46 protein-coding genes and 1 pseudogene (1 of these 47 running past the window's edge) are annotated in these 57,671 nt (G+C 43.1%); 20 read left to right on the top strand and 27 right to left on the bottom strand.

What is annotated here, in order from left to right:
* Window positions 1-375, bottom strand: partial view of an SDR family NAD(P)-dependent oxidoreductase gene (locus N482_RS13425; RefSeq protein ID WP_063377516.1) — the 5' end (the start) only. 432 nt of this gene lie to the left of the window's left edge; 375 of the gene's 807 nt are visible here — the first part of the coding sequence; its start codon is at window positions 373-375; its stop codon lies beyond the left edge, outside the window.
* A gap of 148 nt (window positions 376-523) precedes the next feature.
* On the bottom strand, window positions 524-1,231 hold the full coding sequence (locus N482_RS13420) for a DUF2306 domain-containing protein (RefSeq protein ID WP_063377515.1): 708 nt from the start codon (window positions 1,229-1,231) through the stop codon (window positions 524-526).
* A gap of 188 nt (window positions 1,232-1,419) precedes the next feature.
* Between N482_RS13420 and N482_RS13415 the strand changes: the two genes are divergently transcribed.
* The 7 genes from N482_RS13415 to N482_RS13385 all read left to right on the top strand — a co-directional run bounded on the left by N482_RS13415 (window position 1,420) and on the right by N482_RS13385 (window position 8,957).
* On the top strand, window positions 1,420-2,649 hold the full coding sequence (locus N482_RS13415) for a helix-turn-helix domain-containing protein (RefSeq protein WP_063377514.1): 1,230 nt from the start codon (window positions 1,420-1,422) through the stop codon (window positions 2,647-2,649).
* A 562-nt stretch (window positions 2,650-3,211) separates the two neighbouring features.
* Complete coding sequence (locus N482_RS13410; RefSeq protein WP_063377513.1) at window positions 3,212-3,997, top strand: iron-containing redox enzyme family protein; 786 nt, start codon at window positions 3,212-3,214, stop codon at window positions 3,995-3,997.
* The gene (locus N482_RS13405) at window positions 3,990-5,261 is read left to right on the top strand and encodes a pyridoxal phosphate-dependent aminotransferase (protein WP_063377512.1); all 1,272 of its coding nucleotides are present in this window, start codon (window positions 3,990-3,992) and stop codon (window positions 5,259-5,261) included. The genes N482_RS13410 and N482_RS13405 overlap by 8 nt, the downstream gene beginning before the upstream one ends.
* Window positions 5,262-5,307: 46 nt before the next feature.
* Window positions 5,308-7,047 carry an FAD/NAD(P)-binding protein gene (locus N482_RS13400; RefSeq protein ID WP_063377511.1) on the top strand — a complete coding sequence of 580 codons (1,740 nt, stop codon included), beginning with the start codon at window positions 5,308-5,310 and terminating at the stop codon, window positions 7,045-7,047.
* A 21-nt stretch (window positions 7,048-7,068) separates the two neighbouring features.
* Window positions 7,069-7,599 (top strand): hypothetical protein, encoded by a 531-nt coding sequence (locus tag N482_RS13395; protein WP_063377510.1) that lies wholly within the window; start codon window positions 7,069-7,071, stop codon window positions 7,597-7,599.
* On the top strand, window positions 7,599-8,354 hold the full coding sequence (locus N482_RS13390; protein ID WP_063377509.1) for a sulfite exporter TauE/SafE family protein: 756 nt from the start codon (window positions 7,599-7,601) through the stop codon (window positions 8,352-8,354). Before N482_RS13395 ends, N482_RS13390 begins: the two co-directional genes overlap by 1 nt.
* An 18-nt stretch (window positions 8,355-8,372) precedes the next feature.
* Entirely contained in the window at window positions 8,373-8,957 is a 585-nt protein-coding gene (locus tag N482_RS13385; RefSeq protein ID WP_063377508.1) for an O-methyltransferase, read from the top strand.
* Between the two features lie 8 nt (window positions 8,958-8,965).
* Here the strand turns inward: N482_RS13385 and N482_RS13380 are convergent, their stop codons facing one another.
* From N482_RS13380 to N482_RS13370, 3 genes are all read right to left on the bottom strand, one after another.
* Complete coding sequence (locus tag N482_RS13380) at window positions 8,966-9,184, bottom strand: TIGR02450 family Trp-rich protein (RefSeq protein WP_063377507.1); 219 nt, start codon at window positions 9,182-9,184, stop codon at window positions 8,966-8,968.
* Window positions 9,185-9,280: 96 nt separating this feature from the next.
* Complete coding sequence (locus N482_RS13375; protein WP_063377506.1) at window positions 9,281-11,272, bottom strand: methyl-accepting chemotaxis protein; 1,992 nt, start codon at window positions 11,270-11,272, stop codon at window positions 9,281-9,283.
* Window positions 11,273-11,578: 306 nt separating this feature from the next.
* Window positions 11,579-12,763 carry a cellulase family glycosylhydrolase gene (locus tag N482_RS13370; RefSeq protein ID WP_063377505.1) on the bottom strand — a complete coding sequence of 395 codons (1,185 nt, stop codon included), beginning with the start codon at window positions 12,761-12,763 and terminating at the stop codon, window positions 11,579-11,581.
* A 348-nt stretch (window positions 12,764-13,111) separates the two neighbouring features.
* On the opposite strand from N482_RS13370, the gene N482_RS13365 reads away from it, so the two are divergent.
* The gene (locus N482_RS13365; protein WP_063377504.1) at window positions 13,112-13,639 is read left to right on the top strand and encodes a TlpA disulfide reductase family protein; all 528 of its coding nucleotides are present in this window, start codon (window positions 13,112-13,114) and stop codon (window positions 13,637-13,639) included.
* Window positions 13,640-13,708: 69 nt separating this feature from the next.
* On the opposite strand, the gene N482_RS24875 is transcribed toward N482_RS13365, so the two are convergent.
* Both N482_RS24875 and N482_RS13360 read right to left on the bottom strand, forming a co-directional pair.
* The gene (locus N482_RS24875; RefSeq protein ID WP_155730588.1) at window positions 13,709-13,855 is read right to left on the bottom strand and encodes a hypothetical protein; all 147 of its coding nucleotides are present in this window, start codon (window positions 13,853-13,855) and stop codon (window positions 13,709-13,711) included.
* A 9-nt stretch (window positions 13,856-13,864) separates the two neighbouring features.
* Window positions 13,865-14,269: a hypothetical protein gene (locus N482_RS13360; protein WP_063377503.1), complete on the bottom strand. Its 405-nt coding sequence runs from the start codon at window positions 14,267-14,269 to the stop codon at window positions 13,865-13,867.
* Here N482_RS13360 and N482_RS26130 point away from each other — a divergent pair.
* Complete coding sequence (locus tag N482_RS26130) at window positions 14,259-14,489, top strand: YbaN family protein (protein WP_063377502.1); 231 nt, start codon at window positions 14,259-14,261, stop codon at window positions 14,487-14,489. The two genes, N482_RS13360 and N482_RS26130, sit on opposite strands and share 11 nt — an antisense overlap.
* A 306-nt stretch (window positions 14,490-14,795) precedes the next feature.
* Here N482_RS26130 and N482_RS13350 read toward each other — a convergent pair whose 3' ends face one another.
* Entirely contained in the window at window positions 14,796-15,074 is a 279-nt protein-coding gene (locus tag N482_RS13350; RefSeq protein ID WP_063377501.1) for a helix-turn-helix domain-containing protein, read from the bottom strand.
* 274 nt (window positions 15,075-15,348) lie between these two features.
* Here N482_RS13350 and N482_RS13345 point away from each other — a divergent pair, with 274 nt between their 5' ends.
* The 3 genes from N482_RS13345 to N482_RS13330 all read left to right on the top strand — a co-directional run bounded on the left by N482_RS13345 (window position 15,349) and on the right by N482_RS13330 (window position 18,778).
* Window positions 15,349-15,597, top strand: a complete 249-nt coding sequence (locus N482_RS13345) for a helix-turn-helix domain-containing protein (protein ID WP_063377500.1) — start codon at window positions 15,349-15,351, stop codon at window positions 15,595-15,597.
* Between the two features lie 228 nt (window positions 15,598-15,825).
* Window positions 15,826-16,410 (top strand): hypothetical protein, encoded by a 585-nt coding sequence (locus tag N482_RS13335; protein ID WP_063377498.1) that lies wholly within the window; start codon window positions 15,826-15,828, stop codon window positions 16,408-16,410.
* 1,759 nt (window positions 16,411-18,169) lie between these two features.
* Window positions 18,170-18,778 (top strand): hypothetical protein, encoded by a 609-nt coding sequence (locus N482_RS13330; RefSeq protein ID WP_063377497.1) that lies wholly within the window; start codon window positions 18,170-18,172, stop codon window positions 18,776-18,778.
* A 314-nt stretch (window positions 18,779-19,092) separates the two neighbouring features.
* Here the strand turns inward: N482_RS13330 and N482_RS13325 are convergent, their stop codons facing one another.
* The 8 genes and pseudogenes from N482_RS13325 to N482_RS13285 all read right to left on the bottom strand — a co-directional run bounded on the left by N482_RS13325 (window position 19,093) and on the right by N482_RS13285 (window position 31,719).
* Window positions 19,093-21,801 carry a DEAD/DEAH box helicase gene (locus N482_RS13325; protein WP_063377496.1) on the bottom strand — a complete coding sequence of 903 codons (2,709 nt, stop codon included), beginning with the start codon at window positions 21,799-21,801 and terminating at the stop codon, window positions 19,093-19,095.
* A 15-nt stretch (window positions 21,802-21,816) separates the two neighbouring features.
* Window positions 21,817-23,349, bottom strand: coding sequence for a site-specific DNA-methyltransferase (locus tag N482_RS13320; protein WP_063377495.1), 1,533 nt, complete (start codon window positions 23,347-23,349; stop codon window positions 21,817-21,819).
* A 148-nt stretch (window positions 23,350-23,497) separates the two neighbouring features.
* The gene (locus N482_RS13315) at window positions 23,498-24,067 is read right to left on the bottom strand and encodes a recombinase family protein (protein WP_063377494.1); all 570 of its coding nucleotides are present in this window, start codon (window positions 24,065-24,067) and stop codon (window positions 23,498-23,500) included.
* Window positions 24,068-24,198: 131 nt separating this feature from the next.
* Window positions 24,199-24,843 carry a gamma-mobile-trio protein GmtX gene (gene gmtX / locus N482_RS13310; protein WP_063377493.1) on the bottom strand — a complete coding sequence of 215 codons (645 nt, stop codon included), beginning with the start codon at window positions 24,841-24,843 and terminating at the stop codon, window positions 24,199-24,201.
* A gap of 2 nt (window positions 24,844-24,845) precedes the next feature.
* Window positions 24,846-27,353 (bottom strand): annotated as a pseudogene (locus N482_RS13305) (VPA1269 family protein).
* A gap of 58 nt (window positions 27,354-27,411) precedes the next feature.
* A complete protein-coding gene (gmtY, locus tag N482_RS13295) occupies window positions 27,412-28,914 on the bottom strand; it encodes a gamma-mobile-trio recombinase GmtY (RefSeq protein WP_063377490.1) in 1,503 nt (500 codons plus the stop codon).
* A 177-nt stretch (window positions 28,915-29,091) separates the two neighbouring features.
* Window positions 29,092-30,912: a glutamine--fructose-6-phosphate transaminase (isomerizing) gene (gene glmS, locus N482_RS13290; RefSeq protein WP_063377489.1), complete on the bottom strand. Its 1,821-nt coding sequence runs from the start codon at window positions 30,910-30,912 to the stop codon at window positions 29,092-29,094.
* 30 nt (window positions 30,913-30,942) lie between these two features.
* The gene (locus N482_RS13285; RefSeq protein ID WP_063377488.1) at window positions 30,943-31,719 is read right to left on the bottom strand and encodes a DeoR/GlpR family DNA-binding transcription regulator; all 777 of its coding nucleotides are present in this window, start codon (window positions 31,717-31,719) and stop codon (window positions 30,943-30,945) included.
* 159 nt (window positions 31,720-31,878) lie between these two features.
* Here N482_RS13285 and N482_RS13280 point away from each other — a divergent pair, with 159 nt between their 5' ends.
* Window positions 31,879-32,775, top strand: a complete 897-nt coding sequence (locus N482_RS13280) for an aspartyl protease family protein (RefSeq protein ID WP_063377487.1) — start codon at window positions 31,879-31,881, stop codon at window positions 32,773-32,775.
* Between the two features lie 43 nt (window positions 32,776-32,818).
* On the opposite strand, the gene N482_RS13275 is transcribed toward N482_RS13280, so the two are convergent.
* The 3 genes from N482_RS13275 to N482_RS13265 are packed head-to-tail and all read right to left on the bottom strand — an operon-like array spanning window position 32,819 to window position 37,262.
* On the bottom strand, window positions 32,819-35,230 hold the full coding sequence (locus N482_RS13275) for an ABC transporter permease (RefSeq protein WP_063377486.1): 2,412 nt from the start codon (window positions 35,228-35,230) through the stop codon (window positions 32,819-32,821).
* A 34-nt stretch (window positions 35,231-35,264) separates the two neighbouring features.
* Window positions 35,265-35,966: an ABC transporter ATP-binding protein gene (locus N482_RS13270; protein ID WP_063377485.1), complete on the bottom strand. Its 702-nt coding sequence runs from the start codon at window positions 35,964-35,966 to the stop codon at window positions 35,265-35,267.
* A 36-nt stretch (window positions 35,967-36,002) separates the two neighbouring features.
* On the bottom strand, window positions 36,003-37,262 hold the full coding sequence (locus tag N482_RS13265) for an efflux RND transporter periplasmic adaptor subunit (protein WP_063377484.1): 1,260 nt from the start codon (window positions 37,260-37,262) through the stop codon (window positions 36,003-36,005).
* Between the two features lie 214 nt (window positions 37,263-37,476).
* Between N482_RS13265 and N482_RS13260 the strand changes: the two genes are divergently transcribed.
* From N482_RS13260 to N482_RS13245, 4 genes are all read left to right on the top strand, one after another.
* Entirely contained in the window at window positions 37,477-38,859 is a 1,383-nt protein-coding gene (locus tag N482_RS13260) for a sigma-54-dependent transcriptional regulator (RefSeq protein ID WP_063377483.1), read from the top strand.
* A 2-nt stretch (window positions 38,860-38,861) separates the two neighbouring features.
* Window positions 38,862-40,166, top strand: a complete 1,305-nt coding sequence (locus tag N482_RS13255; RefSeq protein ID WP_063377482.1) for a sensor histidine kinase — start codon at window positions 38,862-38,864, stop codon at window positions 40,164-40,166.
* Between the two features lie 89 nt (window positions 40,167-40,255).
* Complete coding sequence (locus N482_RS13250) at window positions 40,256-41,002, top strand: LytR/AlgR family response regulator transcription factor (protein ID WP_063377481.1); 747 nt, start codon at window positions 40,256-40,258, stop codon at window positions 41,000-41,002.
* 157 nt (window positions 41,003-41,159) lie between these two features.
* Window positions 41,160-43,181, top strand: a complete 2,022-nt coding sequence (locus tag N482_RS13245) for a Plug domain-containing protein (protein ID WP_063377480.1) — start codon at window positions 41,160-41,162, stop codon at window positions 43,179-43,181.
* A gap of 27 nt (window positions 43,182-43,208) precedes the next feature.
* Here N482_RS13245 and N482_RS13240 read toward each other — a convergent pair whose 3' ends face one another.
* On the bottom strand, window positions 43,209-43,505 hold the full coding sequence (locus N482_RS13240) for a DUF6482 family protein (protein ID WP_063372049.1): 297 nt from the start codon (window positions 43,503-43,505) through the stop codon (window positions 43,209-43,211).
* Between the two features lie 177 nt (window positions 43,506-43,682).
* Between N482_RS13240 and N482_RS13235 the strand changes: the two genes are divergently transcribed.
* Genes N482_RS13235 through N482_RS13225 form a run of 3 tightly spaced genes read left to right on the top strand, consistent with a single transcriptional unit; the run spans window position 43,683 to window position 46,301 of the window.
* The gene (locus tag N482_RS13235; RefSeq protein ID WP_063377479.1) at window positions 43,683-44,975 is read left to right on the top strand and encodes a LysM peptidoglycan-binding domain-containing protein; all 1,293 of its coding nucleotides are present in this window, start codon (window positions 43,683-43,685) and stop codon (window positions 44,973-44,975) included.
* 13 nt (window positions 44,976-44,988) lie between these two features.
* Window positions 44,989-45,663, top strand: coding sequence for a hypothetical protein (locus N482_RS13230; RefSeq protein WP_063377478.1), 675 nt, complete (start codon window positions 44,989-44,991; stop codon window positions 45,661-45,663).
* Entirely contained in the window at window positions 45,651-46,301 is a 651-nt protein-coding gene (locus tag N482_RS13225; protein WP_063377477.1) for a glycoside hydrolase family protein, read from the top strand. The genes N482_RS13230 and N482_RS13225 overlap by 13 nt, the downstream gene beginning before the upstream one ends.
* Here the strand turns inward: N482_RS13225 and thpR are convergent.
* The 7 genes from thpR to glmU form a co-directional block, all read right to left on the bottom strand.
* Window positions 46,291-46,812: an RNA 2',3'-cyclic phosphodiesterase gene (thpR, locus tag N482_RS13220; protein ID WP_063377476.1), complete on the bottom strand. Its 522-nt coding sequence runs from the start codon at window positions 46,810-46,812 to the stop codon at window positions 46,291-46,293. The genes N482_RS13225 and thpR overlap by 11 nt on opposite strands.
* Window positions 46,812-47,330, bottom strand: a complete 519-nt coding sequence (locus tag N482_RS13215) for a hypothetical protein (RefSeq protein ID WP_063377475.1) — start codon at window positions 47,328-47,330, stop codon at window positions 46,812-46,814. The genes thpR and N482_RS13215 overlap by 1 nt, the downstream gene beginning before the upstream one ends.
* Before the next feature lie 116 nt (window positions 47,331-47,446).
* The gene (locus tag N482_RS13210) at window positions 47,447-50,593 is read right to left on the bottom strand and encodes a lantibiotic dehydratase (RefSeq protein WP_063377474.1); all 3,147 of its coding nucleotides are present in this window, start codon (window positions 50,591-50,593) and stop codon (window positions 47,447-47,449) included.
* Window positions 50,594-50,603: 10 nt separating this feature from the next.
* On the bottom strand, window positions 50,604-51,827 hold the full coding sequence (locus N482_RS13205) for a lanthionine synthetase C family protein (RefSeq protein ID WP_063377473.1): 1,224 nt from the start codon (window positions 51,825-51,827) through the stop codon (window positions 50,604-50,606).
* A gap of 201 nt (window positions 51,828-52,028) precedes the next feature.
* Window positions 52,029-54,158, bottom strand: coding sequence for a peptidase domain-containing ABC transporter (locus tag N482_RS13200; RefSeq protein WP_063377472.1), 2,130 nt, complete (start codon window positions 54,156-54,158; stop codon window positions 52,029-52,031).
* Between the two features lie 29 nt (window positions 54,159-54,187).
* The gene (locus tag N482_RS13195; protein ID WP_063377471.1) at window positions 54,188-55,432 is read right to left on the bottom strand and encodes an HlyD family secretion protein; all 1,245 of its coding nucleotides are present in this window, start codon (window positions 55,430-55,432) and stop codon (window positions 54,188-54,190) included.
* A 134-nt stretch (window positions 55,433-55,566) separates the two neighbouring features.
* Window positions 55,567-56,928, bottom strand: a complete 1,362-nt coding sequence (glmU, locus tag N482_RS13190) for a bifunctional UDP-N-acetylglucosamine diphosphorylase/glucosamine-1-phosphate N-acetyltransferase GlmU (protein ID WP_063377470.1) — start codon at window positions 56,926-56,928, stop codon at window positions 55,567-55,569.
* Between the last annotated feature and the right edge of the window lie 743 nt (window positions 56,929-57,671).

Genomic DNA, 57,671 nt, shown 5'->3' with positions numbered 1-57,671 from the left:
AAGTAATGCAAGCAATTGCGCTGTTAAAATAAAAGGCGCAATCGTGTTGACCATAAAGCGTATATCTAAATTATCTGCGGACACAGTTTGTGCGGTGTTAAAAACACCCGCGTTATTGATCAGGACATCCAAGCTATCGTGATCTAGACGCACCGCTGCAACAAATGACCTCAACTCCTGCGCAATTGATAGATCAGCGCGATAGCGAAACACCACATTTTGGCCAAACTGCTCTGACAATTCACTATAAACCGAGTCCAGTTTACTCTGACTACGACCATGCAATAGCACTCGGTGCCCCATCGATAGTAATGTCCTTGCTGTCGCAAGCCCAATACCATCAGTGGAACCTGTAATTAAAACGGTCTTTTTCATGCTTACCCCTTTGTGTTCGTCATCGTTACCATGAGCCGTACTTAGTAAGATTACCAGCAACGCTTTTCTTGATAAGGGCTTTTGCAATCAAATCAGTTTCAATATATTTTTGATAATAAATATTTAAAGCACATTATTTTCAATAAAACTACTCAGATAAAGCCAGTGTACTGGGTTGAGATATGCTCTTTTGCCTAATAATCACTTCCACAATGACCAAGTTAATCACCATGGCGATGAGTCGATCATAGTTATGATGAAATGCCAGTAGGGTTTCATAAACACCTTCCCACGCGCTAAACACAAGCTGTAACAAAGCTCCTGTAAATAAAGGGGTAATTGCTGCTAAAGCAAGGGCTGCAGCCCGTATCATCCATTTTTTATGCTGTGTAATACGTCCTTTTTTTACATGTGCGATGGCTGCACAAAAAGCGCCACAAATCGCCACGCTCATGATCAACAGCGACACAAAACGCCCACCCAGTTCATTGGGTGTAAGCATCAAATGCATCCAAACTCCTGAAATAGCCATGACACAGCCTGAGACTACAACCAGTTGGCCACCAACTTTATGTAACGTAGGCCGACACACTCTCATGCGGGGTGAAAACTGCCAAGGCATCATCAAAAAGAAGAGCGCCCCAGCCGATGCATGCGTTAGTATCGCTGCTGGAGTTGCAAAGTACTGAGCATTGATAACATCCGATGCCCCTGCCACAGCACCGCTGCCTAGTAAGACTAAGGCAACGATAAAAATAGCAGGGATACCAGGTATCGCCGTTATTAATAATAACCCGCTCACCACGGGCCAGTTGAATTTAATCACCTGTTTAGTATGCTGAATTTGTGCTGCCATTGATTACTCTCTTTGGGTTTGCTAAATCGTGCATCCACTATGTCGCAAACCAGAAAAAGTCTCGTCCAGCCTTATTGGCGAGGACACTTTTCATCTGAAAAGCACCTGAAATAAGCGTCTTAAATAATACTAGGGCTTTGTAAATAAAGCTTACTTTAAATATATAAACAAAATCACGGAGCCAACAGATGAGTGATCAGCCGATTCTCTTTTCTCTCAATATTGCGACGCTGTGCATCATCCTCTTTAGCACCCATCAACTGGTTTTGCGCGCACATGGCAAACAAGTGTATTGGCCTTTGGCGCTGTGCTTAATGTCGATTGGCGTGGTCAATTGCATGCCATCAATCCAGCAGCTGGTACCTCAGTTTCAAGTGTTCAGTCTCATTCTGTCGTTACCAGCTCTACTGTTAATTGCGCCTTGTTTATGGCTATACACTAAGGGACTAACCAACCAAGTACCCTGGCAACTTGAACTCAGGGATAGTCGGCATTTGGTGCCTGCGGCTTTTGGTGGGTTTATTGCCTTAGTTGCGTTTTGCTTACCAACACAATACTTACATGCAGTATTAGTTACAGAAGAACTCAGTGTTGTTGAAAAAGCGCCTAACCTTATCCGCAATATCATTTATGGCTTACTGATATCTGCATTTTTGAGCGTATTAGGCTGGGTATTACAGTCTACTTGGTACGCCTACAAAATCGTTGTGAGACTAAGAATTTACCGTACACAACTTCAGGATGTGTTTGCCTCAACCGAACAAAAAGAACTACGTTGGTTAAACTGGCTACTGATTATCGTAGGTGGGGCATGGGTATTTACCGCGGTTAACTTGGTTCTCGACAACCTCTTTAGCCCGATACACTATGATGCACAGTTATATGCATTGATGGTTTTTGTGGTGATATATAGTCTAGCACTTTGGGGGCTAAGACAAAAACCAGGATTCGCAGAACTTTATGGCTCAGCGCCTTGTGCCGACACAAACGCGTTCGAATTTGTCTCTGTCAATGAAGCAACAGATAACAAGGAACAAAAATACCAACGCAGTGCACTGAGTACAAATCAAGCGGCCAACATTGCAAAAAAAATAGCACAGGCCATGAAGGAGGACCAACTTTACCTTGATGCCGCTTTATCATTGCCAAAGCTCGCAGCACATATACACACGTCACCCAACTATATATCGCAAACATTAAACGAAACTCTGGGAGTGCGTTTTTTTGACTTCGTAAATAAATACCGTGTTATTGCAGCGCAGGAATATTTACAAACAACAGATAAGACAATCCTTGATGTCGCCATGGCAGTGGGTTTTAACTCCAAGTCTGCATTTTATACTGCCTTTAAAAAGCATACTGATCTCACACCTAGTCAATACAAAAAACGGCATCACGCAGCGAGTACTAAGGTATAACAGCTCAGTTTTGCCATGCATGTTCACAATGCAATAGTGCCATTGTTCCCCCCCTTTCACCTTAAAATATAAAATAGCTTCTTACTATCAGCTAAAATTGAAAAAATAAAAATATTTATTCACTACATGATGGTTAGACCACTTGCAACAAAAAAGAGATAAAGTAAATCCACCTTTCCATCACTTATATTTCATTTTTTTATAAAAAATAATAGCTTATTACCCAACTAAATTAGTAACAACCTGTTACCTTTAAAAATAGTAAAACAATCCACTTTTATTAATAAGCTCATCTACCTCATCAAAACTATATTAAACAACCAGATATCATATTTAGTAAAATAAAACCTTGAAACCGTCATTTAAATTACCTCACAAACCAAATAAGAATAACAATCAACCTCAATATCATAATCATACCTTTATCTGAAACGCAGACGATACCTAGACATAGGTCTAATACTTTGATCTTAACTATCGATCAAATACTCTTAAAACAGCAATCCTTTTGCATTAACAGCTGTCCGTTTAAAAAACTTGAATAACCAAAAAGGAATTACATATGTCTGCAAATAACATTAATCAAAAAGCTGAGCTTGATGCGTTCTTAACCGAATTAGAAAATCATAAAATATTTAAAAACAAGTACTTTTTACACTTAGCAGAAAATAAATGGAGCCCTGAAAGTTATGCATTATTTAGGGCCAACTTCTTTTATCGCACTGAGTTAACGGTAAAAGGAATTGCGCATGTTTGTGCAAGAGCTGCAGAAGTCAATGACATGGATACATTAATCTTATTCTCTTATATTCTTGGTGAAGAGACAGGCATGGGTAATAAAGCCCACTGCCACGAAGTATTCATGGAAAATGCATTAAATTTATTTGGTGGTATGGAGTTTGATTTACACCCTTTAAAGGTCATAGATGCAAAGAATAGCCGTTATATTTTACCTGAAACACTGGCCTATCGAGAGCGAGTAACATCACTTATTTCAAATAGTTACCAGAGAATGCTAGGTGTTGCTATGGCTCTTGAAACCCATGCTGATCACATGCTCACAGCCTTTAGGGAAGGGTTCCGTTTAACCCGTGAGCATCTAGATAAAGAGCAGTACCTAAACAAGGTGGAAATCTATTTTAATGCTCATGTAGACAATGGGGTGGAAGAGCGTCACGCAGAAGATGCCCGCCAATGTGTCATCAATAATTGTCAATCACAGAGCGATCTCAATGAAATTATGTTTGGTGCCAACGAAATGCTCAAAGTACAAGAAGAGATGTGGGAAGCGATGTTTGAAAAGACTTTGCAATTAGAGGCCCAAGAGCAGGGAGAGGTTTATGCATAACTCAGTATTTTCTCAGACTTCGCTTGCTCTTAGGGATTCAATTACCCATGGCACGAAAGCCAAAATAGCCAGTATCAACGCCAATTCAGAACAGCAAGTCATCGACCTTAGTATTGGAACGCTAGACAACATGGCCGACACACGTATTGACGACGCGGTGATCAATTTCATCAAAAATGATACTAGAGCCATTCATGAATTTGCGCCGGTCACTGGGTTTGCGTTTTTACGCGAGTCAATCAGCGACCGAGTATTTCGCTTGCGTGGTTTAAGATATTCACCTGCTGATGAAGTCATGGTGACACCAGGCGGTATCAAAGGCGCAATTACTGTCGCATTTCATACACTACTCGATCCAAAAGATGAAGTGATTGTTCCCTTGCCGAATTGGCCTCACTATGCCGATATGCTCGCACTGCACGATGCAACCATGGTCCCGGTATTGGTCGATGATTTTTATCAACAAGGTATGCAACCCGCACAACTAGAAGCTGCCATTACCGATCAAACTAAAATGATTATCCTAGGGGATTGCGTCAATCCATCAGGAAAAATTTATTCATACAAAGAACAGTGTAAATTGGCCGATGTTATTGCCAAACATAATATTGAGCGTGCCAAGCGCGACCTGCCAGCGATCCAAGTGTTGTTTGATTGCCCCTATGAGTCACATATTTTAGATGGCCCAGAGACCATTTCTGCCTATACATTTACCGACAAAGATCATACCCAATATGCACTAAGAGACTGTACTACGATTGTCACAGGCCCCGGCAAAACATATGGCATGCACGGCGATCGAGCTGGCTATATTTGTGCGCCTGCTAAGTTGGTGACTATGATGGCTCGCGTACAGGTTAACCTTAATTCATTTGCCGCAACCTATGCACAGGTGGCGACGAATGAAGCCATGCAAGCCTATATGGATGACATTGCTCATCAACGTGCCATAGACTCCAGAGCAAATTTGCAAAACTATACTGATCTGCTCAATGCCATTGATGGTGTCGTTGCGCCAGTACCGCAAGGAGGCTTCTTCATTTTTGTCGACATCTCAAGCTATGGCGAAAAAATTACAGCGGCAGGGTTTGATACCGCGCAAGCCTTTATCTTAGAAAAAGCCAAGGTAGCTTCCATTGGCGGCATGCACTTCGCTGAAGGGTGTGAGCAACTGCGGCATTTTATTCGTATGAATTGCGGCCGAACTAAGGCAACACTTGAAGAGGCCGCCAGTCGTATAAAGTTGGCACTCGAGAGCCTGTAGTCAGGTATGGCCCAGCTCAGCTGGGTCAGTAAAAGGAAATTAAACCATGCAAAGTAAAAACATAACTAAGTTTTGCATCGTGGGAACTGGCTTTTCGGGGACAGCGGCATTAGTACACCTAGTGAAGCAGCTCATCGCGTCTAAACTAGATTGTCGCAATATTGAAGTGGTCACCATAGAGCAGCGTCAAGACAATGGACCCGGTCATCCCTATTGCAATGAAGAATTACTGCCCACGCATTTGTGTAACAACCAAACTTACATGATGGCGCTATTTGACAATGATTTTTATGACTGGCTATGTGAACGACGGACAGAGTTGGCCAAGAAAGTGCCTGACCTCATTAAAGTAACTCACCCAGACCTAGAAGACGTCGCGCTCTGGCAACCCGACCAAGACGCCTTTTACCCACGAGCGCTATTTGGGCTATACCTCAAAGCTCGATTCACACAGTACTGTCTCGTTGCCAAGGAAAATGGTATGAGGCTGAGACATTTCAATGATTGCCAAGTACTCGATGGCCAATCAACAGAAGAGGGGTTTGCACTACAGTTTCGCCAATCCGCGAGTTTGAATGCGACCACTCAGGTGTTCGACAAAGTTCTACTTGCAACAGGCCATTGGAATAGCATAAAGCAAAGCCAATATGATGACCGTGTACTTACTTCGCCCTATCCGTATTCAAGACTAAACTCTTGGCTAACAAAACAGCTTCAACAAGGTAAAGAAACAACTAAACACATTTGCATCAAAGGTATGGGGCCAAGCGGAATTGACGCCATCCTATCATTAGTGGAGTCTGGGCAATTTAGTCACAACACACAAGGAGATGCCACCGCATTCATCGCCGATGAGCACACGATTAAGCTAAAAATCCATGCACTTAGCCGCTGTGGTTTTTTCCCAGCAGTACGAGATAAGCGCATTGAACACCAGTTTAAATACCTAACAGAGGAGACGTTCTTCGATTTAGAACAAAAACAGGGAAAGCGCCTCACGTTGGATGACATACTGCTGCTCATTGATAAAGAGCTCAAAGATGCTTCAGAAGGGGCTATTGGTTGGCATGAAGTCGCTCACCCACCATTTAGTTCGGCATTGGAAAAGCTCAAGTACGATGCCACGCTGCCTCAAGATAATGCACTGATCCACAATGTTTTATTACGAGTCAGGCGTATGAAGTTTTATCGCTATTTGAAGCCAGATGAAAAGCAGCGGTATGACAGTGTACTCGACACCCATTTTATTCGCACGGCAGTGCCTATTCCGCTGCTCAATGCGCAAAAATTGATCGCATTGTTTGAAGCTGGCATATTGTCTAGCTGTCAGCTAGGTTATGAGCACAAGGATGCGATAAAAGTGACTAAAACAGACATGGTGGTTACCTTCGGACAGCCCCAAAAGCAACTCCATGCAGATGGCCTTATTTTAGCAGCAGGACAAAGCTTTAAACTAGCGCGCCACCCAGACAACCTAGTCAAATCGCTCATCGCACGAGGGGAGTTGCGCCCTCACACCGAGCAAAATTACCAAACAGGTGGAATTCAGTTACTGGGGTACGAATCCTACCGCGCTATGCGGACTGATCCGAATACCCAGCAAGTGCAGGTATCGCCCTACTTATCTTCCTTTGGCGTACTTACTCGCTATTGGCAAAACGAGCGAAATTTTGCTGCTGCATTTGTAGAAGCTGCGCAAAGTGTCGCCCATGACTGGGTCGATCATATTTATCAAAAAACGATGCCACAACACTCTCGCACAGATCAAGATAAGGTCCATGCCTAACCGTACGACAAGGAGCAAACAATGGAAATGAAAGAGTTTTACTATGAAAATGGCATTCGAGTCAGCTTATTTAATTTAGATCATAGAGCTGTTCCCTACCATTTTCATCAATCTGTATCCGACATGATTTATTGCGCCAAAGGTGCCATAAACATTGAATTACCAGATAGACATCAAGTATACCATGTACCACTTGGCGAAGTGTTTCAGATCCCGTCCAAGCTAAAGCATCGCTTTGCCAACGCTATGGAGCCGGGTATACCAAGTCGCTATGTCCTCATGCAATTGGGTGAGTTCGATATCGAGTTTGTGAAAAACAACAAAAAAATGGATGCGCTACTAGAGGGAGCAACGCATTTTGATTATCAACAAACCGATGTTTATATTGAGAACCGCAAGCAAGATATTCTCGCATTGGTCGAACATTTCGCTACAAATAAGCCCAAGGTGCTTGATGAAGAGGAACTCAATGATGTACTAGCGGCCTTAAATCTGTTTGCAACACAAGGTGTCGAAGCACGCTTTCCAGAGAATGCTCTAGAGAGCGCCTAATGGAGTATACCAACTTAACCATCGCCATTATTTTAGGGGTGTTTGGGTTTGCAGGGTTGGTAAAAGGGGTGGTGGGGCTCGGCCTCCCCCCCATTGTACTGGGCCTGTTGACTGCCATCATTGGGATCCACCCAGCGATGGCTCTGGTCGCGCTTCCCGCTTTTATAACCAATATAGTGCAAGCAATCAGTGGCCAATATTGGCGCACCTTGTGGCGAACGCAACGACTATTTTTCTTTTTTGCGACCGTTTCAGTCGCACTGGGCTGCTTATTAACTCAATTCATTGACCAAGCACATATGTCACTCCTTTTGGGAGTTTTATTGATCTGCTATGGCAGCCTAGGTATCTTACAGTTTAAGCCGCACATTAGTGTTTCTTGGCAACCGCGCGCTGGGATGTTACTTGGTGTGTGCAATGGTGTATTCACCGGTTTAACAGGATCTTCAGCCGTCCCCGGCGTGTTTTATTTACAAGCCATTGGGCTACCCAAAGAAAAGCTCATTCAAGCCATGGGCATTTTATTCACTTGTTCGTCGCTCGGACTCAGTATTGGTTTGATCTGGCAAGGGATTTTGACGCCTTCCACCAGCGCCTTATCGGTTGTCGCGCTGTTACCAGCAACAATATGTATGTATCTAGGAGCAAAGTTGCGACAGCGCATTTCCGTGGTCTTATTTCAACGTATTTTTTACTCGGCGCTTACGTTGCTCGGCGCGTATGTGATCTTTAAAAACAGCGCGATAATTGTTTAACTCACAAGGAGTGACACTATGCTAAATAACCACTTAACCCAGTTATTAACAGATCTTGCCAAACTGGGAGAAGAAAATGACGCAAACGCGTTAGATAAGCAGTCTAAATACCTCAATATCACACAAGATACCGGCGAGTTTTTAGCATTTTTAATCAAAGCGAGTAGTACTCGGCGTATTCTAGAGCTGGGCACTTCGAACGGTTACTCTACGCTTTGGATGGCAAGCGCGCTTCCCTTCGATGGTCATATCACCACCATCGAAGGGCATGAACACAAACACCAACAAGCACGTAATAACATCGATAAAGCGAACCTCAATGTACAAATCCACTGTGTTCATGGCGACATAACCACGACACTAAAGCAACTAGAAACCAGCTATGATTTAGTCTTTTTCGATGCTGATCGCGCCATTTATATGGAGATTATCGCCGATATTGAGCAATTACTTATTCCCGGAGGCATCATTGTTTGTGACAACGCAACTTCCCATCCACAAGAGCTGAAAGACTTTATGCACTATCTTAATCAAAGCCCAAGCTACACAACGGCACTGATACCAGTGGGGAAAGGTGAATTTGTCGCATACAAAGCGGCGTAGCGGACTAATTATTTCCAGCCCATTTTCCAAGCTTTAGGGTCTTTAAGTTCGCGCCAGTTTATATCTTGCTCGCGGTGAGTCATCACCGCCTCAATAATGCATTCGATGACACGGCCCTCTTCATCAAATTCCACACAGGTAACAATAAAGTGCTTTTCTTTGTGTGTGGGATTGACCGATGTCCACTTGCTATTAAGTAATTTTTTAGGGGTAATGGCGTGTTGCATAACGAATGTCTTTTTCACTTTTTAACCTGTTACGTGCAACACCCTCAATGCGATCATCACTATCGTATTGGTATAGGGGGTTTCTCCCCCACCTGCTTAACGCACCGATTGGCTCACAGAATACTGCGCAATCAGCTTATCCATTACTTTGGCGGCGCTCGCAATGTCAGTCGCTGCCACGCTGATCTGCTCCGCACCGGTGACATTTTCTGTCGCTTTTTGAAAAATCGCAGTGATATTTTGGCTCACTTCGTCAATGGCATTGCTTTGCTGCTGAGTATTACTTGAAACAGACTCTGTCACCAGCTCTACTTGCTGCGCCTGCTCTACGATTTGCTCAAGAGCTTGCTTAATGGCCTCAGCCCGCTCAGCCGCTTCCAACGCATTTTCTTTTCCTTGGGTGATCACACTGGATGCTTCAGATGAACTGGTTTGCAGTTCAGACACCAATGCTGAAATTTCTTCTGTGGATTTTTGGGTACGACTGGCCAGACTGCGCACCTCATCGGCGACCACCGCAAAGCCTCTCCCCTGCTCACCAGCTCGAGCAGCTTCAATCGCGGCGTTCAACGCCAATAAGTTAGTTTGCTCTGCGATACTCTTGATCATTTCAACCATGGAAGAAATGCTGCCCACTCGCTCATTCAACGCATCTACGGTTGTTGCAGAGCGCGCCATATCATCGGACGCCTGTTGAATAACCTGCACAGCATCCGCAACAACTTGCTGCCCTTGCAAAGACTCCTGCGTCACGGTTTTAGCCGCTGCGGCATTTTCATTCATGGAGTTTGCAATGACCTGAATATTCGCGCTCATTTGCTCAGATGCCGATGCAATTGTCTGTATGCCCGTCTGTTGGCTTATCAAGTTTTCTTGGCTCTGCTGAATTGCCACTGCCGTTTCTTGAGATGAGCCAGCAATTTGTGCTGAAACTCGAGCAAACTCAATCAAGTCATCTTCAAACTGCTTAGTTAAGTTATTAATATTCAGTGCCGAATTGCCTAAATCATCTTTGGAAATCACATCTATCTCGTGACCCAAATTTTTATGTAAGCGCGCGATATCAATGCCTTCGGCAATCATGCTTGATTGGCGACGGCGCAGTCGAATAGCAAAGAATAACGCGGCGGTAACCATCAGCCCAACCACTAAAATTATCAGCTCAATAACGAGTACCAGTACCGCTTGCTGCTGAATTTTAATCGCGGTCTCGTCCACCAAGTTGAGCGCGTTCTCTTCTGCTTCTTTTAATGCATTGATGCGATCCGTCGCCGCCCTGAACCAAGCTTCGGCGTCCAGCCCAAACCCTGTGTTTTTATCAGCCACTCCACGGCGAAACCGCTCAACTTCGCGCATAACAGGGTTATCTAATGCCTGTTCAAACATCCGTTTCATGGCCAAAGGCGACGCCTCAAGTGCTTCTTCAAGGTACACCTGTTGTTTGGTGATCAGTGCCACATGCTTGGTTTTAAGTACAGATGTGAATCCATCACGGCTGAGTACATTCGACAATACCGCCCGCTCTATGCCCGCCGACTCTTTCGCACTGGAGAAGTTATAAATAGCCACCAGTTCTGAGGCGATGGTGTGATCGTTACTTAATCGCGATGCGGTGATCACAATATGCAGCGCTTTGAGGTTAATATCGGTGTAATACTTTAACACTTCAGAAAGAGGGATAGACAGGTTGTCAACTTGTCCACGCACCGTGGCTAGGCGGCTAAACTTACGCTCAAACTCGTCGAGCTCTTTGGCCATTTCGGGCATTAAATCCCAATGTTTTTGTTTTTCTTTTAAAGAAGCTAAAAGCCTGTCTGTTTGACTGCGCTGTTGGCGCAAGTTGTCTCTAAACTTAGCCCCCTTTGAACCGATAAAGCCTGCGGATGCCCCGCGCTCCTTTTGCGTTTCATGGATCACGCTCAACACAGCATGACTTAAAAACGCATTATATTCTGCATCATAGGCGTCATTCATCCGCTTCGCTGACACAGATACATCATAAAAAATCACCGCTCCTAGCAGTAAGCACGGTAGTAACACAACGGTAGTCATATGACTAGATACGTATCGAGCAATTGCTTGTAACATCACTGCACCACTATATTTTATTCAACACAACTTATACGACTGTAAATAATTTACAGGCCACACTCTTACAGAAAAAATCATTATTTTCTAGTTAAATAAATGAAAACAATAAAATAAATAACTAAAACTTTTTCCTATACCCAATTGAGGGAAAATATCGTCTTCATTTGGTTTTTTACTCTAATAAGGTAGACGATATTTTGTGCAATGCTCGTGTAAAATTACTTTCATCACTGTGATACGATACAAAGCATATTTACTATATCTTCACTATATTGCAAATATGCCCAAATATAGCCACTTTGTTTATCTACCTTCGCCGATCCGTGATTTTACCCAAGCCCCTGCTTCTTTAAGCTGGCTGTCAGAAAAGTTCTGGCTTGTACAGGCGCCACGCTTAAATACTGCTCCACTGCGAAAATCATCTGAGTAATTCCAGTTTGTCCAACTGATTTTTTTTCGCGCCATCAGATCAATGTATTGCTGCGCACTGACAAAATCATTGGGGCCATCACCATCATAATTTTGCGTACCCCACTCGCTAACAAACACAGGTAATACATCTGACGCTTGATCTAACACCGTGCGGTAGTATGCTTTGTGCGATGCGGCATAAAAATGGAAGGTATACATAATGTTGTCGAATTTCACCGGATCGTTGACGACATCTTGTACACTGCCACCCGAAGACGCACCAAACGTAGACCAGCCGTGTGTACCCAGTAAAACCAATGCATCGGGCTGAATACTTCTGATGACCGGAATAACCTGCTCTGCATAATGGCGGATCTGTGACCACTCAACTTTGTTTGGCTCGTTGGCAATATCGTAAATCACATTTTTGCGATGTTTATTTCTGGTGACAATATCGGTGAAAAACTGTTTGGCCAACTCCAAATTGAAATTCGGATCGCCCGGGTTCAGCTGGTGCCAGTCCACCAAGACATACAACCCACGTTGACTGGCCATTTCAATTAGGGTATTCATTTGCGCCGTAAACCCTACAGGATCATTTTCATAGCCGCCTTCTTGTACATACAAGCTCAAGCGCACAATGTCGGCCTGCCAATCATATGCTAAGACATCTAAACTCACGTCCGTCATACATTTACCAAGCCCATACCACTGCAACCCATGGCTGCTCATTCCTCGTAGCTGAATACGCTCGTTGTGTTCACTACACAGGCCAGTGCCACACACTTTTAAACGGCCATATTTTTCGACGGGAGAAGGCTGCATAGTATCACTGCATCGTCCCAGATATTGCCATGCCGCATTGCTACCGGGCTCAGACTTGGTCCACCAATTAGCCTGATAGAGCTTATTATCATGCTGCATTTTGTCACCCGTATTGGCATGACTTGGTTTGCCCTGCCAATCAAGTTGCGGCCAATTTGGATAAGCATTTGCCCCCTCACAACTAGACGCATCTACCTGACTTACACCAAGCCCGACAACCAAAGAGATGGCGCTCAAATAAATCGATTTCATTTTTGTATCCTTTACATGTTGTTTACCTTTAGTTCCCAATAAGGATATACACGGTTGCGCAAAAAATGCTTAGTCCTGAGCGTGGTTTTGATCGCAAAGTATTAAAATTGGTGTGATATGTTCAAGGTTGGGAGGAATACAAAGTTCAATAAGCTGCTAGCAGCATCAATCGTTGAAGGTCAAGATAACCAGCCGGTGTTCTTGTATATACAATTTAATTTAAGTGCATGTGCTTAAACTCTGGGAACTGAAACCTTTCACAACTGTTATCTATTCAAATAAATTGCGTTTATTCGTTAATAAGGCGCAACTCTCATAGTCCTTGCGTCATAAATAGGATAAATGCACATGTTAAATAAATTCCTTTTGCTATTGTGGGCACTGTGTTTTACAGCCTCCACACAAGCGGCAATGACACAGTTTGGTAGCGAACAAACCATTGGCCTAAACAAACAAGGGACGCCGGTTTTTCGTAGTCTCGACACTCCAACGGTCGTTACTTTTTGGGCTTCTTGGTGCCCATACTGCAAAAAAATACTGCCTTTATTGGAGGGCCTACAGCGTAAATTAGGGACAGATAAAATTCGCATCATCGTCGTCAATACCCGAGAAGAAGGCAAGCTCAGACAAACAAGACGCACTTACAAAAAATTTGTGAAACAATTTGAGAAAAAAGGTCTGCAACTTGAGTTTGTATTTGACAAAAAACATGCCTTGTATAACTCGCTCAAAAAGCCCGGCCTCCCCTATACAATGGTGATCGATAAACATGGCAAAATCACTTATACGAAAGCCGGTTATAGCGAGCAGTTAGCGCAGCCAATGCTCGCGGCAATACAATCGGTATTAAGTGACAACAGTGCCGCCAAGCATTAAAAATGCCCTGCAAGCTAGAGAGCAAGTAGGGCTTTGCAAATACAAATTTTTATGTATCAGGAATTGAACTTATTTTAGCTCTCCTGCTTCACATTCACGCCATTCACTTAGCATGCTGTCATTGGCAGCATGCCAGTTTTCAGGTACAAAGATCACTTCTGGGAGCTCTTTAATGTGAAATGTGAAATGTGAAATGGAAACCTTCAGCTTTGTCATCCGTACGGATCACGGTACCTTCGGGTAAATAGTCTGAAAGTTTAATGCATCACCTTTGACAATCACTAGGCCTTCACTCAACCCTTCAAAGCGCGGTGTTAAGTCATCTAGCCCGCCATTAATATGACTTACTTTGAAATTCTCGATGGTGTAATCGCCGTCTACTGCCGTCATGGACCACTGCGCAGCGCCTGCTTCTAAATAAGGTTTAGAACTCGCGTAAAAGTCGCTGGCGAAAGGCGGCTTGTTCTCATATGGTAATGGGTGCCATAGGCTCTCACCAACCGCATTTAAACTACGCAGCCTCACACCTTTTGCATCTTCCATAGACGCAACATTGGCTGCAAAATCGTAATTCTCAGCGTCATTGATTAAGTCAGTCACATAGTAACGGAATACATAAGTGCCCGGCACATCTGTTTTTACTTTAGCGCTGCGGTGCTTTTCTCAATCATCAAACAAGCTTGATAACTGGCTACTAACGCACCCAAAGTTTGGTAACACCCTCCGTAACTGGCAAACACGGCGCATAGTACCAAAAAAAGCCAAGTACTTTGCAGCCATCAGCATGGGGATGAGCTTAGTCATTTCTGGCATTACACTGTCACTTGGCTGGCTACAGATGGCCTGCTAATTTTATTCGCATTTATCTGGAATTACTTATTTGCCAAGCCCAGTGAAGAGGGTACGCACGTAAATAGTGCGCGCGAAAAGCAAGTGAATATGATATTGATTGTGCTGACAATCGTAGTAGCACTTATTTGGGGAATGACACATTAATTGCGGCTGTGTATCGGCATCCCAATACTTTGTGCTAGCCAATTCCCACCTGTGATTTAAAGCATAAGCTCGACGACTATTTAGGACCAAAAAACGCCCCATTATGCAATAGGTTATTTATGCCATTGCGACAGAACCGATTATCGATTATCGAAAAACACTAAACTCGCGTATTAGTATTATTTTCCTGACCGGTATAATGAATAAAAGGGCAGTCAAAATCATCGCCAAAGATTAAATACATCTCATAGAGTTGAGCCACGGTCATCACCGTTTTACCGGTTTCAAAATTACTGATAGTGGCCTGATCTACATTGAGTTTTGCACCAAGCTGGCTTTGTGTAAGCTTATTTCTTTTTCTTAGTCGGCGTAAGTTATGCTGCACTTCCGTCATAAGGCTGTTCACTTTTATCTTTCTTCTAACCACATTGTTTTTCATCGCTTCCCTCGCCAATGCTCTCTATCAACTGCGCTAACTCATTTTCATATTTACTTATGAAAATACATTGTTAATAATATAAGGCGCTTAATGCGGAAAAATCTTCGAATTTTATAAAAAGGATTATTTATCAGAAATTTTCTTGCCATTAGCATTTTTAGCAAACTAATCAAAGCTTGATTAACCTCTCACTACGCACTGGATAGAGGTCATTTAGGTCAACTTAGGTGTTAGTAGGTAAAACTTTGATATTTGCACAATAAGGAAATCAAATGTGATAAGCGGTGACGACCTCAAAGCCATGAGGAAAAAAGCAGGTTTAACTCAAAAACAAATGGCCGATAAGCTCAATATCACCAGAGAAACTGTGAGTAATTATGAGCTTGGGGTAGGCGAACCAAGGATCAGTCATTTTTTCAAATGGCTGGCTTATTGTAAAATTGACATTAACCCTCTGATGATACAGATTAGCAATATATCGACCAAATTGACTAACCAAGAAGATACTAAAGATAAGGAATAATGATGAGAACACTGGATAAGGTATTACTGAAGGGAGTAGTTGGCGGTTCAGTGTTTAAGCCAAATAGACCGTACTCAGCTAAAGTCTGCTCGCCTGAAAGCGAAACTCTACCGAAACAAAACCCATAAACTTTAGACTGTATTGCTTCAAGCGAAACCTTTTCATCACTTTGAAACAGAGCTTGAAAATACATACTTACCAAAGCTCGCAACATAAGTCATTAACTATATGAAAATAGTACACTTGATACTTATCACAGTTATTTCACTTGTCGCCTTCTATATTCAAGTAGATAACCCTGTTTATACAATGCAATTTTATCTGTCAGTACTCGCTTTTGGCTTCGTACTTGGTGTAATGAAACAAGAGCCCAATATTTGGCATATATCGCTCATGCTCGCCTTTATTGCATTGGCTGAATATAGTCTATTTGCGACAGGAGTAATAGATTTAGGTCAACATGATGATAACTATTTAATTATTGGCACTATCGTCTTTGGCCTACAGTTATTAATAAATATATTGGCGGTGTTACTTTTTGTGTTTAGAGTTCAAATATCTCGTTTGTTCTCAAACTCTAGTAAAATCATACTCACAGACTTTGATGGCTTGTTTCATTGGCTATTTATTGCAGCAGGGTTTGTGAATGTATTGGCCTTAATTGAAAATGCGTTAAGAAATGCATTTGGCTGGCACTCACTGACGTTTATCTACGATACCTACGAGATATATGGCTATGCATTAATGGCTATAGCATGTGGCCTTTTGTTAACTATGCTAATCTTAAAGGTGAAAAATAAACAGCTTACTTAACGCTTTATAGTCATTTTTTAATTTCTAAAATATGAAATATTGCATATTAATTGGTTACACAATTAAAGCTATCAAGAGGTCTTTTTTCCTTGGTAGCCAGAATATTCTGACGTAGTCGAGTCACGCATCTAAGCGTGGTGTCTTCGTTTAATTGCTCACCATTTGACGAGCCAGTGCATGCTGGCTCATATCATTACGTCGTCTCACTTTAGGTATCAATACACACTAAGACATTTACGAAATACACAGCCTATCTATTTGCGCCCTAAGGCCCTAAGAACTGTTGTTTCTAAGCCTCACAACCCCTCTCGCTTTACACCAATTATCAATCACAGTTCTAAAATTAAGCTAACATTTCTAAGAGCACAACTTAAGTCGCGATAGTCGTTCACATTTTCATTATGGGGTGTGCTGCTCCCCACTATGCCAAAAAGCTTTATGGAAGAATATCAAAAATGACCACTCAGCATGCTAATAGCAACCTGGTGATGCTGGTCTCCATTTTGGCCATGTGCATTATTTTTGCTATCGACTCACATATTCCGCAGGGCGGGGTACCCCATATCATTCCAATTCTAATCTCTTTGTGGGCCAAAAACATAAGATTCACTCTAATTTTGGCCGTGCTCTGTTCATTATTCACTGTTATTGCTTATTTCAGCTCCCCCAGTGGTGGAGAACTCTGGAAGGTGCTGTTTAACCGTGCATTGCACTCCTCGCCATTTGGTCCTGTGCCTTACTCACCATTAAGTACTTTAACGAGCTGACCAAACATGCCGCGTTAGAAAAAGAGCTTGAGAAAATAACGGTATATCAAGAAACCATTTCTGGCGTTAATCACCTTGTGAGAAATTTGCAAAGCAATTTCTTAATCATCAACCACTCGGAAAAGTTGCAAGATGACTTGGGAGAGGAAGTCATTGACGCATTGAATCAATCTTCCCGAGAAGTCTTTGAAATTCTTGATAAAGTGGGGGGGGTTAGACGAAGTTACACCTTAAGTGATTTCTAAGATAGCCTATTCAAATGTTGAAAAAGCCAAATAAAGCAGTCTCTTTAAGCACCCTTTTTAAGCCCATCAAATACCTGTTCACCTAGCAAAGAAAAAGCGCTACTCAAAAATGGCACGTAAAAGGCGCCAAGAAGCCACAGTGATGGTACCGGTTAGGTTTTATTTGCTTTAGTGCCAACAAGGGTTGGTTTACCCAATCCCCTTACTAAAGCCCTGTATGACAGGCATCGGTCACAACACATGTATAGCTCACCCCAGTGCGATGTGTGCCGCCACAGTTACTGCAATTACAGGCACACGTTTTTTTAGTATATGCACCACCTGCAACATTGAGGGTCATATATGTAGGCTTCTGCTTGCTATCATTTAATGGGGCTTTTATTGTCTTTTTACTGAGCTTTAATTTCAGGCTTTTCCCTTAATTGAATTCCTTAAATAAAAAAGCAACCTTCATAAGAGGCCGTTTTTTACCCCAGAAATTCATAGGTTCAAGCTGCACACTTAAACAATGAATATGCGGTTTTTATAAATATTATTATCTGTTACAGCGGGTTAGAACAGCGTCATCTGTACAGTAAACACATTGCTTCAAAAATTTAAATTTTTATTGATCTCGCAACTTGCATAGTCTCTTTATTGGGTTATGTTAAGTAAGTCTCACAGAACTATTTTTTGTGAGATCAGCACTACCAAAAAACCTATAAACAACTGAAATATAAATATAAATTTGTAAAAGGATTATTTACGATGAAAAAAGTTTATGCATTGACAGCAATCGCTGTATCTATGTTTGTATCTGCATCGGCATTAGCCGCTCAAGGTACTTGCTCATTAAACTTGGTAAAAGAGGATGGTAATTTTTTACCGGGTGATTATGGTCACGGCAATCGAGTCACATACAATGTCACCATCCCGTATACAGATGGGTTCTATCCAAACCCTTGGACCAGCACACAGCCAAAACCACGCCTGCCCTTTAGCAATTGTATTACCCATTACAATGTGCCAGCTAACGCAAAGATTAGCGCAATTAGTGTTGATTACACCTTCCAAGAAACCATTTTGGTTGCTGACTATGAAATCTTAATGGGCTTTATGGGACCGACCAATAAGTTCGACTCCACCTTGAAACGCGGTGGTGGCAACCGCAGAGGCTCAGGTATCCCCCTGAATCATAGTGACACAACCGCAGTGGTAAATGGCCAGTTTTTAAAAGACATCGAGTTAGAGCTTCGCGCACGTGTAAATAACCCTGCGGTCAACAACGACTGTCCACAGTACATTTCAAGAGACACCTGTCGCACAAGAAATACACGCCTTTCAAACTTTACCGTGAATATTCAGTGGCGTAATTGATCTAAAATTAGCGTGTGAATGCTGGTGAATAGACCGATTTAAATTTCATGCACAAAAAAGGCGCGTAAGCGCCTTTTTCAAATGTAGGTGAGGACTTTATAAGTGCATACTAAAATTATAATCAATATACATTTTGCATTTAATATCATATTGATATGTTGGTTATAGATAACCAACCCCTCTTCATTAGTATGCGGGTATGTGAAGATGTAAGTCCCACATTCGCAATTCAGAGGCGAACTTGGGGTTACTTTTAGCCATCAAGTTTTGCTTGTGTATTATGGGAGCAAACCGTAGGACTTGCTCCCTCACTATTATTTTGAAATTAAGGCTTGGATCTGCTGGCGAACATCACGACCCTGCTTATCTTGCTTTATTGCCATAATGAATAAACATTTACCATTGCTTAGCTCCGCCCACTTGTCGCCAATAGCGCGTTTTTCTGCTGAGTCATCATTTGTTTCATAGGCCTTACCTTTGTATTCAACAACCAGCATACGCCCATCATTCAACTCACAGACAAAGTCAGGATAAAACTTGTTATGCGCTAGCGGAAGCCAGAATGATGCCTGATCGCGGCGTACTAGATTGCGAATCCAGTATTTAACTTGAGGCAACCCGTCAATGGCTACTGCACAATCGAATTCTTCACCATCAGCTTTCAGATCTTCTATCAGATTCTGTGGGAAATAGTGTTTATCGAACTTGTAGCGACCAGAATAGTAAGGTGGACGAGACGGGTAGTGGCTCGGTTCGAAGTGGTACATGAATTCATCGGAAATACATGCTGTACTCTCAGCTCCAAATAGGCACGTTTGATATCCAGTCTGTTGAGCTTGCTTGCGGTACAAGCGAACAAGATCCCTTATAGCACGGGCTAATGGGAACTTATTACGAACTAAAGCTGTAAGAGTCAAATTTGGTTTTTGCAGCAAATTTTTGATCAGGCGACCTAAGAAGCCAACAAGCTGATGCTGAAGCACGTCTGGTTGTCGTAGTTCCCTGTCTAGCCAGCGGACAAGATCTTGTTCCGTAACGTCAATAAACCCTTGATTAAATGCTATGACTTCCTTTTGGTCGGCAACCTTATAGGAGAGTGACTTCCCATCCATATCAATTGCAAAACTATTGCTCGTCTCATTCATTTCAAAGTTAGTCAACTCTGCTGGGTAGTCGAGCAAACTCCAGCTATGTGCGTGCAGAAAAACTTCTGACTCAACTAGCTCCAGCTCGCCCTGTTCCATCATACATAGGTAAGGAAGAGAACCGAATCTCTCACCTCGTTCAGATGGTGCCTTCATTGCGTCAATACTCTGATTATGTACTCGAATATCACGCTCAAAGGCTTTGCGCTTCTTACCTGCTTTTACATGCTTTGTTAGCGCTTTTTGTATGCTTGATGAAACCTCACCTGTTACTTTTACTACAGCAGTACCGGCTTGCTCATCCCTAGTCATAGTGATTTGCTTTTTCTCTGAAACGGAAAGCTCAGTTAGGTCTGGTAGCTCCTCAACCTCAACAACAATGGAAGAAGGTGGGGGTGGAGTCAGTTTTGCGGGCGCTTGCTCCTGGATACTGCTAAATAGATCCCCTTGACCACCTGATGGAGCCTGCTCCCGTAAAAATGCTGCTACCTCCATTTCCTCAAAGCCCATAGCTATGAGCTTATCAGTCAGTTCTTGAGCTGCTTTAGCGAACTTCGACGTCGCAAGATGCGCATAAGCACGGTTCAAGTCTTCGATAACTCGACGGCTGGCATACGGCATACGCAGTACACGGCCAAGTAACTGTTCGGCATCTTTGCTAGAGGATACTTGCTTAACAGAACAGAATACGTAAGCAAAAGAACAATCCCAGCCTTCTTTAAGGGCTTCGATTGTAATGATGTATTCTATTGGGCAATTTTGATCAAACAGGTTGATCCCATCTAGCTCTCGCTGATTCCCCGTCGCTATTGCAATCTTATCTTCATCAATGCCAAGTTGATTGACTAGGTGGTCTTTAAGTATCTCGACAGTGACCTCACCTTTTTTGTTCTCAGCTTGGAACAAGGCTATCGGGCGGATGTAGTCCTCATCTTTTTGAGCGTCAGCCTGAAGCTTGTTACGTGTGATCACGGCATCCTGAACTGCATCTTGCCAGTTTTGATGCTCTGTCAAAACAATCGGCAATTTAATCATCTCCTCGGCTTTCAGTTCTGCTGCCGAGACATGAAACAGTACGTTACTACCGTTTGTGTTAGTGGTGTTAGGTGTAGCGGTAAACTCAATGACAGCAGCTGGGTGCACACGTCGCAAGGTATCAAAGGTTAAACTGGTACGCGCATTATGAGCTTCATCCACTATCACTACAGGCCTATACAACGCCAACAAATTCGCAAAAGAGAATTTGATGTTACCAATCTCACGACCACTTAGACCATTCTCTTGAACATCAGCTTCTGAAACCGTCTCTAGAAGTGGCAAAGAAGGATGCTTTGCTGGAATCTTGGCAAAGTGAGGCTCAAAGTTTTCATGGTAAGCGTAAACTTTGCGGCCAGACGTGTCGGTAACTCTCAGGTTAGCTAGTGTCGATACCACTACTATGGCCTTGTTACCTAAATCTTGTGGGCGAATTTGAGTCACTTCATCAATATCGAGCACCAACACTTGCCGATTGAAAGCTGCATCAAGCTTTTCACGGTAAGGGTGGCCTGGTGTTTTCAAGGCTTCTACGGTTTGTTCTCGAATAGTAATGCTTGGGACTAACCATAGTGCAATAGGGGCTTCAGTCTCTAGGTAATGACGTGCGGCAACCTCAATAGCATGTGAGCCAAGAACAGTTTTACCACCACCTGTAGGGATACGCATACAGAAATATGGAACTTGCTCGAAGCCATAATCTCTATAAGCATGTGGAGGGAGTTCTTGTTCTTCTAATGCCAGCTTGTATGCGTCTTCAACATTGCCGCTGCTTAGGCAGTGAGAAAGGAAAGATCGCATCACATCAACGGCACGTTGTTGATAACCTTTTAACTTAAACATTATGTTGATTCCTTATCAAAGAGTGCCGACGTCATATGGAATTTGCTTGAAAGTAATATTCGCTTGTTTCAAGCGAGCTTCACCTAAACGGCTTGATTCACCGTAGATCACGATGCGTTCATGTTTGTCGATGTCCGGTAAGTTATTGAGCACTTTGCTTGTCAGTACATTTCCACCTGCTGGACGACGATCACCTAAAATGCCGTTATAAAGCAAGTAATATGCTGTATCGTTATAAACTCCCAGTAATGGTGTATCCCCTTTATTACTGAGCGGTGTTTTCGTTTCCAAATACCAAATATGTGACGCTAAGGTTGGAAACTTAATATTGGTATTGAGGCAACCATACTCGTCGAATACGGCTTCCCCTAATTGATAGAAGCCAAAACCTCCACCGCCTTGCCAAGTAGTTGACTTAGATATACCGCCACCTTCACCATCTATAACTTTACGCATTCTTAACTGGCAGTGAGTGGTCGCATGATCTCCTATTTCAATACCAATATAGTTACGATTCATTTTATGAGCGACAGCTGCAGTCGTCCCAGATCCTAAAAATGAATCAAGTACTAGATCACCTTCGCTCGTTGCTATATTTAGTACTTTTGAGATTAATTTCTCTGGCTTTGGTGTGCTAAACTCACTATCCGGCTGTAAGAGTCTAACTTCTCGTTTGGCATCTTGATTATCACCAGAATCCTCTCGTAGCCAAAGAGTATCAGGTACAATTCCACTACCAACTTTATTTAAAAATGATTTTAACCTAGGTTTGTCCTTCTCTTGATCTTCTCCCCACCATAGAAGGTTATCCTCCTTATGCATCATGTGACGTTCTTGACTATAAGCCCAAACACGATTTTCATTCGGAAAGATTTCTTTTCCCGTTTTCGGGTGAATTATAGGATAGTAAAGATTTGGCCGCTCTTTCCTACTTTTTGAGCAGGTATAAACAACGGACTGCCAAAACCCTCTTGGGTCATTATCAATATTTTTATACCCTTTTAGCTGTGACTGACTGCGCTCAAGTTTATTTGGTGTCCACTTTTCTTTGTTTTTAGCGTAAACAAGAATATGATCGTGACTAGTGCTGAGCCACCTAGCATCATTTTGCTTAGAGTACTTTTTCTGCCACACTACATTTGATACGAAATTATTTCGCCCAAAAACTTCATCACACATCACCTTTAAGTAGTGCGCCTCGTTATCATCAAGCGTTATCCATATAGAGCCATTTTCAGCAAGTAATTCTCTCAATAACTCCAACCGAGGATATATCATCGAGAGCCACAGACTATGCTCTAAATTATCGTCATAATGCTCAAATGCTGATTTAGTATTATAAGGAGGATCGATAAATATACATTTCACTTTCCCTGCATAGTGAGGGATCAAAGCTTTAAGCGCTTCGAGGTTATCACCTTGAATCAACAGGTTTTGATTCTCTGCATCACCATAGGAGAGCTCTGGTATTTCCTCCAGCAGCCTGTAAGTACATTTTTTAGACGTCGCAACAGCTTCATCTTTGTTCAGCCAATTTAAAACAGGCATTAATTAATTCCTTAAATATCACACACCTATAAACTTACTAGTTTCCATTAGCCTATAGGAATTTAACTTTGTTGAAATCATTGTCGAAACTTATATGGGAGTTTCTTCAGATTCTTGGCAAGTAGCTTGAAAAATTAAGATCTCATTACTATTTTCCAGCTCCTGAACAATCGCGTGCAAGGCTTTGATTTAAAGTCGGCCGGCTAACACCAAAATGTCTAGCGACTTCAGCTTTAGTCATATTTGGATCCAATAACATAGCCTGTGCTTTTTTTACATCAGCTGATGTTAGCTTATGTTTCCTGCCACCTTTACGGCCTCTAGCTCTCGCAGCTTCAAGACCTGCTTTAGTTCTTTCAGAAATTAATCTACGCTCAAATTGAGCAATTGAACCGATCATATGAAACGCTAGCTCACCCACCGCAGTCGTTGTATCAATGTTTTCATTGAGACTAATAAACTGGATATGCTCAGACTTAAAACCATCAAGTAATTCAATTAAATCTTTTAAGCTACGGCCAAGTCGATCTAGTCGTTGGACAATTACCACGTCCTCAGCTCGCAACGTATCTATCATACGTTCAAGTTCTGGGCGTTGTTTTGATTTACCACTGCATTTTTCTTTGTATATACGCTCACAGCCCGCTGCTTTTAAAGCATCTAGTTGGGCGCTTTCTGATTGTATGTCCGTGCTTACTCGCGCATAGCCGATTTTCATCACAATCCTAAAATAAAGGGAGGTTTACTTTACGTTGATTACTTTACGCGTTGTTTTACGCTTCAGCAAGGGTAATGACAAGAAAGAAGTGTTATGCCTCCGTTAGAAAGTTAATGACCGTTTTCTTTACACTACTTTTTTGTATGATCGAGTACCGTTTTGATGGCTGACACAAACCCTGTTTCAAATACCTTTCTACCATGCTGATTTCTGACTGAGTGGTCTTTAGGATCTTCTTGCCAACCATTATTTTCAAATGTTGCTGGCGATATTGCGTTCTCGAGAGCATGTAGCTCGGCGCTTGAGAGTGGTATTGCTGGCAGTAACTCTACCTTTGAATTGGAACTACCTCGAAGATGAATAGATTTATCAATGATGACTTTGTCTTTGTTGAGTGACTTAAGTAACCTAACTTCGCCCCTTAACTGTTTGAGTTCTGCGAGCATTAATCCAACTTCAGCACGAACTGAAGGTTCATTTATTAGCTTTAGAACATTTTGAGGCTGCTCTACAGGTGTACGACCAAGCCTTTTGTGATTATGTGTACACTGCCAAGAAGCTATCAATTGCCTGTATTCATCACCATTTTTATTGCGTATTGCCTGTTCAGATGGGCCTCCACGCGCTTTAGACAGCTTACCTATCGTAGCGATGGAAAAGTCATGGCTATTGCGCTCTTGCTGCTCAGCACATATTTGGTGGATAAGCTGAAGCGACCTTTGCTTTCTGGTACCCAACTGACTCGATAACGATGTAAATAGACTATCAGGTGTCATTTTCACTCTCCTTGTGTCGTATGTGGGTTTAGGTAGCCAATTAAGTTCGCTGATTTACTCAGTTCAGTTTTTACGTATTCCCCGATAGCATTTGGCAAACCTATCTCTGCCAATGAGCTTTGAGATTCAACAAACTGTATGGCTTTGTCGAACGAACCCACTCTATTTTCAATGAGGAGCATGATTTGATTGCCTACTTTAAGCTTATCCTCATCAGGTAAATACAACATCAGTGGATCTTGGCCATTGGCTCTCAACATTAAGTCTATCGCTTGGCCGCGCTTGAGTACCGCTTTTGATGCATCGTAATAGGGGTAAAGTGCTGCATTGCGGCATACGATTTCTAGCTGAGTTAATTGGGAGTTGTCTTCAAGCTTAGCAGTTACATCCGAGAAACCACTTTCACTGAGCAACTGTAGTTTAGTTTCATCTGTGCTATTCATTATCTGAGTAGATTGAGCGATTAACCGATATGTTGCATGCATATCATTCATCAACGCATCTACCTTTGTAGCTTCTCTTTCATATTCAAATTCAGCGGCTTTTAAATCAGCTTCCCTTGTAAATGGCTCATTGGCATCCATTGCTGAAAATTTCATTTTCTTCAATACATCTAGGTTAGCTTCAAAAGTATTATGACGCTCACCTGCCTCGCTCGCTTCAAAGCTAAGGTTATTAAAATGAGCAATAAGACCAGGCATGAATGCAGGTCCAGTAATAAACCAACGGCATCTTACGCAGTTTTTTACGTTACCTTGAAAATCTCTTGGGGTAGGAGCAAAGCTGCTCGGCGCATTACCAAGTTTGACTGTTTGTTCGCCGCCATTATCACATCCTTGGCAGCCAACAGGGCATATTCCTTTGTCCATTATTTGCCAGCTTACTTGTGAGCCCGCATTCACAGCTCGCAGCGCTGAATCATCATTAAATGCAGTGCCTAACTTCAAATCATTATATTCGGTATTAATCAAAAACTCTTTGAACTGCTGCTCTGACGCTAAACGTAACTTATCTTCAGCTTCCGACATCACCTTCTTCATATATGCCTGACCAATTTTGGTGTAGTACAAAGTCATGATGATGCGGCTGTGGCCAGCAACTAACTTTGACAGGACGGGGATTGGCACACCACCTTCCAAAGCAAAACTGGTGATCAGTGACACTCTTAATGTATGCAATGGAAAGTATGTGCTAATGTAGTTTCTAAAGTCTCCATGACTCGGTTTTACAAACTTTATAGGGCTATTATCTGTAAGCATTTCCCTGCGCTGTTCGCAGCGCTGTTCCAACTCAGACAAAAGTTTAAACCACAGCCTAGCTGGCTCCTTATCGCTTATTGGGCACTTGAAATCGTACTCAGAAATTGAAGAGCGGTGTCTAAATAAAAAGCAAGTTGGTATCATCTCTTCCAATTGCGCTTTACTTTTTATGTCCCCTAAATGCTTGCGCTTTAGTTCCGACCATTGAGTTGGCCTTTCAATTGGGTTGTACTTTTCTTGCCAGTTCCTAAGCAGCTCAAGCCACTTCAAAACTCGCTCATGTTGCCAAGGAATTGTGTAGCCTTTTGATAATCCATCTTTCAGGATATCTGAGGTCTTATTCGTATTGATAAAAAGCGCACTTGAGTCACTTTCAGCACTTTGAACACACCTAAACACACCTCGACCTATCGAGTAACGAGATAAGTCCAATTTAGTAGCTGGTGCTAACTTTCCTGTATTTTTAACCCAAGATCCATTTTGATATCGCCATAAATCAGCTTCACCTGAGTCTAACCAGCGGACTTGTGCTGTTCTCAATGGCAGTTCTAGCTTTAGATATAAAGCAACCGCTGAAGCAGGACACCACAATTCATACACTTTTTTATCTTTGTACAGGGTTATGCCACCATAACTTTTTCCTTTGGGAATAATACGCTCACGCCACACACAGTTTGGATCAGCATAATCAATATCGGTTGGTGTTACTTCAAACCAATCACCCCCATATTTCCCTTGGCTAATCGCATCTCCTGCTTTTTGCGCCCATCCCCAATCTTTAAACGAGTCAGCTTTTTCTGGGCAGATGATCTATCGCAGTTCTTGAATGTACTTGTATGGGAGTGGTGTTCTAACTGTTTCAGCCACTTCCAATCCTGTTCTACGCTTTATCGAGAATGGATTGCGATACTTATGCGGAATAGTGAGGTTGCCAAAGTCATCTTCCACCCCAACCAATTCCTCTAAGACATAAGTAAGAAACTGCTGAAGGTAGTTGTTGTAAGTTATCGCTTGGCGCTTTCCCACTGGATCTATGTACGATTTACTTGGATTGATAGCTTCTTCAAAAAAGTCTGGTACGGGTGTACTCCTATCAATAAATGTTAAAGGATTACTGGCTAAATTTAGTGGCACCATGAAAGACTTATAGAACCGATTCAAGGCGTTTTTCTTTGATGACAAACCTTTGTGCTGCCTTGCTAACCAGCGGTTAGATAACTTTGCCCAAGTACGATACTCGTCACCATACATGTCAGTTAACCACTGAAATGTAATGTCTTCGGTGATTCCATTATTGGGTGAATAAGGCTTACTCATCATCACCTCCCTTTACAAGGTAGCCTTGCCCAGAAAGTAGTTCTTGTGGATCAACATCGTCGAACCCTTGAGCTAAATAGTTACGTACTACTGGTTGCGTTGTTTCCGCTGAAGCTAATCGCTTATCGGCTTCCATTAACATGCTCGATACTTCATCAAACTGCGGCTCACAGTACACAAGTTGCGACTCGAGACTTGAATGGTGGAGTGCGTTTCGCCTCACCAAAGGATCTATACCCGCGTTTTTGAGCCGCTGACCATACGCATGCCGATGGCCATGTGGACTTGTACCAGACAATTTTGACGGTGTTAAACCGATGCTTTTTACTGCTCTTTGATGATTTTGATAATATGCAGTGATTGAAAGTGGTTGACCTGCCTGTGGACCTGACAAAGAAATAAATGCAAACGGGTGATTGACTGGTATATGCCTAAGTTGTCGAAGGTAGAGCTTCCAAAACGCATAAAACAGCTCTCCAAAAATAAGAGGAAACCACTGCACATGAATGTATTTTTCCTGCTGATTATCTAGTTTTTTTACTTTCCAACCAGCGCGGTAAGTTCTGTCTGCTGATCGATTTCTTGGCAATAATCCATATTTCGTTTTTAAATAACCTTCTCTGGTTTTAGCTTGACCATTCGACTTAACCTGCCAGTCATGCGGGGCTGTACCCTCTGCTGGGTGATAGATGCGTACCAACGCAACTTGTTTGCCTGTTTCTCTTGCTATTACGGGGTCTAAAGTGACATCTTGAATGTATAGATGAAAAGGCTCACTCATGCGTAAACCGGCACCATTTAACAGCAAAGTGATCAAAATATCTCTCAGGTTTAATCTGGTACCGAGATTGCTGTCATACCGATGACCGTAGTTTGAAAACCCCTCAAAAAGTAATTGAGCAAAGTACTTTTCCGGAAAAATTTTAGGCGCTTCAATACGCGCTGTTGTAGATTTTTTTGCATAATCAGGTCTATATCTGATTGCGCCTTTATCAGGCAGCTGCCAAGTATGTGCTAGAAAAGCACGATTCCTTTTGTGGTGCCAAGCAGCCCAATTAATCCGTTCATCGTAGCTTGCAGTATCTGAAATACTCAAAAATCCCTCAAGATCCCTATTCTCACTTAACCAATCGGAATAGTTAGCCAGTGAATTTATGATGGCATTTGCGGTAGTCACACGACGAGGCATCCAAAATAACATACTTGGATCTAACCCATCTGTGCCTATGGTTCCACTATAGAGCTGTTGAACAAATACTTTGAAAAATTCTTTTGGAGTCAGTGCTAATTGACTATTTGCATCAAGGAATTGAATAAATAATTTTAAAGCCGTTACTTGTTTATCAAGCCAACTTTGGCTTCTTACATGAACGTGATCAAGCAAATAGGACAGGTGAGATTCAACTACCCCTTCTTCGGTCAGTAATACTGGTAATTCTTCATAGACACCTGCATTACTTCGATAAACTTTGGCATTCAAACGAACGATATCCATTTGACTGACTGTTTGATTATTTGATGATACTTTTACTTAGTACATTATTTGAATTATTGAAAGAAAAAGAGCTTACTCAATGAAAGAATAAGCTCTAAAGATTAGGTTTGATTATGTTTTTAGAGTAGGTATATCTTTATTATTCACCCACAACCTTTTTCACTCTATTCAACCTTATTACTCAACCGTTACCGATTTCGCTAGGTTACGTGGTTGGTCAACGTCAGTGCCTTTAATAACAGCAACATAGTATGACAACAGCTGTAGTGGGATTGTATATACAACAGGTGCAATGATGTCTTCTACGTGGTTCACGTTCATTACACGCATTGTGTCATCTGATGCAAATGCTGAGTCTTTGTCAGCGAATACATAGATAATACCGCCGCGTGCACGCACTTCTTCAACGTTTGATTTAAGCTTTTCAAGTAGTTCGTTGTTTGGTGCAACAACAATGATAGGCATATCAGCGTCAATAAGCGCCAGTGGACCGTGCTTTAATTCACCTGCCGCGTACGCTTCTGCGTGAATATATGAGATCTCTTTAAGCTTTAATGCACCTTCCATCGCGATTGGGTATTGAGAACCACGACCCAGGAATAGCGAGTGATGCTTGTCTGCAAACTCCTCAGCCAGCGCTTCAATACCGTCAGCCATGCTCAGTGCTTCTTCCAGCTTGTTAGGTAGCGTCTTGATTGCGTTAACAATGACGCTTTGATCGCGGCCTTTTTCTTGCGCGATAGAAGCGGTTAGCATTAATAAACCAACAAGCTGCGTAGTAAATGCTTTGGTTGAAGCAACACCGATTTCTGCGCCCGCTTTGGTCATAAATGCCAAGTCTGACTCGCGCACTAACGACGATCCAGGTACGTTACAGATGGTCATAGAGGCCATGTAGCCTTGCTCTTTTGCCAAGCGTAACGCTGCCAATGTATCTGCTGTTTCACCAGACTGAGAAATTGTCACAAGTAGGCTATTTTCGTGTACAAACGACTCACGATAGCGGAATTCTGACGCAATTTCTACATTGCAGCTCACGCCTGCAAATTGCTCAAGCCAGTAGCGTGCAACCATACCCGAGTGGTATGACGTACCGCATGCGATGATTTGTACATGCTTCACGTCTTTAAAGATCTGGTTCGCGCTGTCACCAAACGCGTCAATCGCTACTTTGTCATTTTCAAGGCGGCCTTCAAGGGTATTACGAACAGCCATTGGTTGCTCGTAAATCTCTTTTAGCATGTAGTGACGGTATTCACCTTTACCAGAAGCATCTTGCGTGATGTTTGACTCAACGACTTCACGCTCAACCGGGTTACCCTCAACGTCAAAGATTTCAACCGTATCACGTGTAATACGCGCAACATCGCCTTCTTCTAGGAAGATAAAGCTACGTGTAACAGGTAACAATGCCAGCTGATCAGAAGCGATAAAGTTTTCACCAAGGCCTAAACCGATAACCAGTGGGCTACCTGAACGTGCCACGATGATTTCGTTGTCGTTATCTTTATCGAATACAACCGTACCGTACGCACCTTCTAACTGTTTGGTCGCAGCCTGAACAGCCTCAAGTAACGTCTTATGCTGTTGGCGTAATTGGTGAATAAGGTGCACCATAACTTCTGTATCTGTATCCGATAAGAAGGTATAACCGTCATCTCGCAGTGCAACACGCAATGCTTCGTGGTTTTCAATGATGCCATTATGCACAAGTGCGATTTGCTCATTTGATAAATGTGGGTGAGCGTTCGCTTCGGTTACACCACCATGTGTTGCCCAGCGTGTGTGTGCAATACCGGTTGTACCTTTTACGTTTGCGCTGTCCAATGCGCTTTCAAGGTTAGCCACTTTACCGACCGCTTTAACGGTATTCAAAGTGCCAGCATCGCTTAACGCAACGCCCGCTGAATCATAGCCGCGGTATTCTAAACGTTTTAAACCTTCAATTAAGATTCGGTTAACTGGGCGCTCTGCCACAGCTCCTACGATTCCACACATAATCTCTCCATTTTTTGCACGTTTGTGTGTTTAATCTTGTGTGATCTCTGCACAGATCACGTTCACGCCATGGGCCTCGATCGCTAGGCGCATGTCTGGCGCCAAGGTGTTGTCAGTGATCAAGGTTGTGACTTGCTGCCAAGGCAGCTCTAAATTTGGGATTTTGCGACCAATCTTCTCTGACTCCACCAGCACAATAACTTCTCTGGCTGATTCTGCCATCACCTTGCTCAAACCAATTAACTCGTTAAACGTCGTTGTGCCACGAGCAACATCAATGCCATCTGCGCCAATAAATAGCTGATCGAAGTCATAAGAGCGTAGCACTTGTTCAGCAACTTGACCTTGGAACGACTCAGAATGGGGGTCCCAAGTACCACCGGTCATCAATAATGTTGGTTCGTTTTCTAGCGACAGTAGACGATTAGCAATATTGATAGCATTGGTCATCACCACCAAGCCACGCTTGCTCGCAAGTTCTGGGATCATTGCAGCGGTCGTTCTACCGCTGTCGATAATAATGCGATTATGATCTCGAATAAGTGCCGCAGCCGCCTTAGCGATTGACACTTTTCGATGTGGATCTTGTTTATTAGTGCTGGTCGCAACAATTTCTTTTGGTAACGCCACCGCACCTCCGTAACGGCGCAGCAGCAAACCGCTTTTTTCAAGTGCGGTTAAATCCTTTCGAATCGTAACTTCTGATGTTTCGAACTCAGCGGCTAAAGCCTCGACACTCACCTCTCCTTCGCTATTTACTCGCGAGACTATGGTATGTCGGCGCTGCTGTGTATTACGTTTAGTCATCTAATATGCACATAAGTTTCGTTTCGAAATTTACGTGCATTGTAGTCGAAACTTTGATGTTTATTCAAGCGCTCGTTGTTTAAAAAACTTGCGGTCACCGCCGGTAATCCCTAAAGTCTCAATAAATTGTTTAAATCACCAACAAATTCAAGAGTAAAGATGAAACTTATCATTTTATTATTGGGTGTATTCTTCCACACCTTTACCTATGCAGCTGTAACTCCATGGCTTGACTTTACATATAAAAATGGCCTTATCACTATTCCAGTAAAAGCATCTGGTATCGACAGTTACGCCGTTCTAGACACAGGTGCAAGCATCAACGCTATCAACAGCAGCTTTGTAATAGCAAACAAGCTTAACTATACGCATAGCAGCAACATGCAAATCGAAGGCGCATTCGATACACAGCGTAACAAGGTTTACCAAAAGGTCCCGGTCTCATTTTTTGGGATAGAAACTAATTTAGAAGGGCTACCGGAAGTGACATTTGATGACGCGACCACGTCTTTACTATTTGGCCGAGGTTTTTTTCAATTATTTAACACACAAATTGATTACCCGAATAAGCGTATGCGCTTATTAACGCATGATCATCTGGATTTGAAAAAGTTTGAAAATATCGATTTTAAAATCCAAAAAGGCTTTGGCCAACCTATTGTTAAGATTGATATTCAGGGCGAGTCAGCGTGGATGTTATTAGATACCGGATTTACTGGTGGAATTATGATCGAGCGCCGCTTTGCAGACAGATTTGGCTGGTTAGAATCAGACATTCAAAAATCCACATTTTCTGGCGTAAATAGCACAGGCAATATGGAAACAGCCAAAGCGAAAGAAGTCACCTTCGGTCCTTTTACACTATCAAACGTACCGGTTTCATTTCCAGCTGAAGGCAATAAAGTAAACCTTGTAAGCCAATATAGTTCAACGGCCAGCCATGTAAAAGGCACCAAGGTCAGAGGGATTGTCGGCTACCAAGTCTTTAAACACTTTGTGATGACGATGGACCTTAAAAAGGGCAACATGCATATAAGCACACCGAAAAGTAATTAATCACAAATCAAAAAGGGTCAGCAAATGCTGACCCTTTTTGGTTTTATTCGTTGCGTAAGATAAGCGACGGACGCACACTGGCAGCACGAAAGGCCAGCAATGCCACCGTTAGCCACGTGCTCAACGCCACAAACACGGCACTGCATAAATATACCCAAGGCACTTGCGAAATACGCTCGTTAAAGTTACTCAACCAGCCATCTAGGAACCAGTAACTAGCAGGAAATGCCAGTAATACCGCCGCCGCGATTAATACCAAATATTCCCGAGCTAAAAGATTCACAATGCTATATCGAGAAGCGCCCAGCACTTTACGTACCGCGACTTCCTTTTGCCTGCGCAGTGCAGAGAAAGAAGCCAAACCTAACACCCCAAGGCAAGTTAAAAACACCGCCAATGAGCTGAAAAACAAGACCAATTGTTGAACGCGGTACTCGCTAATATGCGCACGCTGATACTCATCTTCAATACGCGTGATTGACACTTCATGTAATTTCAGTTGCTCAACGACCATCGCCTGAATTTGTTTCGATACCTGCTCAGTCGATACTGTACTGTCCAATTTCACAACAATATCCGCTGAAGGCACGCTATTCACGCCTAAGCGGAAGGAAAGCGGTAGTTTTTGCTGCTTAGCTGAACCCAGTTTTACATCTGCAACCACCCCGACGATGGTCACTTGAGTGCGTCCTCGATGTGCGGTTGCTTGCTTGCCAATGATGTCATTTGGATCATCATAGCCCGCCAATTTCATCAAGCTCTCGGTGATAAGAATGGCATAACGCCTGACATCTTGGTCATCAGTGTGTGACCAGTCAGATCCATACTGGGGCACAAAATCACGCCCTGCCAGCAGTGTCAGTCCCAATGTATCAACCGCATGGTACCCCGTTGATACCGTAGGCTGCGTGCCTTCAATTTGCTCACCATTGGGCCAAGTTAAGAATAATTCCCCACTAATATCTACCGTTAAATTAGTATTGCTGATCGTCACCTGTGATACACCTGGTACCGCACGAATACTGTCAAATAAGCGGTTATTATCCGCTTTGAAAAGTAGCTCGGATGGCAGTGACTTCACCAGTAGCCTGTCCGTTTTGCCATACCCAACCTCTAAATCATTGACCAGCGCCATTTGTTTGTAGATAGTCACAGCCGCGATGATCAGAGCAATCGACAGAACACTTTGCAAATACAAGGTTAGCTTTCGTACCCAAATAGCTGTTTGACCTCGCTGTAAATCCCCACTGAGGACGCGTTTTGCACTAAATGAAGAAATAAACAATGCGGGGTATAACCCAGAAAGCACGCCTACTAACATTATCACCCCAACAACAGAGGCTAAAAACCAAATCGAAAAATCTAAACTTAGGTTTCTACCCAGCATTTGATTCACCCAAGGCAATGTTATTTCGACTAAAGCGAGTGCGATTAAGCCTGAAATACTGACCACTAACAATGCTTCAGTTAAAAATTGCTGTATCAGTTGCAACCGACTTGCACCAAGCGCTTTTCTTACTCCGACCTCTTTTGCACGTCTGGCAGCGGCCGCTATATTTAAATTGATAAAGTTAGTGCTTGCCACGAGTAGTAAGATGACCGCTAACGCGACGCTCACCCACATAACTTGCTCCGAGCCGCCTTGCTTCATTTCAAATGGGCCATTGCTATTAAAATACACATCCAGCAACGGTATCATATGCAAAGTTAGGGTTTTTCTGCGACCTTGTTGTCTATCATTAAACGTGCGGTTGAGCTCTGCTTCAATTGCTGTTGAATCTGCATTAGGCGCTAAGCGCATGTATATGAAACCATGCACATCTGGGTCCGCATGCTTAGGCACAGCTGTTAGGGTATGAAAATAAAAGTGTGTATTTTCTGGTAAATCTTCAAATACAGCGGCAACCGTGTAACTCCCCGAATCATGGTTTAGTTGCTCCCCAACGACATTGGTGTGGCCAAATAAGCTGATCGCTGTGCTTTGACTGAGTGCCAGTTGATCGGGTAAAGAAATGGCATCTTGTACCGACCCTGACAATACGTTCAGATTTACGAAGTCGAGCAAATTGCCACTGACTGCATAAAAACTTGGTAACTGCACCTGCCTATCAGCGACCTTAACCGTTAGCGCCAATGGAGCATTGTAAAATTCTAAGCCGTTGGCACTGGCAAGTAATAAAACATCCTCCACTTGTGATTGTTCTTTCATCATTTCGGGGACATCACTGCCTGCCGTACCGATTAATTGTAAACCCCAACTACGGTAGTCTGTATGTACGCGATATACCTGCTGTGCATTTGGCTGGGTGCGATCAAATGACAGTTCATATACCGCAAATAAAGCCACCATAATTGCAGCCGCCAAACCTATACTGAGACCCAAAATATTTAAAGCAAAATGCTGTTTATGATTGGAGAAAGCACGTAAAGACGTTGTAAGATAATTTGAAAACATAATACCTCCTAGGGCTCCTTGCTAGCCTCTCGTGTTAAGCAACACTCGCTGCGTGATTTACTTTGCTCGCTTTATCTACAATGATTGTTCCATCGAGCAGGCGTATTACTCTGTCTGCATATTCCCCTTCGGTTTCAGAATGCGTCACCATAATCACCGTGGTGCCGTCACGATTTAACTCTCGTAGCATGGTCATTACTTCTTGAGAGTTTGTAGAGTCAAGGTTACCCGTTGGCTCATCCGCCAAAATCAGTTTAGGGTTAATAACCAGCGCGCGTGCTACAGCAACCCTCTGCTGCTGACCGCCCGAAAGCTGTTGCGGCAAGTGGCTGGCTCGATGGTCGATTGCCACACGTTTTAAAATTTCTTCAACACGCTGATTTCGCTCAGATTTAGAGATGTTTTGATACTGCAATGGCAGTGCGACGTTTTCAAATACAGTCAACTCGTCAATTAAGTTAAAGCTTTGAAAGACAAAGCCAATCGATGCTTTGCGTAAATTTGCCATCTGTTGCTCAGAAAACGCCGCAACCTCAGTGCCATCAAAATTGTAACTGCCGCTAGAGGGGGCATCCAGCAACCCTAAAATAGAGAGTAATGTAGACTTACCACAGCCAGAAGGCCCCATTATGGCTACAAACTCCCCTTGCTCAACCGTTAGATCAATGCCATTCAATGCTGTTGTTTCGATGTCATGTGTTCTAAACACACGATTTAAATTAGAAAGCTTAATCATGATTGTTCCTTAATGCTTTATAGGTGCTTATAGTTTTTAGTTTGTTAAATTTAATACTTGAGCTTTATCAAAATTACCGTAGGTAGAGGTGATAACTTGCTCCCCAGGCACAAGACCAGAAATCACCTCATAGTAATGTTGATTTTTCTTGCCCAAGCGCACGTCACGACGCGCAGCCTGGCTGCCATCACTGTTAACCACAAATACCCAATGTCCGCCACTAGTGGTAAAGAATGCCCCACGGGGCAGCAATGTCGCCTGTGCTTGCTCGTCGCTAAACATCAGTTGGGCATCTAAACCTTGCCCACGTTTGATGTCTTGAATGCCAGACGGCAACTCGGCTTCAATTTGAAACTGCGCATTGGTCACTCGGCTGTCAATTTTGCTGACTTTCGCTTGCAGCATGTTGCTGCCATGAGATATCTCAACCGCCATACCTAACGATACTTGTGTTAAATAAAATTCGTCTAAGCTCACTGCCAATTTATACTCTCTAGGAATATCTATTTGACCCAAGCGCGCGCCAGCTTGCTTTGACTCACCTACTTGCACATCTAGTTCACTGAGATACCCAGATACAGGGGCTGTGACCTGTAGGCTTTCAAGGTTTTTACGCGCAAATTGCAGATTGTTTTGCAGCATCTTAGCACTGTCTTCAAGTTGGGCCAGTTGCACTTCACGAATGCTTGTCTCTTGCTTCTGGCGCTCTAGGGTTAGTTTATGAATGTCGCGATTGTACTGTAAATCTTGACGAATTTCGTCCACTTCATCTTTGCTCGTTAGACCCTTTTTAAGCAACGCCTCAGATTGTCTAAGCCTGCGCTCTAAATGACTTATTTGTAATTCTATGTCTAACAAATCGCGCTTAAGGTTTAGCGTGTTGGTGGTCATTGTCATCTGGGTGTTACGTAAAAAATTAAGCTGTTCAGTAACTTGAGCTTCTCGACTCATCACATCCAGTTGCAAATTAGTGTTAGATAGTTGCACCAAAGGCTGCCCTTTCTCAACGTAGACTCCTTGCTCCACCAACTTCCCCTCTACACGGCCTCCAGACACAGTGTCTAGAAATATTGTCGTTTTTGGCACGACTTGTCCGCGAATATTCAACGCGTTTTTAAACTCACCACTGATCACAGCGCTGACAGTGACCCCTGCTTTATCAACGGTTTGCATTTGTCCCTGCTCTGCCGATTGGCTTAGGCTATACGCGCCAAAACCAACCAACAAAGCGAAACAGCTAAAAAGTGCCGGCTTGGTATAACGTCGATGATTTTTATTAGAGATTTTCTTGTCCATAACATCAGCTCCTCTGGCCTAGATACCTAATCACTAATCAATTTTGATGCCAAGATAAAAAACATTTAAAATACATGCAGTTAAATGTTTATATAAAAAACAAAAAATAAATGAGTGTCCGTTTACAGTACACTAACCTGTCCATAATTGGACACTATCTGTAATTTTGCGGTAAGCTGCTCGGGTCAAAAAATAACAACAATGAGCCGCCGGCATGGAAAAGCAGGGAACCATACTGATCGTGGATGACAATACCGATGTATTGCTCGCCGCTAAACTGTTACTAAAGAAACATCACAAAAAAATCCTCACCACAGACAACCCTTTTGATGTAGAAGGGTTACTTAACACCAATAAAGTCGATGTCATTTTACTCGATATGAATTTTAACCGAGATGCGATTAGCGGGCAGGAAGGGTTTTACTGGCTAAAGAAAATCCATGAGCAAGTACCAAGTATTGCCGTAGTCTTGATGACCGCTTACAGCGATGTGCAATTGGCCGTTGAAGCCATCAAAAATGGCGCAACAGACTTTGTTGCCAAACCTTGGCAAAACGACCAACTATTAACCGTCGTTGCTACAGCGCTTGCCCACGCGCAAGACAAACAAGCGATTAGTCAACTTTCACGACAAACTCAAGGGCTGAGTCAGGCACTTAGCCAACCCCAAAGTAAGTTTCTGGGGCAAAGTGACGCCATGTTACAAGTCTTTGATACATTGAATAAAGCAGCGAAAACCGACGCCAATATTCTAATCACAGGTGAAAGTGGTACGGGCAAAGAATTAACAGCTCATGCTATACACCAACAAAGTGCCCGAGCACATATGCCATTTATCTGCTTAGATATGGGAGCCGTATCTGGTAGTTTGTTTGAAAGTGAACTGTTTGGCCACAAAAAAGGCGCATTTACTGACGCAAAAACGGATAGGGTCGGTCGTTTTGAGTTGGCTCATAGCGGCACCTTATTCTTGGATGAAGTAGGTAACATGCCTCTTGATCAACAAGTTAAATTGTTAGCTGCAATACAAAATCGGCAAATCACTCCGGTTGGAGGTAATCAGCCCATCGACGTCGACATTCGTTTGGTCTGCGCGACCAATGATGCGCTGCCACAATCGGTCGTGGATGGTCAATTTCGTCAAGATTTATTGTATCGAATTAATACCATAGAAATTAATCTCCCACCCTTACGAGAGCGAAAAGAGGATATTCCTTTGTTGGTCGAGCACTATATGCATATTTACCAACAAAAGTATCGCCGCGAACTGGCACTTCCGCCCAGTACGTTACGGACACTGTGTGAGTATTCGTGGCCGGGAAATGTACGTGAGCTTGCCCACACCATAGAGCGTGCTGTTATCTTGTCTGAAGGTAATGAGTTAGCGATCCATCATGTACTCATTGCATCTAATGCGCCAGCGTCTGCGCAACCTGAAAATTGGCAAGAATACGACACGTTTGATTTAGACGAGCTTGAACAAAGAGCAATTCGCGCTGCATTAAAGCACCATCAGGGCAATGTTAGCCATGCGGCTAAAGCATTAGGCTTGACTCGAGGCGCTATGTATCGCCGTTTAGAAAAGTACGGGCTGTAATCATGAAAAGTCAATTTACGGTGCTTATCGCGGCATGCAGTTTGGTTGGTATGGGTATGTTACTGCAACTGACTCTTGTCATTCTCGGGCTCAGCGCCACCACGATTGTCATTGCCATTTCGACAATTTTATTGGTAGTTTGGATTCACCATATTTTTCGCAAGGAAAAACGTGTACCAATGGAGTTGTTCCGAGCGCTTGCGAATGGCGATCACACCTTGGGGTTACCAAGTAATCATCCTTTACGCCAAGACTTTCGTGGCGCACAGGCACAAATGCAAACTGCACAGTTCGCAGCCGAACAGCAAGTACAGTTTATCAACGCCGTGTTCAGTCATATGGATCTAGCTATGTTTATCTGTGATGATCAAGGCCAAATCATCGAGCAAAGTGTAGCAGTCAGAAAGCAGCTGGGCCTGAAAATCGAGCATATCGACGCCCTCGCTAGCAACAACCCTCAAATTATTGACTTTATTAATAACACTCGTAAAAACAGCCGCCAAACCTTCACTTGGCAAAACAATGAGATCCATGACACCTTGTATATACAGGTAAGTACACTGAGGATCCAAACAAAGTTGTATAAAGTTATTACCTTGCAATCAATTAAAGAGGAGCTCAATGCCAAAGAGCAACACGCTTACAAACAGCTCACAAAAGTACTCACCCATGAGGTGGCTAACTCAATCACGCCACTCTCTTCAATGGCACAAACCTGCATTGCATTGTTGCCTGACTCATTGAGTTTTGATGATGAGGAGGATAAACAAGATCTCCATTTAGCACTGTCCACTTTGGCATCAAGAAGTGCCCACCTGAGTGAGTTTATTCAAGAGTTTAGAAAGTTGAGTAGCTTACCAGCACCGCAGCTCACTACGGTTGACCTTGGCGAACTATTAAAAAATATTAAACAGCTCTTTTGTATGCAACATACCGATGTGGCCTTTGTTATTGAAGCACCAGACAATGCACGGTGTGTTCTTGACACCAATCAAATAGAGCAAGTTTTAATAAACCTCTGTAAAAATGCTGTCGAGGCACTTGAAATATGCGACCAGACCACACCAAAGATCACCTTAAAGATCGTCAAAAATGACAATGACAAGCTCTGTATAGATATTACAGATAATGGCCCAGGGATCACCGAGCAGGCCCAAGCTATGATGTTTGTACCGTTTTACACCACAAAACAGCAAGGCTCAGGCATTGGCCTTAGTCTATCTAGGCAAATTATGCTGCAACATGGCGGTGAACTTTTGTACTTGCACAAAGCACAAGGTGCCTGTTTCCGCTGTATATTTGGTTAGCAATATAAGTACTTAATATCGTCGCAATAGTATGGGAAAGTATCTGAAATTGGGTACACTAATCGTGCGTTTCTGGTTTGGGGTATATGATGACAGAGCAATTAAAAAAGGAATGGGCCATTTCCATAGGAGGCTGGAGTGCACTGATTTTATTTTTGACTGGCACTTACATGCTCTATGACCTTGCCATGCCTGCCTCTCAACAAATCAACAATCATCCTGCATGGGCATTGCAAGAGTGGGGAATATGGTACCTGATCACACCAATTATCTTTCGCCTATTAGATCAATATCACATCAAACAACAGCTGACACATCAAAAGTTGATTGGTATTTTGGCGCTGATGCTTTGTATTTCTCTGACATATCAGAGCATTTTCGATTTATTCGTCTTTAATGACAGCATCGCATATACCTTATTGTATTTTGCGCCCTCACACCCTTTGGCCTTGTTCGTCATTAGCTTTATTTGGCACACATTCTTACGGATTGAGCATCGCGTCAATAGCAGTATCGAGGTTGAACGCGGCGCTAAAAAGTCACAGCTTAATTATGATGATATCACCCACATCAACTCTGCCAGCAACTATGTCGAATTTCACACCCAAGAGCAGCAATTTTTAAAACGCACCACGCTCAAACAAGTCGAGCAACAATTGTTAGACTCACAATTTATACGCACCCATCGTTCGCATTTGGTCAATTTAAACTTTATCGAGCGCATTCAAATTAAACCGTCAGGCAGCGGCCTAGTGCTTCTAAAAAATGGTCAATCTGTCGCTCTGAGCAAAGCATTTAAACCAAAAGTTAAAGCGCGATTAGAAAACGCAGCTTAGACAACCAGCCCACTCGTCCTAAAATTCATAGGGATGAGTGCACTGCACCGGTCCATTCATCCCAAAGAGCGCCCAACAACCCCTAATGCTTTGATTTAATTAGTTTGTATTTATCAAATAAGCTCAGAATTTTATGTAATAGGAAGCTCAGAAAGCCATGGAAAAGTCACTCAATAATCGCTTATCAATGTTTGGGGCACTCCTTTGTGCTTTGATAGCACCTGTTTCGGCGGCACTTGATTATACAGATACCCAAAGCACGATAGACACACCACAATTCGCAGTCATCAATTATGATAATCAGGCACTAGAACAACTATATGGGCAAAATGCACTTGATAAAATTGAGCAGATCCCAGGCTTTGCATTAGTTCAAAATACCGCGAGTCGAGGCTTGTCCGCCGCAGGGGGGAACGTACTGATCAATGGCGCTATGCCCGCTTCCAAGAGTGAGTCATTGAGTCAGATACTGAGCCAACTGCCTGCCGCGCACATTACCGCTCTGCACTTCTACAGTACTGGGCACCCTTTTGGCAGTGCCAGCCAATATAATCAGGTGATCAATGTGCTTACTCATACCAGTAGCATCACAACCAATTGGCAAACTCACAGCAAACTGACCTCCGCCTACCAGCAGTATCGACCCAGTGAACTGGCTGCGCAGTTTTCTGTACCTATGAATGCATGGAAACACCAAATAAACATTCACTATCAAGATGATAGATACCAATCAGTATCCACCATAGAATCTCAATCTGCTCAAAAAATTATCACAGAAGTGGGCTCTGAAGATTTTTTTGAAAAGTTGAACAGCCGATTACTGTCGCTGAACAGCACCCGGTATCAAGCAACAAACCGCTTAGTACTCTCAGCAAAGGCGCTGCAAGATGATTGGCAAACAGACTTTTATAGGCTTTATGGCAGTATGCATCACGCGCTCAATCAAACTTGGCAGTATAATGAATCAATTGATACGATGGAGTATGAATTCAGCGCCGATTGGTTGAAAAAATTATCGCAGGACAAGCAATTACAACTTGTTGCATTGCAGAATAAGAAAACAACAAATAACCAATCAGTCACCAGAGAAACGGGTGAGCAAAACGACGTTTTTAAGCAATACAAGTCACATCAAGAGCAAGTTATGCTGTTTAGCTTTACTGCGCCGCGCAGCTTCTTGAAACCGGAAGTCGGCATTGAAATCAGCCGTAATCAACTTGATGCCGTTACGCAGGCCAGTGGTAGCCAAATTGCAAGTCGGGTATCTGAAATTAGATACCTACCATTCGTTGCATTCACCTACACAATGAACTCACAGTGGAAGTTATATACCCGTCTTAATACAGAGCATACCAAGCTCAAGAGCACAACGGCGTCTACCCATCGTAGTGATCTTAATTTTATGAAGCCACTGTTACGCTTAAGCTATGAGAGTAAGAACAGTTGGGACTTTGCACTGACAGCCAGACGCCATGTTGATCAACTCGACTTTAACCACTTTGTGGCCAGCCAAGATGCAGGGTTTGATCGCAGTCAGTCTGGCAATCACCGATTGCAACCGAGTCAATTCAGTGAGTTAGCTGCACAGCTAAATGCCCGCCTAATGGACTCCCTCTTCATCAGCTTAAAGGTGTTCAATCAGTGGCAAAAAGATATTCATGAGGTAGTTACACTGACAAATGGTAGCGCGGGCCTTGGCAATGCGGGCAATGCGACGCTATTAGGGAGTACTCTCTCTTCGACTTTGAGTACTGATAACTTACTATCTGGCAGCCAACTCTCCCTTGACTATGAATATTCAACCGCACGCTATCACGATCCGCTTACAGGCACTCGAGCGACCACAGGGTTAACGCCACATAGTGCCAGCATAGAGTTTAGACGAGATATGCCAAATTATAGTTGGGGCGTAGACATCACTCTGCCCGAGTCTGCGACTTACTTCTATCAGGATGAAATCTTTGTCGAGCGCGATCACACAGAAATAAATGCTTTTGGCGAATACACCCTGTCCGACTCGCTGCGAGTCAAAGTCGCAGTTAGCGCGCTAAACTCCGCTAAATATACTTATACGCAAACCTATTTCGACTCAAGGCGAGGTGAAATATTCGATGGGGAAACACGGTTTAATGACCAGGTGAAACCCGTCGTCACAGTGTCTTTGACAGGCACTTTATAAAACAGGGCGTTTACGCCCCAACTTCATTTAATGTACGAGTGGCAACTTAAATCGACAATGTCCGTCGCTGACACTACCCACCATTTCATCGTAGGCTGTTTCCATATCAAAAGTGGCTTCTTTGGCTCCAAGCTCAACCAGCTCAACTTCTGCTTCTCGCAGAGAGTTGTATGTGACGATTTTACCCTGCTTATCTGTGATTAGATGGTAATTACCTAAAACATCTAACCCACCAGCAAGATAATGGTTAGAGTCTGCGTAACTCAAAATGACGGGATCCATGTAGCTGTGCTCAAATTGCTCTTTCAATTCTGTGCGGTCCATAAAAATACCCCTTACTGAATGGAACTACTTTACTTAAACGCAACAAAACCAATTTTAGTTCAAAAAAACAACAACCACTATGTAATTCCCTCATCTTGTACCAGTTTTTTAACTTGTCTATTTATTTCATAAACTTATAAAATAGCGTTACAAAAACAATAATAAGGGTGCTGAATTATGCTCAAACGTTTATTACTCATCTCCACAATTCTGATGCTTACGGCTTGCCAGTCAACTCCGACATCAGAGGAAGTCCATGATGTCCCATCAGAAATACCGGAATATCAACAAACCAGCAGCCACCAAGATGTGACAGCACCACAAGGCGCTCATACTGAAAGTACGTCTCCAACTGCACCAGAAGATGCGGAAGATGTATGGCAGCGTATACGCCAGCAGATTAGCTTCGCGCCATCAGAGCACAGCAGAGTAAAAAAGCGTATAGAGTGGTATTTAAAGCACCCAAACTACATGCACACAATCAGTGAACGAGCCGAGCCCTTGCTTTACTACATCGTGACTGAAATCGAAAAACGAGGTTTACCCATTGAATTAGCGCTCATGCCACTCATTGAAACAGATTTCGATATGCAGGCTTATTCTCATAAACATGCTTCAGGACTTTGGCAGCTCACACCACTCATTGCAAAACACTATGGTCTTAAAATAAACCCTTGGTACGATGGCCGCCAAGATCTTATAGACTCAACCAATGCAGCACTGGACTTCCTCACTTACTTGCATCGTCGATTTGATGGCAACTGGTACCATGCTATTGCGGCATATAACACCGGTGAGGGCCGCGTATTTAGAGCAATAGAAAAAAATCGTAAAGCCGGTAAATCAACAAATTTCTTTGCGTTAGAATTACCGCGACAAACTCGCCATTATGTACCTAAGTTACTTGCTGCAACCCAGCTACTTAAGCAGCAGCTGATGAATTTCCCTGTCATTGCAAATACACCTGCAATCTCCGTGGTTTCACTACCTAGCGCCACTATCCTCGACAGCAGTCCTGAATGGTCAATGCTGGCTCAACTGAATACTGGGTATGCACGCTTTCCTGCGCTGCTAGGTGGCCCGAACCGACTCATTCTGCCCGTTCATAAAGCAGATAAATGGCAGCTGTATGCACAAAACCTACCTACTATGCCCAATGAGCAATGGCAGTCCTACACCATACGTCGCGGTGATAGCTTGAGTGTGATCGCGCAAAACTACGGATTGAACGTGTCGCAATTAAAATCCTTCAACCAATTACGTTCAGATAAAATTCGTATTGGCGACAAATTGATCTTACCCATCCTTGCAGATCAGCAGTACACCTACACGGTCAGATCGGGCGACAGCCTCTGGCGCATTGCCAAGCAATTTAACGTATCTGTTAATAAGCTCAAACAATGGAATCAGCTACCTCACTCAACCTTGCAAATAGGCAAGCAGTTAACCATTTTCTTAGCCGCGCCATAATAGGAAGCTTGAGATGTCGACAGAACAGCCAGCAGAGCACAATAACGCTGTAAAATTGAGTAAGTTCAAATTGCGCCTGTCTCGTTCAAAGATGAACAGCATATTGGCGCTCTGTGCAATTTTAATCTCCGCGGCTTCTTTTTATGCCACTTATATGCAAGCGAAAGCCGCACAAGAGCAGGTGGCGGCAGCGGAGCGACAGCTTTACGCAGAAACTTGGCCTTGGTTGCAAGTTAGCTTCAGTGACTATGATCTTGAGGCAGATCGTGCTCGCATGACTGTCAAAGTCACTAACTCAGGAACCGGCCCAGCTCTAATAAAATCCATGCAGTTTGAGTTCCAAGGCACAACATATAAAAACCTCAGAGCATTATTAAATGACTGCTGTAGCCTCGATGCCTACAAAACGGCCCTGACAGAAGTACAAGCCGATAACAACGACATTAATTACATGAAGCAGTTTGGTTGGTACGTAACCAGTAACCCCAATAATGCTCTGTTGGCAGACGGCAATGATTTAGTTTTGTTTTCAATGACTCGCAGTAACTTTAACAGCAACCTGTGGGGAAAAATCAGTGAGATGGTACCAGGTATTGATGTAAATACTTGCTATTGCTCCCTACTCAAGCAATGCTACACAGTTAACAGAGCATCAGAAGTCAAAAAGGTTGCGAATTGTTCCAGTTGAAAACATTAGACCGCCACTTGGCCGCCAAACATATCTGTTTATATGAAGGTGTAATTGCCCACCTCTACCTTGATACACGCGGTAACGTAACTCTGGGTGCTGGTTTTCTCATTGATGACCCTAAGACACTGGCAAAAATAACTTTAAGGGAAAAGTCGACAAAGAAAGTCGCGAGCAGAGACCTTAAAGCGCAAGAGTTTACCATCATCGCAAAACTCCCTGAAGGGCGGCGTGCTAGTTGGTATGAGCAACACTGCCAGCTGTATTTACCACATGAAGAATGCTTAAAACTGCTGGATAAAAAGTTGCGCGCTTTCGAGCGTGAGCTAGACACTTTATTTTGTGCTCAAAATGGATATATCCCTTTCAAAAAAATGCCCAGTAGTGTTCAGTTGGCACTCCTTGATATGGCCTATAACCTTGGTACGACTAACCTGAGTCGAGCGTGGCCAAAGTTACTCAATGCCATACGCGCTGAGAATTGGTCAGCCGCCGCGGATGAATGCCACCGCAAGCATGTTAGTGCTGCGCGAAATAAAGCAACCGCCAAGTTATTTCGTCAAAGTGGCTCTGTGGGCATCATACGTCGACTTGCTCATTTTTTACTGACCCAACTCAGCCAACGCATCAAGCGCTGAGGCCAAATGAGGCTATCGGCGTATAATGCAAGCCATCTTGTAACGCATGTGAATGGTACAAGTGAAAGTTTGACACAGTCAGCGTAAAGGGCTCTATTGGTGCTCGTACTTGAGGTATCGGTTTATGATTCCGAAACAGCGTAATATGCGGTAAATACGCATATGGGTTGGTATACAGTTGCCATTGTTCTGAAATATCTCGCAGTGGCGCAGCCAAACTTTCCAAAGCTTCGCAAGGTGAAGGTGATAAATAAAAAATACCATTGTGCGCCCAATAGCCTGATTGTGCAAAATGAAGCTCAAAAGGCGCAACATTAAGCTGACCTGCAAATTCAATCAGCGCGTCGGTTGTAGATGCCTCCACTTGTGCTAAAAATGCCAACGTGATGTGCCAATTTCGAGATAAAGTAGGCGCTTTATGATATTCCACTGAATCGTCTAGCCATCGCTGAATTACAGCCGTTGTTGGACTATCCAAACCGATACCAAAAAATAACCTTCTCGTTGACATTACTTGAACTTAACTGGTTTGTTACTCGGACGATAGGTTCTTTGCTCAGGGTTAGTCCACTTGCCATTTTTTAGGTATTGCGTTGAAACGGTGAACGCTCCATTTTTGAAACGACTAGTCGACTTCACTTCAGTAATACCGTCTTGATTCCCTTCAACTGACTCATAAGCGACAAACTCATGCTCACTGATGACCTCTATCTTGCCCGACGTATAAAAGCCAGCAGTGGTAAAATAATAAAAGACAATACTCTGCTTTGCTTTATCCCAAAATAGCAAAGACTCCCCACCATATGCACCGTCATTAATAGAGTGCAGCGTTCGAATGGCCGTGCCATTGAGCGCCCGCTCCCACTGACTTACATCTGTAACCGCAGGTTGGCCGCTCGCCATTGAAAAGCTTGCTTGCCATGTCCCTAAGTACGGTTCAAACACCTTGAGTTCATCTGCGATGTTCGCCGCCCACGCACTTTGTGCACACAAAAAAATACCGCAAAACACTCCGATTAAACGTCTCATCTTTCTACCATATTATGTAAAGTTATCTCTCTATATATAGCCATAGCGAGTAGTTTTAGCTCGTATTAGACATAAAAAAAGCGCCCGTGAGCGCGCTTTTCATCATATATGGTGGGTTACGTTTTTTTGTCTGCAGAAAAATACTTACGGCGCAGTAAATCATGAATAACCAGTTCCTGCTCACGGCCATAAGCTTTGAACATACGATTGTTATGCATGTGCAGTAATGAACTTAGCAAAGAGTTTCGCGTACAATTTAATTGCCCCTCTGTGATTTGTCGGTTGAGTACCTCAATCACAGGAGCAACGCTTGCTTGCCACTGCTCTAGAATGGTAAGTATCGCACTTTGCGCTTCGTCACACTGCTGCGCTTGTTCCGGCACCAGCTTTATAAAATCGTCATCCATCTGAGCTTGATATTCTCGATAACGGTTTCCTAGCTGCTTGCGTAGTGCGCTCGTTTCATTAAATTCTCGACCAAAGGCATCTCGAAGTTGGCTGACCAACTTGAGTCGTGCTTCACCGGTGTATTCAAACAAGTTAAGTAATCTATGCGTACAGGCCAACGCAACACGCCAACGGACATTTTCACCAAATGCTTCTATGAGTCCACATACTTGCGCTATCAAACGGCTGTCATGCATAAACAGTGACTCAACCAAACTCATCGACTCTGGACCACCATATCGCTCTACTTCACGTTCATAGGTCATTAGCTCCACTTTATGCAGCTCGCCCGACTCTATTTTAGGATCCAGTAATGAATTCAAGCGTGGTAATAGCTGACCACATAGTAAACTAGGGTCGCCATGAAAACGCAGTCGAATGTGCCAATCTGGATCGCCATAACGAATAAAGAACCATTTGTCGTATAGCTCAGCACTTTGCTCTATAAGCGGTAAAAGCTCTTCTGTGAGTAATTGTTCAACTAATGAATTGCCAGAATAGATCTTAAGACTAAGCCATTCAGACCCTGCACTAAAACGTCGTTTAATCGGGGCTGCGGTAATGTTTGCATGAGGGTCATCAGAGAAGTGCGTATGCGCCTTAGCATGCTCATTAATAAAAGGCACAATAACTTCATTGCTGTAACGCATTCCTTTATTATCTACCACGCGGGATCGATAGCTATTGGAGAGCACCTCTTTTAGCTCAACATTGGTATGGCCTTTTGTCTCTGCTAGCAAGATAGCGAACATCTCAGGGTTACGTAAATCAAGCTGCAACACATTGTCTGATATAGCAAAACTCACTTGTGCATCCAGCGTATATTTAGCGATAAGTGCATCTAATTTTTCGCGATTGAATTGCCCTTTCTTGCTTATGGCTTCCAGTTCAGTGCGTTCAATACGCCATACCTTTTCGCTTAAAATTAAATTATCTAACATCACTCGTGGAACGAAGGCTGCGCGCTCTGTACTAGGCGGCATTCTAAAGTGAGGCGCTCGCCCTTCTTGGTTTTGCAACATACATAAGAATTTATAGGCGCTTAAACTGCGAGCTGAGTAGTTGTGGGCACTAGATAGACGCGGAATAACTTGTTTATCAAGACGTTTACTCCAGAGCTTCACTTTTTGCCCTTCTACCCATACATGTAAATCGCTGAGTGGGATCTGATAATCTTCGTCCAGTGAACTATCCGCCATAAAGACAATTTCATAATCTCTCAAATGAGGACGTGCAATCACATTACCCGGTCGCCCCTCAGGCATATGGACCACTTCAGCAAATACTACACTTTCACTGTGTGCTTGCTCCTGCTCCAAATGCTGTGTCACGGCCTCTTTGAGCTCTGAATCAAGGTGACAAAAGCGCCCTAATAGGTTAGCTGATGACGGACCATAACAACCGTTAAACTTGTATACAGGGTGACCTTTATCGTCTTCAAACAGACTCAACATGGTGCCAAATGAGAATGGAAAGTTTTGCACGGCCTCTTGGTTATTCACTTTGGGTTTGAGCTCTTTGCTCTTGAGTACAACACAATCTTTGTCACGATTTTCAGGTAAGCTAAGTGCGCGCTCCACTAGATTTTCGATCATGCTGACTTCTGGCACAGTCGCTTTATTCGACCCGCTACGCGCCAAGTTGAGACCAGCAACTAGCGGGGCTTCATACCCAGTTTCGGTGGAGATCCCAATACCGGACTCATCATCCAAGATCACATCGAGCGATACAAACTGGCCTTCAAAGCGGCTGTTAAATTGGCTTATAAACTGGCTTAATCCACTAGAAGGCTCTGTGACGGTGAGACCAGCTATCAACTCAAGTTGCTTTTGTACGCGCTTAATTTCCATTTCAGAGAGACTGCACTGCTCAAAAGCGCGATAGATGTCGCTTTGGAAAAGCTTATTTTCTTCCGCTTTTACAGGCAAACTTTCTAAATGCGACAACAGCTGTTTATAAGGCGTAATTTCTCCGCTAGATGCTTCGTCTAATTTATCAATTTGCGACAGCGCAGTCGCTAATTTGTCCGCTGCATCAAACTCTTTGATTTCTGAAATCGACTTGAGCAATGCATGATCTGGTGAATCTCCAGTGAGTGGTAATGGTATATCTGCTAGCAAAACCCCTTCGTCAATAAGGTCCTGAATATAGCTTTCTACCTCTTCTTGTTCGGCCTCAGGGTAGTGACCCGCAAAGCGTGACACCAGTTCATTGAAACTTACCCCTGGTTTCGCTAGCGCCAGTGCAAACCTAAAGTATTCGTCACTTTCCACCGCACTTAAACGGTATTGCATGGTGTCATCAGAGAGATATGTTTCTATATACCGACACTGCTGTGCGACAAAATAATGGGATGAGTTAGGTTTGTAAGTTAAGTTGTCTGAACGAGAAGCATGCTTGATAAAGTGCTCCTTCAAAGCCGACAAATAAAACATATCCAAACGCGTTTTACGGCTATCATCAAGATGATCAGCTGGTGTTAATGCTGTATTAGACGCTATTGTGCCCTTGTGAATACCTGAAAATAACCCAAATGGTGTAGGTCTAGAGCACATACGCACCATATATTTAATCAGTGCATGGGCAACTTTTTTGCCTTGTTTAGAATCTGGTTTCGTGCGCCATAATTCAATACGTTCCAACAGTGATGGGCTGGCTAAGTAGATCGCTTCTTCAACACCCGGCGTCGCAAGCCAAGCGCTTAATAGTAAGTTTGTATCTGCACCTTCTTCACCGAAGGCAGCTAATTGTTCAAGGGCTAACCTTGGTGTTCGAATTACAAAAAAGTTGTCATTTTTTAGTTGTTTTGTAGACATGTACTTCTCCTTAAGACATCAGTAAGCATTCAGTCCAGCTTGAATCATCATTCAACAAGCTAATAAACGCACAACCAATACCGGCATACCCCATCAATAAACCAAAGTCTTCTGCATGGGCTTTCTCTACTCCACTGTATGAATAGAATGCTTTGATACCGTCCTCGTGGAACTTTTCAAGGCTGTATTCAACCCAAAAAACGCTTCTGGCTTTAAGTTCTGGGTGTGGCATCAACTTATCGAGCAATTTAAAAATCAGGGCTAACCCAACGAACCCATGACATACACCTGCATCGTTAATGTAGCCGTCAACAGCTCTTCGTTTGCAAGCGTGGAGTGCTACCTCTAATGCATGATCAACATAGCTTGGGCGATCCAGTGCTTTACCTGCCCGAGCCAAAATCATGGCAATTGTCAAATCACCATAACACCATCCCAGTCTAGATTGTTCATCTGAACCGACACACGAACCATAGCAAGAGTGACGCTCGTTTCCCTTCTCGCTTGTATTTTGATGTGCCATTAACCAATCACATGCCCCAGACAACAACTTGGTGACTCGCGCATTCAGAGAAGGGATATTGTGAGCAGGTAAAAGAGCCGCAATCATACCCGGAACCCCGTGTGCCAAACCAAGGTTAAACTCTGGTTTTTCTGTGTCATTTGTATCAAATCGATACACCGATTGCGCAGGCTGAGACCAAGCAATATGGCCATTGTCAAAATAAGTCGCAGTGCTTTCAAGACCCGCAACGATTGTGCTGTACAATTTATGCTGTTCTGAATATTTGGCTCGAAGAGCCGTGTACGGTGCATAGCCACTTAAGCCGAGCACCATTTCTATTTCACCAGACCAAGGGTCATGATCTAATGCCCGTGCAAACAGCTCGTCGACATCATCCAATAGCTGCGGGTCATAGTCTTCCTGATCAGCTTGATTAAAATACTCAAGTACCCAGGCTTGCCCCGCAAGGCCATTACTTAATTCAAAGCTCTGATCGGTGAGTTGCTCTTGTAAAGCTTCCAGCATATCGCTGAATACCGCTTCATCAACAATCTTTGGGTCAAATTGGTAGGCGTTGAATAAGAACAATAGCTGGCCCGCAACACCACTCAACAAGCCGTTTTGGTGCGCTTGCCCTGATTTAAGGTTGTCACTCACGCGGCTTGCTAATAGCGTGATGATCTCAGTTACTTCCTGACGTTGATTTTCTGTGATAGATAGCTTTGCCATGATCTTCCTTAGATAATAAAGCGTTATTCTTTTTGTTATATCAATAAAAACTAACTCAAATAAATACGCAGCTCAACAGTTAATATCCGTTCAAATGTTTATTGAGTTAGGTTGAGTAGATTATTATTTTCGGTGCGCTAAAACATTGCTCTCAACCAGTAAATAAAAAAGCATTACCCCCTCAAACAGGGGCGCATTTAATTATTCACTTTCCAGTTGGAGTTCTTCTACCTTAACTTTCTGTAGGCGAATCTCGCGATCTGCTGATGCAATAGTCTCTTTACGATGCGCAATAATAACGCGGGTCATATCAAGTCTGCTGACAGCCTCATTGATATCCGATTCTAAATTAGTATCCAAATGACTGGTAGCTTCATCCATAAACAAGATTTTAGGTTGCTTATAAAGCGCCCGGGCTAAAATAATTCGCTGCTTTTGGCCGCCTGAAAGTGATGACCCCATATCGCCGATCAAGCTGTCATACCCCATTGGCATTTGACTGATATCATCGTGTATAGCCGCCATTTGTGCGCAATAAACAACCCGCTCCATATCGATTGGCGAGTCAAAAAAAGCGATGTTGTCAGCAACCGACCCAGATAACAGTTCATCATCTTGCATAACAGCTGCAATTTGCTGTCGATACTGCCGTGCACCAATTTGTTCAATGGGCACACCATCAATCAGCACATCACCATTTTTGGCTTGGTTAAGCCCCAACATAATTTTTAATAACGTCGATTTACCGCAACCAGAAGGGCCGGTAATGGCGACAGATTCGCCTTCATTAATTTCTAAACATAAGTTGTTTAATACATTAGGAGTTGCATCAGAGTATGAAAAGCAGATGTTTTTAAGTTCAACTTTACCCGCAACAGTGTGCTTCTTAAACTTCTCAGGCTGCAGCGTCTCCTTGTCTGTCAGAGCGATATCCGCGATACGGTCAAAGTGCAAACCTACCATCTTAAACTCGATGAGCTTTTCTATTAAGTTAGCAGTCTTGTCCATGAATTGGCGCTTATAAGACATAAATGCGAACAGCATACCTGTACTAAACCCACCGTCCAAAACTAGGTGTGCCGCTAAGTACACCACGAGAATATTCTCGATCCCAAATAACGCACGGTTAATAGCTTCGTATCCAATTTGAAAGTTACCCAGTCGAATGCTTTGGTTTATTGCATTTGCATATCGATTCTGCCATTGCCCCTCGCGCTTCACCTCTGAGCCAAATAACTTTATTGTTTGAATGCCGCGCACCGTTTCCATAAAATTGGAGTTCTCTTCGGCGCGAGCCATGATCTCTTGCTCACTGATACTTCTAAACGGCTTATACATGGCCACTCTGACCAAGGCATAGGCAATGACCGCAGTCAATACCACCAGCGAGAGCGTTGGGCTGTAAAAAAAGATCATCGCAAGCGTAATGATCGCCATTAAACCATCTATGATGGCTTCGATAACCCCCGTAGTCAGGATTTGCTTAACCTGCTGCAATGAGCCAAACCGTGAAACCACATCACCCATATGGCGCTTTTCAAAATAAGAAATCGGTAAGCGCACCAAGTGATGAAATAAATTGGCGCCCAGTTGGATGTTCATTTGGTTACCAAAGTGAAGTAACGTGAACCCTCGCAATGCATTAGTGGCAATCTCAAACACCAGCACCAAGAAGAAACCGGTAGCCAATACGGTCAATAAATTTGTATCCCCAGTCAGGACAACATCATCTATGACAAGCTGGATATAGTATGGCGCCGCGAGCGTAAATACCTGCAACAAAATAGACAACAAGAAAATTAGTATCAAAGAACGCTTTAAGCCAGTGATGCGGCTCCAAAAGTCTGCAAATCTCAAACTCGGCTTTTTCTCTTGTTTTTCAAAGCTCTTGGTCGGTGTTAGCTCTAACGCAACACCAGTAAAGTGTTTTGAAGCCTCTTCTAAGGTAAAAGTCTTTTCTCCAGAAGCCGGATCATGAATAACGATACGTTTTTCATTGGCTTTTTTTAACACCACAAAATGGTTCATATCCCAATGTAGGATACAGGGGGTTTGCAACGCATCTAGATCTTCTAGTTCTATTCTCAACGGCCGAGAACTGAGTTCTAGTTGCTCACCAAAATGCATAATATCAAGTAGCGTTGCGCCTTCTATTGATATACTGAATTTTTGTCTCAAGGTAGTCAAATCACTGTGATAGCCATGGTAAGCAGCCACCATCGCCAAACTTGCTAACCCACATTCAGCGGCTTCAGACTGCAAAATAATAGGCAGTGAATTTCTTGACCAAAACTGTAATTTTTGTACCGGTGAATTGTCTTCCTCGTACATACTAAGCCTTTTATTATCGTTATTGCAGCTTACAGCTGTCCTTTAATACTAAATACCGGATCAAATAACCATCGTAATAGAGAACGCTCCTCGATGATAATATCTGCATCTAACATCATACCCGCACGCAATGGTGTTGATTTTCCATACGCTTGAATCTCCTGTTCAGACAGCGACACTATGACGCGATAAGCTGGTTCACTAATAATACCGGGAATAATAGCTTCCTCAGGCAATATCAGACTGGTACTAACTTGTTTAATCTCTCCACCATAAATGCCAAACTTCTCGTATGGGAAAGCGTGATAACGCAATTTTGCTTGTTGTCCCTGCTCAATAAAGCCAAACGCCGATGTCGGAACATAAATAACGGCCTGCATCTGGCTATTTGCTGGGATCACGCTTAATAGCTTTTGTCCTGAAATGACGTTCTTGCCGACCTTCGCCAACAAGCCTGTTACAACCCCAGCTTTTGGGGCTCGTAGTTCGCCCAGTCTCTGTTGTTCAATTGATGTCAATTGAATCTTTAGTTGGGCACGCTCGGATTTGAGTTGATTGATCCGTTCATCATGTCCTAATGGAAGTTTTTCTAGTTGTGTGTCGAACTGTTCTATATGGGACTCTAAACTGAGTTTTTCTGAACGGATATTGGAAGACTGTTGTTGGAGTGACAGTAAAGTATCTTTCTGCCTTTGTAACTCCAGCTCAGAAATATACCCTGTTCCCTTCAAGGTACTGATTTGATTTACCATTTGCTTATTCAAGTCGAGGCGCTGTGAGAATGTAAGCTGTTGACTATTTAATTCTTCAAGACGCTTTTTAGCACTGACTTTTTGGAGCATTAGCTCGTTGAGATCTAATTGGTATTGTTGTTCTTGCTGAGCAATAAGTCGCTCAATGTTTTGTATTTGAAACGTATATTGATTGAGTAGCGCTTGGTTTAGTTCCAGCGCTTGAGTACTGTGCTTAGCCGATGCAATTCGCAAAATAGGCTGCTCGGCTTCTACAAACTGACCTTCCTCAACCAGCACTTCGGCGACCACTCCCTCTTGTGACGCAACCATATTGAGGATCCCTGTATTTGGCTCCAGCACACCAGATACGCGTTCTTTTCGCGCATAGCTACCTACTGCAAGGAAAATAATGCTGATGGTCACCACAAACAAGATCAGAAAGGTGAGTGTTTTAAACACAGGTGGTTGAACTAAACTCACAGCTCCTTCTAATCGGTGTCGCTTATTCTCAAGTACTTCTTTGCGAAAGAGATTTTCCATAATAACTTGTACACCTGAATTAATTGTTTTTATTGTTAAATTTTAATTAACCCCTTCGTAATGTATCACTTTGAACACCAGAAAGAAATGAGATACAAAAAAAGGGAATTCAATTCCCTTTTTTGCAATATGAGTTAGGCTTTCTTGGTCGGGCGCTGCCAACCGTCGATATTTCGTTGCTTGCTTCTGGCAACTGCCAATTGCGCATCAGCAACCGTGCTCGTAACTACTGAGCCCGCAGCCACCGTTGCTTGTGCACCAATATTCACCGGCGCAACTAGCGAAGAGTTAGAGCCAATAAAGGCGCCATCACCAATCACAGTTTGTGACTTGTTAACACCGTCATAATTGCATGTAATGGTACCTGCTCCAATATTCACTTTTTCACCGACTGTGGTGTCGCCTAAATAAGTAAAATGGTTTGCTTTTGAACCAGACCCTAAACGAGACTTTTTCATCTCTACAAAGTTACCAACATGGGCGTTTTCTTCCAATAACGCACCAGGTCGTAATCGTGCAAATGGTCCAACTGTACAAAGGGCTTTCACTTGTGCTTCTTCAATCACTGAGTTTGCTTTTATCACCGCGCCATCGCCAATTTGGCAATCTTTTAATACGCAATTTGGCCCAATACGCACATTATTACCGATCTCAACCTGACCTTCGAAGATGACATTGATGTCTATCTCAACATCTTGCCCGGTTGTCACTTCGCCACGAACATCAATACGTGCCGGATCAGCAAGGCTGGCACCATTTATCATTAATTCATTCGCTTGGCGAGCTTGGTAGGCGCGTTCTAAGGCAGCAAGCTGAACGCGATTATTAGCACCTTCGACTTCCATTGCGTCGTCCGGCTGTGCAGAGCTGATTTCAATGCCCTGCGCGTGTGCCATGGCCACAATGTCTGTCAGATAGTATTCACCTTGCACATTATTATTAGATAACTGACCCAACCACTTTTTAAGTAAACCACCATTGGCAGCCATAATGCCGGTGTTGATCTCGTTAATTTCTAATTGTTCAGCAGAGGCATCTTTTTGCTCAATAATTCCCACAAGTTTGCCATTTTCACGCAACATACGACCATAACCAGTTGGGTTATCAAGCGTCATAGTTAGTACTGCTAAGCCATTTTCAGGCGTTGCCATCAAGAGTCTTTCTAATGTAGAACGTTTGGTCAGAGGCACATCCCCATATAAGACCAATACCGTATCATCATCAGCAATATGCTCTTTTGCCACAGCCACAGCGTGCCCAGTTCCAAGCTGTTCTTCCTGAAGTACCCAATTAACCTCATTGTGTGCTAGGTACTCTTTTAATAGCTCTCCGCCATGGCCATAAACCAAGTTGGTGGCTTTTGCGCCCATAGCAGCGGCATTGTCGATAACGTGCTGAACCATTGGTTTGCCAGCAACTGGATGAAGAACTTTAGGTAAGTTCGATCGCATACGAGTACCTTTACCCGCAGCTAAAATAACTGTATTCAGTGTCATCAGTGATGAATCCTTTTTTTACTTACTATCCCCTTTGCACTTCACGCACTTTAAGGCCGCCACTCCATGTGTACAGCCAAACATATTTGCAGTTTGTAAAATGAGCCGGAAATGATTGCTGATATTTTAACTATATTTATCTCAATTAATAGTCAAATTAACGCTATTAATGCTCATCTGCCGAGTAACATTGATTGTTTATAGAGTTTTCTCTTGGTCTTAATAACAAAGTTGTACGCATTGCCCAGACTCTATTGAGACAATCTTGACATTACAGCTGGTTTTCGATGCATTCATTCATCGCAATGGGATCAACCAAGTGGTGTGCTGACATTGTTTTTCACCGACAGATTCTGGCTAAAATCACAGCAATTGGCATGAAAATCGGCCAAGAAAAGCGATAAAAAGTTCTAATTAAACCATTTAAGAATATACCAAAGCTTATAAAACAAAGACTTAAACCAAAACCTTATATACAAATCATAACCTTCTAGTAATTAACTTTTTCGAAAATCTTGTTACCTTAGGAGTCAGGTTGCGGCGCACACAAAAACACTTCAACCAGATAAAACAAGATAAATAACTAAACAGAAATACGAGCTCTACTCTACATAAAAAAATAAGTAAAAGGACACACAATGAAACTAGCTATCACTAAAAAGAACATCAAAAACCTCAGCCAAGATAAAAAACGTCTTCCTGCAGATATGACAAAAGTTATCAACGGCGGCTCAATGCCAAAC

Source organism: Pseudoalteromonas luteoviolacea NCIMB 1942, assembly GCF_001625595.1.
Taxonomy (GTDB): domain Bacteria; phylum Pseudomonadota; class Gammaproteobacteria; order Enterobacterales; family Alteromonadaceae; genus Pseudoalteromonas; species Pseudoalteromonas luteoviolacea_A.
This window is presented reverse-complemented; position numbering and strand designations above follow the sequence as displayed.

Excerpts from the sequence above, each read along its gene's own strand:
- N482_RS13420 (WP_063377515.1), bottom strand. The coding sequence starts at position 1,231 with ATGGCAGCACAAATTCAGCATACTAAACAGGTGATTAAATTCAACTGG.
- N482_RS13415 (WP_063377514.1), top strand. The coding sequence starts at position 1,420 with ATGAGTGATCAGCCGATTCTCTTTTCTCTCAATATTGCGACGCTGTGC.
- N482_RS13410 (WP_063377513.1), top strand. The coding sequence starts at position 3,212 with ATGTCTGCAAATAACATTAATCAAAAAGCTGAGCTTGATGCGTTCTTA.
- N482_RS13405 (WP_063377512.1), top strand. The coding sequence starts at position 3,990 with ATGCATAACTCAGTATTTTCTCAGACTTCGCTTGCTCTTAGGGATTCA.
- N482_RS13400 (WP_063377511.1), top strand. The coding sequence starts at position 5,308 with ATGCAAAGTAAAAACATAACTAAGTTTTGCATCGTGGGAACTGGCTTT.
- N482_RS13395 (WP_063377510.1), top strand. The coding sequence starts at position 7,069 with ATGGAAATGAAAGAGTTTTACTATGAAAATGGCATTCGAGTCAGCTTA.
- N482_RS13390 (WP_063377509.1), top strand. The coding sequence starts at position 7,599 with ATGGAGTATACCAACTTAACCATCGCCATTATTTTAGGGGTGTTTGGG.
- N482_RS13385 (WP_063377508.1), top strand. The coding sequence starts at position 8,373 with ATGCTAAATAACCACTTAACCCAGTTATTAACAGATCTTGCCAAACTG.
- N482_RS13380 (WP_063377507.1), bottom strand. The coding sequence starts at position 9,184 with ATGCAACACGCCATTACCCCTAAAAAATTACTTAATAGCAAGTGGACA.
- N482_RS13375 (WP_063377506.1), bottom strand. The coding sequence starts at position 11,272 with ATGTTACAAGCAATTGCTCGATACGTATCTAGTCATATGACTACCGTT.
- N482_RS13370 (WP_063377505.1), bottom strand. The coding sequence starts at position 12,763 with ATGAAATCGATTTATTTGAGCGCCATCTCTTTGGTTGTCGGGCTTGGT.
- N482_RS13365 (WP_063377504.1), top strand. The coding sequence starts at position 13,112 with ATGTTAAATAAATTCCTTTTGCTATTGTGGGCACTGTGTTTTACAGCC.
- N482_RS24875 (WP_155730588.1), bottom strand. The coding sequence starts at position 13,855 with ATGACAAAGCTGAAGGTTTCCATTTCACATTTCACATTTCACATTAAA.
- N482_RS13350 (WP_063377501.1), bottom strand. The coding sequence starts at position 15,074 with ATGAAAAACAATGTGGTTAGAAGAAAGATAAAAGTGAACAGCCTTATG.
- N482_RS13335 (WP_063377498.1), top strand. The coding sequence starts at position 15,826 with ATGAAAATAGTACACTTGATACTTATCACAGTTATTTCACTTGTCGCC.
- N482_RS13330 (WP_063377497.1), top strand. The coding sequence starts at position 18,170 with ATGAAAAAAGTTTATGCATTGACAGCAATCGCTGTATCTATGTTTGTA.
- N482_RS13325 (WP_063377496.1), bottom strand. The coding sequence starts at position 21,801 with ATGTTTAAGTTAAAAGGTTATCAACAACGTGCCGTTGATGTGATGCGA.
- N482_RS13320 (WP_063377495.1), bottom strand. The coding sequence starts at position 23,349 with ATGCCTGTTTTAAATTGGCTGAACAAAGATGAAGCTGTTGCGACGTCT.
- N482_RS13315 (WP_063377494.1), bottom strand. The coding sequence starts at position 24,067 with ATGAAAATCGGCTATGCGCGAGTAAGCACGGACATACAATCAGAAAGC.
- gmtX (WP_063377493.1), bottom strand. The coding sequence starts at position 24,843 with ATGACACCTGATAGTCTATTTACATCGTTATCGAGTCAGTTGGGTACC.
- gmtY (WP_063377490.1), bottom strand. The coding sequence starts at position 28,914 with ATGGATATCGTTCGTTTGAATGCCAAAGTTTATCGAAGTAATGCAGGT.
- glmS (WP_063377489.1), bottom strand. The coding sequence starts at position 30,912 with ATGTGTGGAATCGTAGGAGCTGTGGCAGAGCGCCCAGTTAACCGAATC.
- N482_RS13285 (WP_063377488.1), bottom strand. The coding sequence starts at position 31,719 with ATGACTAAACGTAATACACAGCAGCGCCGACATACCATAGTCTCGCGA.
- N482_RS13280 (WP_063377487.1), top strand. The coding sequence starts at position 31,879 with ATGAAACTTATCATTTTATTATTGGGTGTATTCTTCCACACCTTTACC.
- N482_RS13275 (WP_063377486.1), bottom strand. The coding sequence starts at position 35,230 with ATGTTTTCAAATTATCTTACAACGTCTTTACGTGCTTTCTCCAATCAT.
- N482_RS13270 (WP_063377485.1), bottom strand. The coding sequence starts at position 35,966 with ATGATTAAGCTTTCTAATTTAAATCGTGTGTTTAGAACACATGACATC.
- N482_RS13265 (WP_063377484.1), bottom strand. The coding sequence starts at position 37,262 with ATGGACAAGAAAATCTCTAATAAAAATCATCGACGTTATACCAAGCCG.
- N482_RS13260 (WP_063377483.1), top strand. The coding sequence starts at position 37,477 with ATGGAAAAGCAGGGAACCATACTGATCGTGGATGACAATACCGATGTA.
- N482_RS13255 (WP_063377482.1), top strand. The coding sequence starts at position 38,862 with ATGAAAAGTCAATTTACGGTGCTTATCGCGGCATGCAGTTTGGTTGGT.
- N482_RS13250 (WP_063377481.1), top strand. The coding sequence starts at position 40,256 with ATGACAGAGCAATTAAAAAAGGAATGGGCCATTTCCATAGGAGGCTGG.
- N482_RS13245 (WP_063377480.1), top strand. The coding sequence starts at position 41,160 with ATGGAAAAGTCACTCAATAATCGCTTATCAATGTTTGGGGCACTCCTT.
- N482_RS13240 (WP_063372049.1), bottom strand. The coding sequence starts at position 43,505 with ATGGACCGCACAGAATTGAAAGAGCAATTTGAGCACAGCTACATGGAT.
- N482_RS13235 (WP_063377479.1), top strand. The coding sequence starts at position 43,683 with ATGCTCAAACGTTTATTACTCATCTCCACAATTCTGATGCTTACGGCT.
- N482_RS13230 (WP_063377478.1), top strand. The coding sequence starts at position 44,989 with ATGTCGACAGAACAGCCAGCAGAGCACAATAACGCTGTAAAATTGAGT.
- thpR (WP_063377476.1), bottom strand. The coding sequence starts at position 46,812 with ATGTCAACGAGAAGGTTATTTTTTGGTATCGGTTTGGATAGTCCAACA.
- N482_RS13215 (WP_063377475.1), bottom strand. The coding sequence starts at position 47,330 with ATGAGACGTTTAATCGGAGTGTTTTGCGGTATTTTTTTGTGTGCACAA.
- N482_RS13210 (WP_063377474.1), bottom strand. The coding sequence starts at position 50,593 with ATGTCTACAAAACAACTAAAAAATGACAACTTTTTTGTAATTCGAACA.
- N482_RS13205 (WP_063377473.1), bottom strand. The coding sequence starts at position 51,827 with ATGGCAAAGCTATCTATCACAGAAAATCAACGTCAGGAAGTAACTGAG.
- N482_RS13200 (WP_063377472.1), bottom strand. The coding sequence starts at position 54,158 with ATGTACGAGGAAGACAATTCACCGGTACAAAAATTACAGTTTTGGTCA.
- N482_RS13195 (WP_063377471.1), bottom strand. The coding sequence starts at position 55,432 with ATGGAAAATCTCTTTCGCAAAGAAGTACTTGAGAATAAGCGACACCGA.
- glmU (WP_063377470.1), bottom strand. The coding sequence starts at position 56,928 with ATGACACTGAATACAGTTATTTTAGCTGCGGGTAAAGGTACTCGTATG.